The sequence below is a fragment of the Labrys sp. HAY1-8F genome (genome assembly GCF_056754975.1).
On sequence record NZ_JBPGWZ010000001.1, the window covers coordinates 347,585 to 403,964 of the forward strand.

General features: G+C 63.1%; 52 protein-coding genes (2 of these 52 cut by a window edge). 12 read left to right on the plus strand and 40 right to left on the minus strand.

The genetic code is table 11. The annotated features are described in order from the left end of the window. Nucleotides 1–1,632, plus strand: the 3' portion of a protein-coding gene (locus ACR9ZN_RS01600; RefSeq protein WP_481271140.1) for an NAD(P)-dependent oxidoreductase. 1,350 nt of this gene lie to the left of the window's left edge; the window shows 1,632 of its 2,982 coding nt (coding positions 1,351–2,982); its start codon lies off the left edge, out of view; its stop codon occupies nucleotides 1,630–1,632. 147 nt (nucleotides 1,633–1,779) lie between these two features. Here the strand turns inward: ACR9ZN_RS01600 and treZ are convergent, their stop codons facing one another. Further along, the gene (gene treZ / locus ACR9ZN_RS01605) at nucleotides 1,780–3,585 is read right to left on the minus strand and encodes a malto-oligosyltrehalose trehalohydrolase (protein WP_481271141.1); all 1,806 of its coding nucleotides are present in this window, start codon (nucleotides 3,583–3,585) and stop codon (nucleotides 1,780–1,782) included. Further along, a complete protein-coding gene (gene treY / locus ACR9ZN_RS01610; RefSeq protein ID WP_481271142.1) occupies nucleotides 3,582–6,293 on the minus strand; it encodes a malto-oligosyltrehalose synthase in 2,712 nt (903 codons plus the stop codon). The genes treZ and treY overlap by 4 nt, the downstream gene beginning before the upstream one ends. A gap of 219 nt (nucleotides 6,294–6,512) precedes the next feature. Between treY and ACR9ZN_RS01615 the strand changes: the two genes are divergently transcribed. Both ACR9ZN_RS01615 and ACR9ZN_RS01620 read left to right on the plus strand, forming a co-directional pair. Beyond that, nucleotides 6,513–6,734 carry a hypothetical protein gene (locus ACR9ZN_RS01615; RefSeq protein ID WP_434961088.1) on the plus strand — a complete coding sequence of 74 codons (222 nt, stop codon included), beginning with the start codon at nucleotides 6,513–6,515 and terminating at the stop codon, nucleotides 6,732–6,734. 76 nt (nucleotides 6,735–6,810) lie between these two features. Beyond that, complete coding sequence (locus ACR9ZN_RS01620) at nucleotides 6,811–7,098, plus strand: hypothetical protein (RefSeq protein ID WP_454818393.1); 288 nt, start codon at nucleotides 6,811–6,813, stop codon at nucleotides 7,096–7,098. A 501-nt stretch (nucleotides 7,099–7,599) separates the two neighbouring features. Here ACR9ZN_RS01620 and ACR9ZN_RS01625 read toward each other — a convergent pair. The 6 genes from ACR9ZN_RS01625 to ACR9ZN_RS01650 all read right to left on the minus strand — a co-directional run bounded on the left by ACR9ZN_RS01625 (nucleotide 7,600) and on the right by ACR9ZN_RS01650 (nucleotide 9,590). Beyond that, nucleotides 7,600–7,749, minus strand: a complete 150-nt coding sequence (locus ACR9ZN_RS01625; RefSeq protein WP_481271143.1) for a hypothetical protein — start codon at nucleotides 7,747–7,749, stop codon at nucleotides 7,600–7,602. A gap of 216 nt (nucleotides 7,750–7,965) precedes the next feature. Further along, nucleotides 7,966–8,211 (minus strand): DUF982 domain-containing protein, encoded by a 246-nt coding sequence (locus tag ACR9ZN_RS01630; RefSeq protein ID WP_434961085.1) that lies wholly within the window; start codon nucleotides 8,209–8,211, stop codon nucleotides 7,966–7,968. A gap of 60 nt (nucleotides 8,212–8,271) precedes the next feature. Then, nucleotides 8,272–8,460 (minus strand): hypothetical protein, encoded by a 189-nt coding sequence (locus tag ACR9ZN_RS01635; protein WP_434961084.1) that lies wholly within the window; start codon nucleotides 8,458–8,460, stop codon nucleotides 8,272–8,274. A gap of 275 nt (nucleotides 8,461–8,735) precedes the next feature. Further along, complete coding sequence (locus tag ACR9ZN_RS01640; protein WP_454818389.1) at nucleotides 8,736–8,981, minus strand: DUF982 domain-containing protein; 246 nt, start codon at nucleotides 8,979–8,981, stop codon at nucleotides 8,736–8,738. 75 nt (nucleotides 8,982–9,056) lie between these two features. After that, the gene (locus ACR9ZN_RS01645) at nucleotides 9,057–9,302 is read right to left on the minus strand and encodes a DUF982 domain-containing protein (RefSeq protein WP_434961082.1); all 246 of its coding nucleotides are present in this window, start codon (nucleotides 9,300–9,302) and stop codon (nucleotides 9,057–9,059) included. A 60-nt stretch (nucleotides 9,303–9,362) separates the two neighbouring features. Then, a complete protein-coding gene (locus tag ACR9ZN_RS01650; RefSeq protein ID WP_434961081.1) occupies nucleotides 9,363–9,590 on the minus strand; it encodes a DUF982 domain-containing protein in 228 nt (75 codons plus the stop codon). Between the two features lie 572 nt (nucleotides 9,591–10,162). Here ACR9ZN_RS01650 and ACR9ZN_RS01655 point away from each other — a divergent pair. Both ACR9ZN_RS01655 and ACR9ZN_RS01660 read left to right on the plus strand, forming a co-directional pair. Beyond that, a complete protein-coding gene (locus ACR9ZN_RS01655; RefSeq protein WP_481271144.1) occupies nucleotides 10,163–10,327 on the plus strand; it encodes a hypothetical protein in 165 nt (54 codons plus the stop codon). 53 nt (nucleotides 10,328–10,380) lie between these two features. Then, nucleotides 10,381–10,611, plus strand: coding sequence for a DUF4167 domain-containing protein (locus ACR9ZN_RS01660; RefSeq protein ID WP_481271145.1), 231 nt, complete (start codon nucleotides 10,381–10,383; stop codon nucleotides 10,609–10,611). A gap of 74 nt (nucleotides 10,612–10,685) precedes the next feature. On the opposite strand, the gene ACR9ZN_RS01665 is transcribed toward ACR9ZN_RS01660, so the two are convergent. Next, on the minus strand, nucleotides 10,686–11,612 hold the full coding sequence (locus ACR9ZN_RS01665) for an ABC transporter transmembrane domain-containing protein (RefSeq protein WP_481271147.1): 927 nt from the start codon (nucleotides 11,610–11,612) through the stop codon (nucleotides 10,686–10,688). A 345-nt stretch (nucleotides 11,613–11,957) separates the two neighbouring features. After that, nucleotides 11,958–12,260, minus strand: coding sequence for a YMGG-like glycine zipper-containing protein (locus tag ACR9ZN_RS01670; protein WP_434961076.1), 303 nt, complete (start codon nucleotides 12,258–12,260; stop codon nucleotides 11,958–11,960). Between the two features lie 270 nt (nucleotides 12,261–12,530). Between ACR9ZN_RS01670 and ACR9ZN_RS01675 the strand changes: the two genes are divergently transcribed. Beyond that, nucleotides 12,531–12,692, plus strand: a complete 162-nt coding sequence (locus ACR9ZN_RS01675) for a DUF1328 family protein (RefSeq protein WP_149250000.1) — start codon at nucleotides 12,531–12,533, stop codon at nucleotides 12,690–12,692. Nucleotides 12,693–12,831: 139 nt separating this feature from the next. On the opposite strand, the gene ACR9ZN_RS01680 is transcribed toward ACR9ZN_RS01675, so the two are convergent. The 4 genes from ACR9ZN_RS01680 to ACR9ZN_RS01695 form a co-directional block, all read right to left on the minus strand. Beyond that, nucleotides 12,832–13,866 carry an ABC transporter permease gene (locus ACR9ZN_RS01680; protein ID WP_481271149.1) on the minus strand — a complete coding sequence of 345 codons (1,035 nt, stop codon included), beginning with the start codon at nucleotides 13,864–13,866 and terminating at the stop codon, nucleotides 12,832–12,834. An 11-nt stretch (nucleotides 13,867–13,877) separates the two neighbouring features. Beyond that, nucleotides 13,878–14,864, minus strand: coding sequence for an ABC transporter permease (locus tag ACR9ZN_RS01685; RefSeq protein ID WP_481271151.1), 987 nt, complete (start codon nucleotides 14,862–14,864; stop codon nucleotides 13,878–13,880). A gap of 8 nt (nucleotides 14,865–14,872) precedes the next feature. Further along, the gene (locus ACR9ZN_RS01690; RefSeq protein WP_454818375.1) at nucleotides 14,873–16,369 is read right to left on the minus strand and encodes a sugar ABC transporter ATP-binding protein; all 1,497 of its coding nucleotides are present in this window, start codon (nucleotides 16,367–16,369) and stop codon (nucleotides 14,873–14,875) included. A 128-nt stretch (nucleotides 16,370–16,497) separates the two neighbouring features. Further along, nucleotides 16,498–17,502, minus strand: a complete 1,005-nt coding sequence (locus ACR9ZN_RS01695) for a substrate-binding domain-containing protein (protein WP_454818373.1) — start codon at nucleotides 17,500–17,502, stop codon at nucleotides 16,498–16,500. A gap of 197 nt (nucleotides 17,503–17,699) precedes the next feature. On the opposite strand from ACR9ZN_RS01695, the gene ACR9ZN_RS01700 reads away from it, so the two are divergent. From ACR9ZN_RS01700 to ACR9ZN_RS01710, 3 genes are all read left to right on the plus strand, one after another. Next, the gene (locus ACR9ZN_RS01700; protein ID WP_454818371.1) at nucleotides 17,700–18,593 is read left to right on the plus strand and encodes a MurR/RpiR family transcriptional regulator; all 894 of its coding nucleotides are present in this window, start codon (nucleotides 17,700–17,702) and stop codon (nucleotides 18,591–18,593) included. An 11-nt stretch (nucleotides 18,594–18,604) separates the two neighbouring features. Beyond that, nucleotides 18,605–20,281, plus strand: a complete 1,677-nt coding sequence (locus ACR9ZN_RS01705; RefSeq protein WP_481271154.1) for an alcohol dehydrogenase catalytic domain-containing protein — start codon at nucleotides 18,605–18,607, stop codon at nucleotides 20,279–20,281. Between the two features lie 90 nt (nucleotides 20,282–20,371). After that, nucleotides 20,372–21,928: an FGGY-family carbohydrate kinase gene (locus tag ACR9ZN_RS01710; RefSeq protein WP_481271156.1), complete on the plus strand. Its 1,557-nt coding sequence runs from the start codon at nucleotides 20,372–20,374 to the stop codon at nucleotides 21,926–21,928. A gap of 54 nt (nucleotides 21,929–21,982) precedes the next feature. On the opposite strand, the gene ACR9ZN_RS01715 is transcribed toward ACR9ZN_RS01710, so the two are convergent. Further along, nucleotides 21,983–24,370 carry a glucose/quinate/shikimate family membrane-bound PQQ-dependent dehydrogenase gene (locus tag ACR9ZN_RS01715; protein ID WP_481271157.1) on the minus strand — a complete coding sequence of 796 codons (2,388 nt, stop codon included), beginning with the start codon at nucleotides 24,368–24,370 and terminating at the stop codon, nucleotides 21,983–21,985. Nucleotides 24,371–24,628: 258 nt separating this feature from the next. Continuing rightward, entirely contained in the window at nucleotides 24,629–25,384 is a 756-nt protein-coding gene (locus ACR9ZN_RS01720) for an FkbM family methyltransferase (RefSeq protein WP_481271159.1), read from the minus strand. Nucleotides 25,385–25,655: 271 nt separating this feature from the next. On the opposite strand from ACR9ZN_RS01720, the gene ACR9ZN_RS01725 reads away from it, so the two are divergent. The 3 genes from ACR9ZN_RS01725 to ACR9ZN_RS01735 all read left to right on the plus strand — a co-directional run bounded on the left by ACR9ZN_RS01725 (nucleotide 25,656) and on the right by ACR9ZN_RS01735 (nucleotide 28,414). Beyond that, nucleotides 25,656–26,633: a UDP-glucuronic acid decarboxylase family protein gene (locus tag ACR9ZN_RS01725; protein ID WP_481271160.1), complete on the plus strand. Its 978-nt coding sequence runs from the start codon at nucleotides 25,656–25,658 to the stop codon at nucleotides 26,631–26,633. A gap of 114 nt (nucleotides 26,634–26,747) precedes the next feature. After that, nucleotides 26,748–27,395 (plus strand): carbohydrate binding domain-containing protein, encoded by a 648-nt coding sequence (locus ACR9ZN_RS01730; protein ID WP_481271162.1) that lies wholly within the window; start codon nucleotides 26,748–26,750, stop codon nucleotides 27,393–27,395. A gap of 173 nt (nucleotides 27,396–27,568) precedes the next feature. Then, on the plus strand, nucleotides 27,569–28,414 hold the full coding sequence (locus tag ACR9ZN_RS01735) for a hypothetical protein (protein ID WP_481271163.1): 846 nt from the start codon (nucleotides 27,569–27,571) through the stop codon (nucleotides 28,412–28,414). 40 nt (nucleotides 28,415–28,454) lie between these two features. On the opposite strand, the gene ACR9ZN_RS01740 is transcribed toward ACR9ZN_RS01735, so the two are convergent. The 24 genes from ACR9ZN_RS01740 to ACR9ZN_RS01855 all read right to left on the minus strand — a co-directional run. Beyond that, nucleotides 28,455–28,940: a hypothetical protein gene (locus ACR9ZN_RS01740; RefSeq protein WP_481271165.1), complete on the minus strand. Its 486-nt coding sequence runs from the start codon at nucleotides 28,938–28,940 to the stop codon at nucleotides 28,455–28,457. Then, complete coding sequence (locus tag ACR9ZN_RS01745; protein WP_481271166.1) at nucleotides 28,937–29,785, minus strand: hypothetical protein; 849 nt, start codon at nucleotides 29,783–29,785, stop codon at nucleotides 28,937–28,939. Before ACR9ZN_RS01745 ends, ACR9ZN_RS01740 begins: the two co-directional genes overlap by 4 nt. After that, nucleotides 29,769–31,577: a carbamoyltransferase family protein gene (locus tag ACR9ZN_RS01750; protein WP_481271167.1), complete on the minus strand. Its 1,809-nt coding sequence runs from the start codon at nucleotides 31,575–31,577 to the stop codon at nucleotides 29,769–29,771. The genes ACR9ZN_RS01745 and ACR9ZN_RS01750 overlap by 17 nt, the downstream gene beginning before the upstream one ends. Before the next feature lie 16 nt (nucleotides 31,578–31,593). Continuing rightward, complete coding sequence (locus ACR9ZN_RS01755; protein WP_454818349.1) at nucleotides 31,594–32,367, minus strand: glycosyltransferase family 2 protein; 774 nt, start codon at nucleotides 32,365–32,367, stop codon at nucleotides 31,594–31,596. Then, on the minus strand, nucleotides 32,360–33,550 hold the full coding sequence (locus tag ACR9ZN_RS01760) for a glycosyltransferase (RefSeq protein WP_481271168.1): 1,191 nt from the start codon (nucleotides 33,548–33,550) through the stop codon (nucleotides 32,360–32,362). The genes ACR9ZN_RS01755 and ACR9ZN_RS01760 overlap by 8 nt, the downstream gene beginning before the upstream one ends. Continuing rightward, nucleotides 33,547–34,497 (minus strand): exostosin domain-containing protein, encoded by a 951-nt coding sequence (locus ACR9ZN_RS01765; protein WP_481271169.1) that lies wholly within the window; start codon nucleotides 34,495–34,497, stop codon nucleotides 33,547–33,549. Before ACR9ZN_RS01765 ends, ACR9ZN_RS01760 begins: the two co-directional genes overlap by 4 nt. A 13-nt stretch (nucleotides 34,498–34,510) precedes the next feature. Beyond that, nucleotides 34,511–35,947, minus strand: a complete 1,437-nt coding sequence (locus ACR9ZN_RS01770) for a hypothetical protein (protein WP_481271171.1) — start codon at nucleotides 35,945–35,947, stop codon at nucleotides 34,511–34,513. After that, on the minus strand, nucleotides 35,947–37,137 hold the full coding sequence (locus tag ACR9ZN_RS01775; protein WP_481271172.1) for a glycosyltransferase family 4 protein: 1,191 nt from the start codon (nucleotides 37,135–37,137) through the stop codon (nucleotides 35,947–35,949). Before ACR9ZN_RS01775 ends, ACR9ZN_RS01770 begins: the two co-directional genes overlap by 1 nt. Before the next feature lie 2 nt (nucleotides 37,138–37,139). Further along, the gene (locus ACR9ZN_RS01780) at nucleotides 37,140–38,423 is read right to left on the minus strand and encodes a glycosyltransferase (RefSeq protein WP_481271173.1); all 1,284 of its coding nucleotides are present in this window, start codon (nucleotides 38,421–38,423) and stop codon (nucleotides 37,140–37,142) included. Further along, nucleotides 38,420–39,682: a glycosyltransferase family protein gene (locus tag ACR9ZN_RS01785; protein WP_481271174.1), complete on the minus strand. Its 1,263-nt coding sequence runs from the start codon at nucleotides 39,680–39,682 to the stop codon at nucleotides 38,420–38,422. The genes ACR9ZN_RS01780 and ACR9ZN_RS01785 overlap by 4 nt, the downstream gene beginning before the upstream one ends. After that, entirely contained in the window at nucleotides 39,679–40,968 is a 1,290-nt protein-coding gene (locus ACR9ZN_RS01790; protein ID WP_481271175.1) for a glycosyltransferase, read from the minus strand. The genes ACR9ZN_RS01785 and ACR9ZN_RS01790 overlap by 4 nt, the downstream gene beginning before the upstream one ends. After that, nucleotides 40,965–42,005 (minus strand): glycosyltransferase family 4 protein, encoded by a 1,041-nt coding sequence (locus tag ACR9ZN_RS01795; RefSeq protein ID WP_481271176.1) that lies wholly within the window; start codon nucleotides 42,003–42,005, stop codon nucleotides 40,965–40,967. Before ACR9ZN_RS01795 ends, ACR9ZN_RS01790 begins: the two co-directional genes overlap by 4 nt. Further along, on the minus strand, nucleotides 42,002–43,378 hold the full coding sequence (locus ACR9ZN_RS01800) for a glycosyltransferase (RefSeq protein WP_481271177.1): 1,377 nt from the start codon (nucleotides 43,376–43,378) through the stop codon (nucleotides 42,002–42,004). The genes ACR9ZN_RS01795 and ACR9ZN_RS01800 overlap by 4 nt, the downstream gene beginning before the upstream one ends. After that, the gene (locus tag ACR9ZN_RS01805) at nucleotides 43,375–45,177 is read right to left on the minus strand and encodes a glycosyltransferase (RefSeq protein ID WP_481271178.1); all 1,803 of its coding nucleotides are present in this window, start codon (nucleotides 45,175–45,177) and stop codon (nucleotides 43,375–43,377) included. The genes ACR9ZN_RS01800 and ACR9ZN_RS01805 overlap by 4 nt, the downstream gene beginning before the upstream one ends. Then, nucleotides 45,174–46,025, minus strand: coding sequence for an FkbM family methyltransferase (locus ACR9ZN_RS01810; protein WP_454818327.1), 852 nt, complete (start codon nucleotides 46,023–46,025; stop codon nucleotides 45,174–45,176). The genes ACR9ZN_RS01805 and ACR9ZN_RS01810 overlap by 4 nt, the downstream gene beginning before the upstream one ends. Then, entirely contained in the window at nucleotides 46,016–47,248 is a 1,233-nt protein-coding gene (locus ACR9ZN_RS01815; protein ID WP_454818325.1) for an ABC transporter ATP-binding protein, read from the minus strand. The genes ACR9ZN_RS01810 and ACR9ZN_RS01815 overlap by 10 nt, the downstream gene beginning before the upstream one ends. A gap of 25 nt (nucleotides 47,249–47,273) precedes the next feature. Next, on the minus strand, nucleotides 47,274–48,122 hold the full coding sequence (locus tag ACR9ZN_RS01820; RefSeq protein WP_481271180.1) for an ABC transporter permease: 849 nt from the start codon (nucleotides 48,120–48,122) through the stop codon (nucleotides 47,274–47,276). 4 nt (nucleotides 48,123–48,126) lie between these two features. Then, on the minus strand, nucleotides 48,127–49,233 hold the full coding sequence (locus ACR9ZN_RS01825) for a glycosyltransferase family 4 protein (protein ID WP_481271182.1): 1,107 nt from the start codon (nucleotides 49,231–49,233) through the stop codon (nucleotides 48,127–48,129). After that, on the minus strand, nucleotides 49,211–51,040 hold the full coding sequence (asnB, locus tag ACR9ZN_RS01830) for an asparagine synthase (glutamine-hydrolyzing) (protein WP_481271183.1): 1,830 nt from the start codon (nucleotides 51,038–51,040) through the stop codon (nucleotides 49,211–49,213). Before asnB ends, ACR9ZN_RS01825 begins: the two co-directional genes overlap by 23 nt. A 25-nt stretch (nucleotides 51,041–51,065) precedes the next feature. After that, entirely contained in the window at nucleotides 51,066–51,719 is a 654-nt protein-coding gene (locus tag ACR9ZN_RS01835; RefSeq protein ID WP_481271184.1) for a hypothetical protein, read from the minus strand. After that, nucleotides 51,716–53,926 carry a GumC family protein gene (locus ACR9ZN_RS01840; RefSeq protein WP_454818315.1) on the minus strand — a complete coding sequence of 737 codons (2,211 nt, stop codon included), beginning with the start codon at nucleotides 53,924–53,926 and terminating at the stop codon, nucleotides 51,716–51,718. Before ACR9ZN_RS01840 ends, ACR9ZN_RS01835 begins: the two co-directional genes overlap by 4 nt. A gap of 73 nt (nucleotides 53,927–53,999) precedes the next feature. Next, a complete protein-coding gene (locus tag ACR9ZN_RS01845; protein ID WP_481271185.1) occupies nucleotides 54,000–55,442 on the minus strand; it encodes an O-antigen ligase family protein in 1,443 nt (480 codons plus the stop codon). Nucleotides 55,443–55,678: 236 nt separating this feature from the next. Then, nucleotides 55,679–56,215 carry a transcription termination/antitermination protein NusG gene (gene nusG, locus ACR9ZN_RS01850; RefSeq protein ID WP_481271186.1) on the minus strand — a complete coding sequence of 179 codons (537 nt, stop codon included), beginning with the start codon at nucleotides 56,213–56,215 and terminating at the stop codon, nucleotides 55,679–55,681. 127 nt (nucleotides 56,216–56,342) lie between these two features. Continuing rightward, nucleotides 56,343–56,380, minus strand: partial view of a hypothetical protein gene (locus ACR9ZN_RS01855; RefSeq protein ID WP_481271187.1) — the end only. 640 nt of this gene lie beyond the right edge of the window; 38 of the gene's 678 nt are visible here — the last part of the coding sequence; the start codon falls outside the window, past its right edge; it ends in the stop codon at nucleotides 56,343–56,345.

Sequence of the window (56,380 nt, forward strand, 5' to 3'; positions counted from 1 at the left end):
GTCGCCCGCTATGTCAACGCCTTCCCGGGCACGCCTGGCGATTACCGTGCCTGGATCGGCGGTATCAGGCCGCCGGAGGACATCGACGCCCTGCTCGACAATCTCGAATACGCCTATCTGCGCGCCAAGATCTTGGTGCTGGAGGAGGAACTCGCCAAGCTCGGCGAGACCTTCCCGGTGAGCGCCGGCGCCGGCGGCGAGCGCTTGCGTCGCGACCATTCAAATCGCGCCTACAAGGTATTGGTGGCCGATCTCGTCGGCATGCGCTTCAACGGTAAGGGGGAACCCGATCACCAGGAAGTCCGCCGCCACATCGAAGCCAAGGGCGGTGTCTTTCATCTCGGACCGATCCTAGACGAGGGGGCGCTGGAGAAAGGACGCATCCACTTCTTCTACCAGCCCGACCTCAGCACCGAGGCGGAGATCCTGCCGCAGACCGACAAGGGCCAGTATGACGCCGTGATTGCCGCGGCGACGTTCCTGCCCAAGGGTTCAGTCTTCCCGCTTGGCGGCGTGCGCATCGGCGCCGGCACCGGCAATATGGGATCGGCCTCCTGGGGTGGCGGCAGCGGCATCGGCGGCGAAGCGCCCCTGATGAACACGCCGAGCTTCAACAGCCGTGCGACGGCCCAGATGGCTTTCAAGGCGCTGCTCAAGGTAGCGCCCGATCTCAAGGTCGACGAATTGCACCGGCGCGTCGTTGCCGGCGAATTCGATACCGGCAAGCATTTGCGCGACTTCCCGACCGAAAAACTCGAAGGCCGCCGTGTTGCGGTCATCGGCTATGGCAATATCGGCCGCGAGCTCGCCAAACTCGCCAGCGCCTTCGGCATGCGGGTCGCCATCCACGCCCGTGCGCGCCACAAGGAGTGGATCGAGTTGGAAGGCTTCGAATACGCTCCGACCGCCGAGGCGGCGGCCGAGGGGGCCCATGTTCTCACCGTGCATACGGGCCTCGGCCCGCTCGATGCCGAGAGCGGGCGCTTCGCCAACCAGTCGCTGGTCGGCTTTGATATTCTCGATCGCCTTGCCGACGGCGCTGTGCTCATCAACTACGATCGCGGTGAGGTCATTGATGCCGAGGCCCTCGACGCGGCGCTGGAAAAGGGCAAGGTTTCCTATGCCTGTATCGACGCCGATCTTTTCCGCGACGCGGCTGATGGTACGCTGTCCGGCCCGATGGTGCCCTATCGCAAGCTGGAAAGGCGCCACCCCGGCAAGCTCGAGCTCCTGCCGCATGCTGCCGCCGACACCGACCATCCTTCGCGGGTCGAGGGCGCCAGGCAGGCGATCGATCAGATCTTCGACGTCATCCATTATGGCGTCGTCACCAATCTGAAAGGTGATCTGCCACCGGGCTACAGCAATGCCGGTGCTCGGACAGTGCCTGGCATTGGCGCGGTGAGTGCGGGCGACATTGCGCGAGCTGTCGGCGATGAGGAGGTGCTTGCCCAGGCCAGGGCAGCCTCCGAGGCGCTTGCCGCTATCTGGGGAGCTCTTTGTGCGACGACTGACCCGCAACGGCGGGCGGCGCTGATCGAACGCTACGGCGCTTCACTCGTGCAGCACACCAACCGCTATGCCGCACTTGTGGATAGGCTGGGGCTCAAAGGCCCTTATGCGGGCACATGATGGAAGGGTGAGCCCAGCCTCAGCTCAGCCTTACGCAGTACAAAGAGAAAAGGAGCAGGAATTTCTGCTCCTTCGCCCACTGATCGCTGGTGTCGAGCGCAGTCGGTTGTCTTGGAGGCGCCCAGCCTTCCCACAGTACAATCACGTTCAGGCAGGTTCATTCGGCGTTTCAATCGTCCAAATCGTGGTCCAGGCGCCGAGAGTTGCGCCTTCCCAGTGACCCTCGATCCAGATGGGTTGCCCTTTGATGGCCTCCTGCATCCGTTTGGGCGTGTCGCCGAGATTAAGAACGACGCGGAGCATCGTTTCGTTCGTGCTCTGCCAAAGAACATCGACGATCCCATTCTCCCCGACGCGGTAGTGTCCGGCCTGCGGGAGGGTCGGTATGAGCGGCACGATCCTCGCGGCGCGAACCGACAAGATCCGCCGGTACCAGCCAAGTATGTCGGCATGCGGGGTAGCCTTGCGTTCCGGCCAAAGTAATTTGGCGGAACGGAAGGTCTGCTCGCTGACCGGATCGGGAATCGTTTCGCGCACCTGCGGGTCGGCGTATTCGGGAAATCGCGAGAATTCGTCGCGCCGTCCCTTGCGCACGGCGTCGGCCAGTTCGCCCTCGACATCGCAGAAGAAGGTAAACGGCGTGGACGCGGCCCACTCCTCGCCCTGGAACAGCATGGGGATCTGCGGTGCCAGGAGATAGGCTGCCGCAGCAGCCTTGACGGCCCCGAGCGGATGATGGTGATGGATGCGATCGCCAAAGGCGCGATTGCCGATCTGATCGTGATTCTGCAGGAAAGAGACGAAAGCGTCCGGCGGCAAATGGGCCGATGGCTGCCCACGGCTGCTGCCGCGATAGGCCATCGTCTCGCCCTGAAAGGCAAAGCCCTGCGCCAATGCGCGGCCCAGCAGTTCGGGCCGGCGGGCATAGTCCGCATAATAGCCTGCATCCTCGCCGGTCACGGCCACATGCAAGCCGTGATGGACATCATCGTTCCACTGCGCGGTGAAAGCGGGTGTTCCGCCTCTTGGCCGATCGAGCCATTCGGCGCTGTTCTCTTCGTTTTCCAACACGAGATGAACAGGCCGATTGCCTATGGCGGAGCCGACCGCGGCACGAATTTCGGCAAGGAGGTGGAATGCCCCAGCATCGCGTATTTCGTGCACGGCATCGAAACGCAATCCGTCCAGGTGGAACTCCTCCAGCCAATAGAGCACGTTCTCGATGGTGAAGGCCCGGATCTCTGTAGATCCTTCGTCATCATAATTGATGGCCGGCCCCCACGGCGTCCGGTGGCGCTCGGTAAAGATGGGAGCATAGAGCGGCAGATAGTTACCCTCGGCGCCGTAGTGATTGTAGACGACGTCGAGCAGCACAGAGAGGCCGAGGCCATGGGCCTCATCGATGAAGGCCTTCAGTTGCTCCGGCCGGCCATAGGCCGCATCCGGCGCGAAGGGAAGGACGCCGTCATAGCCCCAGTTGCGTCGCCCCGGGAAATCGGCCACCGGCATGAGCTGGATGGCGGTCACCCCCAGTTCCTTGAGATAGCCCAACCGTTTGGCGGCGCTGGAAAAAGTGCCCTCCGGCGTGAAGGTGCCGATATGAAGTTCATAAAGCACCGTTTCATGCCAGGCACGTCCCCGCCAACCCGAATTGCGCCAGCGATAGGCCGCGGGGTCGATCAGTTCGCTCGGGCCATGAATGTCCTCGGGTTGGAAGCGGCTCGCCGGATCCGGCACCATCACGCCGTCCTCCAGCACAAAGCGATATCGGGCACCAAAGTCGGCGGCCACCGACAGGCTATGCCAGCCGCCGTGGCTTTGCATCGAATAGGCTCTCTGCTCCAATTGCAGGCCGACCCGGCGTTGCTTTGGTGCCCAGAGGCGAAACAACACCCTGCCGTTGCGCAGGACAGGGCCGAAGCGTGGTTCGTAGCGGTTCGACGGCATGGTCATGGCTGCGATTGCCGAACTGCCGGTGGCGTCTGCGCTACCAGGACGGCGGCGGGCAACTCTGCCAGGAGCATCGCAAGGTCGATGCCTTCCTTTCCAGGTGTGATCTGGCGTCCGGAGAGTATTTCGCCATAGACGGGGTAATGATGGGCGAGGGGTAGAAAGCCATCGATGGGACCGCGGCATGGGAACCGGGCTGCCACGACGACGAAGGCACAATCGCCATGCTGCCGCGAGAAGGCAATGAAGCGATCGTTTGCCATCGCGATGGGCCGATAGTCACCTTGTGTGAACAAGGCTTCATGTCGGCGGCGCAGGTCAAGCAGGTTGGCGGTGGTCGCCAATTTGGCACTGCCGTCGAGAAGATCGTCCCGTGCGATCGGCCCGATGTCCTTCAGGCGCCTGGTGAGCCAGTCCCAGTCGACGGGACGGCGATTATCAGGATCGACCATGCTGAGATCGAAGGCTTCGGCACCCTGGTAGATATCGGGCACGCCGGGCACGGTGAACTTCAATACGGTTTGCACGAAACTATTGGAGGCACCGAGCTCGATGACGCGCTTTTCGAAGGCGATGAAGTCGGCAAGAAAATCCTGGTTTGCGAAAGCGGCGGCAATGTAGTCGTGCAGGGCCTTTTCATAGGCTTCGTCAGGTGCGGCCCAATTCGTGTGAACCTTGGCCTCGCGCACCGATTTCAGCATGGCAGCTTGGATGCGCTCCTGGAAACGTTCGAGCTGGCTCATGTCTTCAGGGAGCAGGCCTGTAGGCCAGGCGCCGACGAGCAATTGGAAGAACAGGAAGATGTCGTTGCCATCAGGCTCGGCCTCGCCGCCGCCGAGCATGGCACGCCAACGGGTACTGGCTTCGGCGAAATCCGAGGCAATTTCACTGAGAACGGCAAGGCGAGCCCGGCAGTCCTCGCCGCGCTTGGTATCATGCGTCGAAGTCGCGAGCATGGCGCCCGGGCGGCGAGCGAGATTGGCGGCATGGAAGGCGTTGACGCTGGCACCGAGATGATCGGGATGGCCCCCGACTTCGTTGGCGGCAATGAACCGGTTATAGCGATAGAAGGCGGTGTCCTCGACACCCTTGGCCATGATCGGCCCGGTATATTGCTGGAACCGCATGGCAAAGCGCATCACGTCCTGCCGGCTGAAACCGCTTCCGGGCCTTGCAACCGCCTGGGTGCTGAGCAGCGAGAACAGGAAGTCGAATACCGAGCGGTCTATGCCAGCCCCGGAGCGCCGTGCATGGGTGAAGGCACTTTCGAGTTCCTGCAGGTCGGCAGGGCTGGCGCCGTCCATGTCGACATAGGTCCGATAGACCCGAAACCCGGCGACGATTTCTCTGAGCGCACGCTGCAGGACATTGCGGGTGAAATCGGCGGTGCGTGGATTGGAGCGAGCGATGCGGGCTGCCTCGCGCGCAAGCCCGCCGAGTTCGCCGGCCATCTCGTCTTCCATGATGGCCAGCTTGCACTCGCGGCTGATGGCTTTGAAGCTGCGCCTCTCACCGCCGAAGCGGTGATAGAGTTCGTCGAGCCGCGCCTGGCCGTTCGGGTCGACCAATAGATTGGTGAGAAGGTTGGCGAATTCGTAGCCGGTGGTGCCGTCGGCATGCCAATCCTCGCGCAGTTCCTCGCCCGCTCCGAGGATCTTCTCGACCACCAGATAGATTGGCCGCGGCGCTTTTTCGCGCAGGCGCCGGCAGTAGGTCTTGGGATCCAGCAACCCGTCGATGTGGTCGATGCGCAGCCCATCGAGCACGCCCTTGGCGATCAACTCGAAGACCAGACGATGGGTGTGGTCGAACAATTCCTCATGCTCGATGCGCAGTCCGGCAAGATCGCTGATATTGAAGAAGCGGCGATAATTGATGTCGTCGGCTGCCACCCGGAAATAGGCCACGCGCCAATGCTGGTCGGCAATCAGTCGGTCGAGCGGCCGCCAGCTCTCCAGCTCTCCGGCGATGCCGGCGAAATGCCGCAGACGCTCGGCCACGGCCTCCGCCACTTTGGAATCTCCCGCAACCAGGCCGGCAAGATCGGCCTTGAGTTGCGCGGCCCTGCGAGGTTCATGCGGATGGAACCCTTCGAGATGGGAGAAGGCATCGCTCAGTTTATCGAGCTCGGCATGATCGCTCCCAAGGATGCGGCCATAATGTCCCGGATGGATGGGAAGCTTGTGGGCGCCATGAGCCCAAACGGCGATCTCCCCGGCGGCGGCATCCAAGCATAGCTCCAGCCCGCCACCGGCAAGCACCGCGCCATACTGGTCGCCGAGGACGGGGATCAGCACCTTGCCCTTGAGATGCGAAGGCTCCGGCTGCCAGTCGATGTCGAACCAGCCGGCGTAGGCCGAGCCCTGCCCCCATTCGAGCACATCGAGCCAGTACGGATTGTCGGCGCCGTTCACACCCATATGGTTCGGGACGAAATCGAGGATGAGTCCCAGCCCTTGGGCGCGTAGCACCTGCGTCATGTGGTCGAAATCTTCTTTCGAACCGAGTTCGGGATTGAGGGTGGAATGGTCGACGATATCATAGCCATGGCTGCTGCCCGGCCTCGCTTTCAAGAAAGGGGAGGCATAGACGTGGCTCACTCCCAATTGGGCGAGATAGGGGGCTATTGCTTCGACCGCCGCGAAATTGAAGCGGGAATTCAACTGCAAACGGTAGGTCGCCCGCGGTGGCGGACAATCAGTTTTTGACATGGAACATTCCCGATCGAGTCGTTTTGTCGAACCAGCGACGACGCCGAAAGTTTCGCGCGGCTTAGGATCGCCCATGCCGGCGGTGAGGTGAAGCCCCGTCTCACCCCACGCGAAATCAAGAAGCCGTCATCGAGCAATGGTCCCGCGACGAACTGGCTATGGTCACTGCCGGATCTTTCGAGCCGTTCGTGGGTTGGAGGATTGGAGGGAGTAGGGGCGATGACCTCAATGTTCGATTACGATCCCGAAGAGATCGTCAGTTTCGAAGGCCATGATATCAGCTTGAAGGAGGCCGTGATGCGGTATCGGCAGGCCAAGGCCCATCCAGACCCGCTCACGGATTTTTCGGCAATTCGGGATCCCGGCAAAATACCTCAGATCTTCGAAGCCGAACACTTCGACGCGCTAGCCGCGCGTGCTGAATTTGAGAGTGGAGACTGAGCGCGACGCAGCGGTAGCCATGCAGGCTCGTCACATCGCTTGAAGATTGTTCATGGCGCCCGGAAGGATCGCACCCATGGTCTCCGAAATTCCCGACCCCCTTACGGTGGGAAGTCTCGTCACGTTCTCTGCCGCCCCCGGCCATAGCCAACCGGATTTTTATGAAGGCGCTCCGATCACCCTTGTGCCGGGGGTGGGAGAACCGCTGATCGGCCGTGTTCTCGCTCATACTTCCGACGAGGTGGTGGTTGCCATCGCCGACACTCAGTTGGTGCTGACACCCGTTGCGGCGACTTTGGATGAGAATGAAGGTCTCGATTACAAAGGGGCATGGGCCGTTCGATCGATAATGCCCCTGGCCTGAGACTTGCGGCTCCTGCAGCAATCATGCTGCAAGATGAAAGCCGGTTCGGCCCTTGAGCTCGGAGCCAAAGACGGACTTGATCGATTGAGCGAGAGGATCGCTCGTTGAAATAGTCCCTGGCAATTTTCTCGCCTGCATTCGGAAGACGATTTCAGGTGCTTGGGTGAAATCGGGTCGAGACGGAACCTATCTGCGGGTTTTGCTGTTCTCTCCCCGCGACAGTACCACGGCGTGCTTCGCGCTTCAGCAATGGGATGTTGCTGACGAGGCGGCCCGGCCAGCGTTCCCTGCCAGAGAAAGCTATGCCGGGCCGCCGCACGAATTGCGGAACAAAGGACCTGGAAACATGTTTGGTGGGCGCGAAACGATCCACCCGAAAGCATTCGGCGTTTCGTTCGGCTGATGGTGAGATCGGTCGAGGCGGCCCGGCCAATGTTGATCACAACGACCTCGGCGGCCGGGCCGCTCAGGACACCGTCCTAGGTTTTTATCCAGGCGACGTCACTCTTTGGCGAGGAATGTATCGGGCCTTGCATTGCCGGTCATCCTCAATGTGCCGGGCGGTTCCGCAAAAGCCGCCTGCAGCCTTCTGAAAATGGCGTCGAGCACGACAGACTGTCTCCAGCGCACCAAGCTGCCGTCAAAGGACATGCATCCGGTCAACTCCACCCTTCCTCCTCTTGGCAGACCGTGGGTGAGGCTCCAGGAAAGGTCTATCATCGGCCTGTGCAGGGTAGTCGACCTTCGGTGGCACGAGCGGTGTTTCGTCCGGTGGCGTCTTCTCGACGCCGGGCCCCTTCTTCCGGGCCCCGCGGAATGGGCCGTCGAATGGTTTTCGGCGCTTCGAAGCGGGCATCCCAATCTCCTTCACGGCATCACGCGCATGTCGGCTTCCTTGCAGGCCGCGACGAAAGCCGTTCTGGCATTATCGGGTTCGTCCATGCCTGCCATGACATCGAGGCAAACGCGCCGAGCGTCGATGAGCCGCGGTCCCCTTATTGTGGGCCAGTCGTTCAGCAGAAAATGCGATGCCTCTTCGGTCGAGACGAGAATGCGGTATTGGCCGGCATCGATCTCAAATTGGACCGGTCGACTCCAAGGCAGGGTGTCCATAATATTCCTCTCGCCCATCGGCCTGGAAGCAGGCTGATGGTTACGATATATTGCATGAAGTTACAGCATACCGGCTTGCCGCCGACGCTCCACATCAGCTGTGTTGAGCTTTTCGAGAAGATCTCCAGCCTCGTCTACCTCGAAACCTATCACTTCGAAGTCGTCGATTACTGCCGCCAAGCCCGTGAAGATATCGAACACGGTCCACTTGCCGTCGTCTTCCTTACGAAGATTATAGCGTCGTACCATAGGCGGCACCCTAGCACGAAAGTAGGTCGTGTCCGAACTTATTTGGCTGGCGCCGGCAAAAGCGCCTTCAGGTCACACCTGTTTTGGATCAACCAGTGGGGGCATCTCGGGCGGGTTCGGGACGTCCGGCGCGATCGGCGTATTCCCTGGTGGCGGTGGCACAATCGGTATCTCGTTCGGGGGCGTCGGATTTGGCTCCGGCATGGGCGGCGGGCTCTCCGTCGGGGATGGGGTGGCTGGCTTCGGCTCCTTCGGATCAGGCATTGTGCTCTCCTTCAGTGTATGACTTGCATGCCGGATTCGTCACAGGCTTCGATAAATGCCTTCCGGGCGAGATCGGCCGGGATTGATCCGGCCAGGGCATCGAGGCAGGCTCGCCTGGCAAGGAGATGCTTGTCTCCGGCTTCGGTCGGCCAATGGTTCTGTAGGAAGTCGGAAGCTTCCTCGCTCGACGCAATGATCCGGAACTGTCCGACAGTGGTCTCGAACCTCACAGGGCTACTCCAGATACCGATGTTCATGGCGCACCTCCTTGAACCAAACATCGGCAGGGCGATCTGGTTCCTGCAGGTGCGGACTCGGTTTCTGTTCGCTCGTCATCCGGCGACATGCATTTCAAGTTCAATACAGGCCTCAATGAAAACGGCCCGGGCAACATCGACGGATTCTGCTCCTTCAAGAGCATCCAGGAAGCCCTGACGTCCCGCCGCCGGTTTCCCGTCGGAGTCGATGGGCCAGTGTTTCAGCAGGAAGATGACGGCTTCGTCTGTCGAGCCGACAATACGGTAGTCTCCGATATAGGTCTGGAGTTCGACCGGGCGCTGCCAAGCGCGGTTGTACATTTCAATCCTCCGCCTACCTGAACTGCAGCGGGGGCATTTCGTTCCGACGGGCGGGCTTCGTCATGTGAGGATCACCCCAGCTTCCTCCGCGGCGAGCAGGAAGGCCGCCCTGGCGTCTTCGGGATCGCGCTTGCCCTCGATCGCTTCAAGGCAGACGCGCTTGGCGAAGTCATAGCGCTCGCCACTGTCAGCGGGCCAATTGTTGAGCAGGTAGTCCGCGGCCGCATCGGCATCGCCGATGGTAATGCCGTCGATATCGATCGGTCGGGTGAACATTGTCGGTGCCATCTGTTACCTCCTTTGGAGAAACACCAGGAGGGGGTGATGGTTCCGGCGAGGGGCGAATGAGCAAACTCGCCAATGTCTCGGAAGCCGTCCCCCCGTAAACGATGGATGGGCGTTGCCAAATCGCCCGATTTCACCCCAAGCGTCTCTGGTTTGGCACCCGTTCGGCAGCGACGGCAACCAGATGATGTCTGCCATTCTCTTTAAGGTAGGTCTTCGCTTCTGTGAGGTATTTATAAGCCACGATGTTGGAGGAGATATAAAAATCTAGATTCTGGCTCGTGGAATCATTGTGTTTGAGTACTTTGGATACTAAATAATAGACCTCTATCGTGATGTGGTTTATTACTTTTACGTCACGGTGAGCGGGTCTTTAAAAAAAGCCACATTTTCCCTCTATAGATACAACGTTGGTTAAGGTCAGCTTGGATCCGGTGTCATTTGAGACGCCGAAGTTTTCAAACATCACGACGGGTTTGACTGCGGCTTTTGCCGTATGCCGTTTCGTGTGACCTGCACCCAGCAATTTTTACACAAGTGACGCACGACGACCTGTTGCTGCGTCAGAGGAACTCATGAAAAACACTGTCAACCAGCCCTCCAAAGTGGGGGAGCAATCCCGCGTCGTCACGACCACGGTTCCGGTAACGCGTTCGGCACACGGCTCGACCTGGCAACCCGAACCATGCGGCCTCAGCCGCGAGGAACTGCGCAAGATCATTGCCGACCAACTCGGCTGATCCCACTCTCCAGAACAATATGAAAGAGCCATCGATGATGGCTCGGCACACAGATGAAAACAAGTAAACAGCAAATAAATCATAAATCCTCAACCGAACCGCGACGCTCAGAACCGAAAACGGCCGGCAAAAGCTCGAACAAGCTCCAAACAGTGCATGGCCGCTATGAGCGTTATCTGACACTGGCTCAGGCCGAGGCCATGGCCGGCGATGCTATCGCTGCCGAAAACTACTACCAGCATGCAGAGCACTATCTCAGACTGATGCACGACCCCGCGCAGTAGTATGGAGTTCGTCAATCTTGCGGTTGTGACAGGAAGCCTGGGGGAAGGGAGCCGGGGGGCTCGCGAGCTTCAGCCTACGTGTCGGCATTGCGCATCGCACTGGCCACCAGGCGATAGCGGGCCTGGATGACGCGATAGTCGCGATACCAGTTCACGAGATCGCTCCAGGGATCGTTGATCTTGGCGAGCCCGGAGACGAAGGCAACGACGGTCCCGATCTCCGTCCGGCCCTGGACGACGAGGTAGCCGCCAATACCCAGAATGATTGCCGTTCCCAGGGAGTTGAGCCAGTTCATCGCGAAGTTGAGCACGAATTTGAGCCTGAAGATGCTCATGTTCAGGCGGAATACCTGGTCCACGCGCCTGGATTGGGAATGATTGGTCGTTTCGTCGCGCTCGGCCGTGTCGACCAGCATCACGCTGATTTTGCGTAACACCCAGATGCGCGCTCCCACCCGCCGGTTTATGGCGCCCTGTATCAGCGGCACCAGGAAACATTGCGGCAGAAAGACGAGGATGCCGACGAGCGCCATCAGCGGCTGGAGATAGATGAGGTAGCCAAACACCGACAACAAGATGCCGATCTGGAGGATCGGGTCGGATAGGCTCGCGCCGACGAAGCCACCGATCGGATCGACTTCGGCCACGACCATGGCGATTTCGACGCCTCCGGCCTTGCCTGAGGGCAGCACCGAGTCAGGGCGTTGCGCAACATGCGAGATCTCGTTGCGGAGCCACCGCACCGCCGACTCGCCGATCCAATTGCGATAGAGATTGAGGCCTATCTTGATCAGGCCCTGCAGAAACGTCAGTGCAGCAAAGATGATCGCCAGCATCAGCACGCCGTAGAGATCGCCGCCCTTCACGGCAGAATTGACCAGGCGCCGCTGGATCTCGAGTGGCACGGTATCCGCGATAAACAGCAAAACGGCGCATAGGGCGATCCAGATCTGATGTCGGCCCGACACCCAAATGATGAACCCGACCAAGGTCGCGGGCATTTGGGCATGCGAGGAGGTATGCGGGCTCTCATGCGGACCCGCTTGCGCCGTAACTCGCCTGTAAATCAATGCCAGGAAACGTCGAAGCAATGCACTGCGACCCAAAATGTTGCGCCTTTCAACGTCAGCAGGACGCGAGCTGTTCCAAGACAAGGCGGAGACAAGGCGGCGGCGTCGAAGCATGACCGTGATCGCCAGCAAGGGCTGGCGGCTTGCCGGCACGAATCCAAGGGTGCCTCGCGATCGAGGCCTTTCGATTTTGGTCAGGCGGGAATGCACAGCGCGCCGTCGAAGAGGGCCGCGCGCATCGAGATCCGGAGCTGTGGGCAGCTCCGGATCGCTGCATCAGTAATAGGCCGTGCACACGCGGTTGCCATAGTCGTCATAGCCGACCCGGGCGCATCCGCGCTCGCCACTGGGTGGCGTCGTCGCGGCGCCCACGGCGGCACCTCCCACGGCACCGATGGCGCCACCAATCAGCGCACCGCGTCCGGGATGACGGTTGGAGACGGCAGCACCCACCGCGGCGCCACCAACACCGCCTATGACCGCTCCGCCAGCGGCGCGATCGCCTGGATTGTCGCTCGCGCAGGCTGTGACGGACAAAGCGATGCCGGCCGCCGCGAGAATTCTAAGCAAATCAGCCATGATCAATATCCCCGGTTGCAACAATGCAAGAACCTCGCACGGCGGTGATCGTTCCACTTTCGAATTTGCGAGGTCGACGCGTCCAGGACGTAAACGACGTGGCTGCCGAGGTATGCAGGCAAGTCGGAGCCGTCTTCCGGGAGCCGGAGAACTCAATCTATTCGATATGCACGGATGCCCCATCCCATGGAAGTAAGTGCGGTTTCCTTCACGGGGGGAACAAAAGTCCGCTCATGAGGTTCGATAGCGCCATGTCAAGGGGGTGCTATCATGCTCCACTGGATCCTCATTTTACTGATCGTCGCGGCGGCGGCGAGCCTCCTGGGAATGCCTGCGCTTGCGGGAGCGGCCGCGACGGGAGCCCGGGTCTTGATCGGGATCGCGTTGATCCTGTTTCTGCTCGTGCTCCTGGGTGTCCTCACCGTTGCCTAGGCTTGCCCGCGTGTCGATGCAGGGCGGAAGACCTTGCCGCAAACCGGCAGGAACCGAGCCGGTCGATGAGGCTTGTGGCCCCCATATGCGATCGCCGGATGTATCCATCGCGCCATCGACGATGTTGGCGACATGGTGGTTATCGCCCGGCGTGGAGCGATCGCAGGCCAAATAGGGTTGCCCACGACAGGCGCTGCTTGCGCAGCAGCATGACGGCATCGATCACCACGACGATCACGAGGACGAGCCCGATCACCGAGCTTTGCCATTCGGAGGGCACCTCGAAAAGATTGAAGGCATTCGTCATCAGGCTGATGAAGCCGACGCCCAGCATGGCGCCGATCAACGAGCCCTTGCCGCCCGCAATGCTGCCGCCGCCCACGAGGCACGCGATGATAATGTTCATCTCCAGCCCGATGCCGAGATAGCGGTTCGCCATGCCGATGCGGGCGGTGACCAGCACGCCGGCCAGCGACGCCATGAAGCCGGAGAAGACAAAGGCGCCAATGCGCAGACGCGTGGTGTTGATGCCGATCATGCCGGCCGCTTCGGGATTGCCGCCGAGGAAATAGAGCCTGCGCCCGAGCACGGTACGGCGCAGGATGAACTCGCCCGCGATCACCAGTGCCAAAGCGAAGATGAACATGCCGTAGATCCCGAAAACCTGGCCGTTGCCGAGCAAGGTGAAGGCCGCTGGAAATTCGGTGAAACCGCCGAGGCCGGTGCCGATCAGCACGACCTCGACCAGCCCGCGAACCATGTACATCATGCCGAGCGTGGCGATGAGGTGGTTGATCTTGAAAACCGCGACCAGAACGCCGTTGGCAAGGCCGATCAGAGCGCCGACCGCGAGGCCGCAGACGATGGCCCCAGCCATGCCGTAACCTGCCGACAGCGCATAGGCCGTGACGATGCCGGACAGGCCCATGACCGCCCCGACCGACAGATCGAACAGGCCAGTGATGAACAGCACCATCATGCCGATGGCGATGATCATGTTCGGTGCCATGCTGGTCTGCAGGGAGTCGAGATTGTTGGCGTTGAGGAAGGCCGGTGTGCCCAGCGCCAGCAGCAGCACGAGCGCGGCGACCACGGCCAGCGTGATCGCCTCCTGCTCCAGTCGCCAGCGCTTCAGGAAGGGCATCGTCTTGGGGGTGGCGGAACGGGCAGCCATGACTGTCTCCCTCAGACGCGATGACGATTGAGGAGCGTGTCGACCGCGACGGTGGCGATCAGCAAGGCTCCCACGACGAATTGCTGGAAGACGGGTTCGATGTCGTACATCGCCATGCCGTTCATGATCACGGCGAGCAGGAAGAGGCCGAGCACCGATGCGGCGGCATTGCCGCGTCCGCCATAGAGGCTGGCGCCACCGAGCACCGCAGCGGTGATCATGCTGAATTCGAGCCCGACGCCCATGTTGGAATCGGCATGGGTGATGCGTGAGGCTGTGTAGATGCCCGCAATGCCGGCCATCAGGCTCGACACCGCGAAGGCAAGCATCTTGATACGGCCCGTGCGTATGCCGTAGATCGCTGCCGATTGCAGATTTTCGCCGATATAGCACATCTGCCGGAACAGCACGCTGCGCCATTGGAAGAGCAGGGCGGCGACGACCAGGACGGCCATGGCGATGATGGTGAGGTTGATGCCGAGAAACGCCTGACGGGCCAGGCTGCGAAATTCGCGCGGGAAGATGTTGCCGCGCAGCGTCGTGGTCATCACGCCGACGATGCCGCGCACGATCAGCATGGTGCCGATGGTCAGCATCAGCGAATTGATGCGAAAGCGCACGACCAGGAAGCCGTTGACCAGGCCGACAATGACGGCGGCGCCGAGGGCCAGCGCAATGGCAAGCGGCAACGGGGTGCCCTGTAGCAGGAGATAGCCCGACAGGACGCCGGAAAGGGCGTAGACAGCCCCGACGGAAAGATCGATCTCGCGCAGCACCATGACATAGGTGAAAGCGAGCACGACCAGCGCTTCGATCGAGACGGCGAAGGCCAACGAATAAAGATTGCTCGCCGTCAGGAAGTTCTCGCGCGTGATGGCCAGAAAGGCGCAGAGCGCAACGGTGATCACCAGGAGGGGTATCGTTCCCAGACGGGTGCGGCGCCGGGCAGGGGCCGCGGGTGCGGCGGCGGCAAGCGGGGCTGTCTCTTGCTGGCTCATCCCGATCCTCACTTGTTCCCGGCAGCCAGGGCCATGACCTGCTCTTCCGTCATCGCCGCGCCTGTGAGCCAGCCCGCAACCTTGCGGGCGCGCATTACCAGGATGCGGTCGGCGAGAAGCAGGATCTCCGGTAGCTCGGACGAGAACACCAGCAGGCTGCGCCCCTCGTCGGCCAGGCCGGTCAGCGCGCGATACACGTCCACTTTGGCGCCGACATCGACGCCGCGGGTGGGCTCGTTGACGATCATGATCGTGGGGTCGCAGGAAAGGCAGGCGCTCAGCATCACCTTCTGCTGATTGCCACCGGAAAGTTCCTGCGGCGGCACATTGGTGCCGGCGACCCGGATGGCGAAGCGCTTGATTGCTTCGGCGGCTTGCGCCACTAGGCTCTTCTCACTGAGAAAGCCGAAGCGCGCGAAGCGGTGGAGCACCGGCGCCGAAACATTGTCGGCAACGCTGCGCTGCATGAAGAGCCCCGCATCCTTGCGGTTGGCGTTGAGATAGGACACGCCTGCCGCCATCATGCGGCGCGGTTCGGGCGAGGCAATCGCCTTGCCCGAGATTTCCATCTGCCCGCCTTCGAGCGGATCGAGGCCGAAGAGGGAGCGTGAAAGCTCGGCCGTACCGGAGCCTTCAAGACCGTAGACGCCGACGATCTCGCCGCGGCGCAGCGACAGCGAGACGTCCTCGAAACCGTCCTGCCGTATTGCGCCCTCGACCTTGAAGACGACCGGCTCCTGGCTCGCCTTGGCCGGGCGGTCGCGGTGATGGACTTCCGCCAGCTTGCGCCCCACCATGCGGCTGACGAGGTCGCTTTCCTGCAGCCCCTGGTTGACGAGCGTCTCCACCACCATGCCGTCACGCAGGACAGTGACGCGGTCCGAGATGCGCATGACGTCGCCGAGGCGGTGGGAGACGAACAGGATCGTCTGCCCCTTGGCCCGGAGCCTGGCGAGCAGGTTCAGGAGGATGCCTGAATCATGTGCATTGAGGCCGGAGGTCGGCTCGTCGAGGATGACGATCTTGCGCTCGACGTTCACGGCCCTCAGGATCTCGATGATCTGGCGCTGGCTGGGGGTGAGTTCCAGCACGCGGGTGCGCGGGTCGATGTCGAGTTCGAACATCGCCAGGAGTTCAGCCGTGCGCCGGTTCATCTCCGTGACGTCCACGAGCCCGCCGCGCAGCGGCGGACTGTCGACGAAGACATTCTCGGCCACCGTCATGTTCTCGAAGACGGCGAGTTCCTGGTGCACCATGGCAATGCCGTATCTGGCGGCATTCGAGGGCAGGAACTCGGTGACGGTCTCGCCATCGATCACCACCGTGCCGGTGCTGGGGGTGACGTCCCCCTTGATGATCTTGAGCGTGGTGCTCTTGCCGGCCCCGTTTTCGCCAAGCAGGGTGTGGATCTCGCCGCGTCGCACGGAAAAGCTGATGCCGCCGAGCGCCTTCACCGCACCGAACGACTTGGTGACATCCTTCAGCGAGAGGACGATGTCCGCCATGGCTGGTATTCCTGACTTGATGATCCGAAGCGGTCTTCGCGAAGAAGCGGGCGGGCGAAGGGCAGGGAGCTTTCGCCTGGTGGAGCGGGTTCCGTGGATGATGGAACGGGAACCCGCCAGACGTTGCCCTATTTGAACTTCGGCATGTTGGCAGCCAGGAAGTATTGGATGTTGTCCTTATCGATCACCTGCGTTCCCATGTAGATATATTGCGGGAAGGGGATGACGCCGGCTGCCTTGTTGTCGCTGGAGATGGGCACGGTGGCGAGGCCGACCTTCTCGTCGTTGTAGGCTTCGAGTAATTGGATCGCCATGTAGGCCTGCAACGCCGTCTTGTTGACGATCGTGGCATCGATGTCGCCGCTCTGAACGCATTCAAGGACGGGCGCCTCGCGGTCATGCACGATGACGGTGAGCGGCTTGATGTCCTTGTCGAGCTCTTCGGCCGCCAGGCAGATGCCGGTTCCGGACGAGGAATCGAGCCCGATGACGGCTGTCATGTCCTTATAGGTGTTGAACATGGTCTTGGCGGCGTCGATCGCCGTCTCGGTGGTCGCCTTGTCGTCGACCCGGCCGAGCAGCTCCCATTGCGAATTGGCCTTGAGGTAGTCCATCAGGCCCTTGAACTTGGCGTCCGTGTTGGAGGCGCCCCAATTGCCGGAGACCACCAGCTTGCCTGTCTTGCCGGCCCGCTTGATCAGCTCCTTGGCGGTGTCGACGCCTGCTTCGTAATTGTCGAGGCCAACGAAGGTCAGCGCGCCGCTGTCGGGCGTTACGGCCTCGATCACCACCACCGGGATGCCCTGGCTCATGGCGCGCTTGATCGCCGGGACGGCGCCGGGCTCCCACAGCGTGGTTACGATGCCGTCCGGTTTCTTGGCGATGGCCTGCTCCACAGCTTCCGCATGGGCCACAGGATCCCAGCTCTGCGGACCGAGCGTGACGATGTTCACGCCGAATTTCTTGGCGGCATAGTCCATGCCAAGTAGAGAATCGAGAAGATAGGGGTGACCCTGCAACTGGGAGGCGTAGTAGTACGTCCTCTTATGCTCCTGAGCCGCGCTCTGGCCACTGAAAGTGGCGGCCGACAAGGCAAAGGCTGCCGCAGCCAGGCAGGAATATAGTCTTTTCACGAGCTTTCTCCCTCATAATTTCTTGCCGCTTCCCACTTTGCGGGGAAGTTCGATGGGCTGAAACGCTAGCATCGGCGGACCTGGGTGTCTAGAAGGAAATTTCCTTGCAAGATACAGAGAAAGAAAGTTACTTTCAGAGGCGAGGGCTCCGAATGATGCTAAGCAGAGCGCCCGACGAACGGTTTTGGGAGTGACCTGTGCAGGGACCGCAAACGGAGATTACGCGACGCATCAACGCTCTGCGTGGCGGGCTCAATCCAACCCTGAGGCGCATCGCTGATTTCGTGCTCGACAGGACGGCCGATGCCAAGGCCATGAGCATCAAGGAGTTGGCTGAAGAAGCCGGCGTCTCCCAGTCCTCCGTCAGCCGTTTCGTGCGCCTGGTCGGCGCCGACTCCTATCAAGAGTTCCGCATCATGCTGGCCGAAGGGCTGACGCGCAAAGCGGCCCGGGGCAGGGCGGCCGAGCACGAGGTTTATGAAGGCATCGCGCCAGGGGACGATGCTGCGGCGATCATCGCCAAGGTGTCCCGTCGCCAGGCCGAGATCATCACCGGCGCCACGATGACGCTGGATCCCACCGAATTGTGGAAGGCGGCGCTCCTGGTTTCAGAGCACCACACCATCGTGTTCTTCGCGGTCGGATCCTCGCTCCTTGCCGCCGAAAATGGCGTCATGCGTTTCCTGCGCATCGGCAAGGCCTGCATCTTCAACCGCGATGCCAATATCCAGATGTTCTCGGTGGCGGGCCTGGCCGGGCGCGCCGTCGCCATCGGCATCAGCGACAGTGGCCGCACCAAAAGTACGGTCGAGGCGCTACGCGAGGCGAAGGCCCTGGGCATGCCTACCATCGCCATCACATCCGCCGGCGGCTCGCCCCTCGCCAAGCATGCGGACGCCGTGCTGACCCTGCCAGGCGCCGCACCCGAACCGACGGGCGGCGAAGGCATGTATGAATCGATGGTCTCCAAGATGGCGCAGCTCACCGCCATGGATGCGCTCTATGCGCTGGTGGCCCTCCAGGATCACGACAAGGCCCTGGAGCGCCTCGATTACACCGATGGCGTCATCGCCAGAAGCCGATTGAAATAAGCGAGTATCCCATGCGCCGTACTGCCCTTTCCCAGAATGCCGTGCTCTCCGGCCTGCCAGCCCTCAACCGGAGCTGGCCCTTTGCCGGTGGCGCCATCCGCGATATCGGCATGGGCGGGCGCTATGTCGATGAACCGCAGGCACCGGCCGGGCCGGACGAGGTGGTCGCCCGCATCGACGCCGTCTGCATCTGCTCTTCGGACATCAAGATCATCCGCATGGGCAAGGCCCATCCCCTGTTTGCCGATCGCGACCTTGCCGACAGCCCTGCCGTGCTCGGGCACGAGATGGCTCTGACGATCGTCGACGCTGGGGCCAATTGGCGCGATCGGTTCCGGCCCGGCGACCGGCTGGGCCTGCAGCCGGCCATCATGGTCGAGGGCAGGCGCCGCACCGTCGGCATGGATCTTCCGGGTGCCTTCGCCGAATTTATCCGCCTCGACGCGCGCGTACTGGCAGGCGAGGGGCCTTATGTCTTTCCGGTGCCCGCCGATATCAGCGCCGCGACCATCGCCATGCTGGAGCCCTATGCCTGTGTGGAAGCTGCCTATCGCCCCAATTGCCGCACAGGCCTGAAACCGGGCGGCCGCCTATTGGTGGTGGAGACCGTGCCGGGGACGCGCTTCGATCTGCCGGCGCCGGATGGCGAGATTGTCCTGGTCGGAGCCGGCGGGGCCGCGCGTGCCTGGGTGGGCGGCGCGGCGACGGTGGTGTGCCATGCCAGCCTGGAGGCCTTCGCGGCCTCGGAGGCCGGGCAGGCGAGCTATGACGATATCATCCTCGCGGGCCCGATCGATGCGGAGGCGACGGCCCGGCTGGCGGGCTGCCTTGCCAAGGGCGGCCTGATGGTCCTGATCGGAGCAGGGTTGGGGCGCGAGAGCGTCATCCTCGATGCCGCACGCATTCATTATCACGAACTCTCCTTTCTCGGCGCGCCCGGCCCCTCGCTATCCGAAGCCTTTGTGCCCGCTCGCACGCGCTTCGAACTGCGCGCAGGCGGTACTGCCCTGGTGCTGGGGGCGGGCGGCGCCATGGGCCGCATCCACACCCATCGTGCCTTGGAGCTGAAGGATGGGCCGGCGACGATCATCGCCACCTCGCGCAAGGGCGCTCGCCTCAAGGCGTTGGAGGATGACTTCGCACCGCTTGCCCGCCAGCATGGCAAGACGCTGGTGGTGATCGAGGACGGCGAGGTCGAGGCCTGCGTCGCCCGGCTGGCGCCTGAAGGCTGTGACGATGTGGTGGTGGTTGCGCCGGAGGTCGCGGTGATCGAGCGGGGCGCAAGGCTGATGCGGCCCGACGGCATGCTCGTGCTGTTCGCCGGCATGCCCTTCGGCCAGCCTTGCGCCTTGCCACTCGGTCTGGCCTCCAGCGTCAATGCGCGCATCACCGGTTCCACCGGGTGCACGGTCGCCGACCAGCTTGCCGTTCTCGATCGCGTGGTCGAAGGCTCGCTCGAACTCTCGGGCAATCTGGAAGCAGTGGCGGGGCTTGGCGCCCTGCCGGATGCACTCGAAGCGGTCAATGCGGGCAAGGTCTCGGGCAAGATCGCCATCTATCCCGCCCTGCTCGACCTGCCGGTGACGCCGGTGGGTGACCTGCGTCAGGAGGGTCAGCCGGTCCGCTGGTCACTGGAAGACGAACGACGCCTTCTCAACGGCGCTGCGGCCCACGCTTTGCGCGGTTGATCGAACGCGACCATACGCCGGCCCGTAACGGGCTAGAGATACGAAACATGGCGGGCCGAACCTGCCGGCGCAAAATCAGGGAGAGACGCCATGGCAAAGGCCGTGATCGGCATCGATATCGGCACGACCGGCACCAAGACCGGCATCTATGACGAAACAGGGAAGCTGTTGGGCTCGGCTTTCGAGGAATCAGTGTTGATCTATCCCAGACCCGGCTGGGTCGAGCAACGCCCCGACGATATCGAAGGCTCGGTCCATCGCACCATTCGCGCGGCGATAGAAACGGGCGGCGTGAACCCTTCGGATGTCGTGGCGATCGCCCTCGACGGCCAGATGGGAGGCGTCTGCACGATCGATGCCGACTGGAATGCCCCCACGCACTACGATTCCTGGCTCGATAATCGCTGTGCCGGCTATCTGCCTCGGTTGAAGGAGCGTGGCATGGAGATCCTGCGGGCCTCCGGCTGCGCGCCATCCTATAATCACGGGCCCAAGATCCTTTACTGGAAACAAGAATTTCCCGAGATCTGGTCGCGCGTCCGCGCCTTCGTCCAGCCGGCAGCCTATGTTGCCGGTCGCCTGGCAGGGCTCAAGGGCGATGACGCCTTCATCGACCGGACCTATCTCAACTTCTCGGCCTTTGCCGATACGGCCAATTGTCGTTGGAACGAAGGGCTGCTTGCGGATTTTGGTCTCGATACCACCAAGCTCCCGCGCATCGTCGAACCCTGGGACGTTGTCGGCAGGCTGACGCACGCGGCCGCAGAGGCGACCGGTCTCCGACAGGGAACGCCAATTGCCGCGGGTTGCGGCGACCAGGCAGCCAATGTCCTGGGAGGCGGTATTGTCGAGCCCGGTATGATCTATGACGCCGCCGGCACGGCTTCGGTCTTCTCGATCGTGCTCGACACCTTCGCCACCGATACCACCTATCAGGCCCTGATGACCTGCCCGCATGTGGTGCCGGGCCTCTACTACGCCATGGCCTATGTCGCCGGCGGCGGTCTCAACCTGCGCTGGTTCCGCGATGCGATCTGTCATGCCGAGAAGGCCGGTTGGGAAAGCGATGGACGCAATCCCTATGACGAGCTTGGGCTCCTCGCCGAAGCCGCACCGCCCGGCGCGGACAAGCTGATCTTCCTGCCGCATCTGGGCGGGCGCAACACGCCCAACAATACCGACATGCGCGGTGCCTTTATCGGCCTGACCTGGCGCCACGAGAAATCCCACATGGTCCGGGCCGTCATGGAGGCCATCGGCTATGAATATCTTCTCTATCTGCGCTCGGTGAAGACGCTCGCGCCCGATCTCGTGCCAACCCAAATCACCGGCATCGGTGGCGGGGCCCGCAGCCAGACCTTCCGCCAGATCAAGGCCGACATATTGGGGCTCAGCTATGGCAGGCTCGACCGTGACGAGTTCGGCACGCTCGGTAGCGCCATCGTTGCCGGCAAGGCGGTGGGCCTGTTCGACGACATCGCGGCGACGGCGCGTGGCTTCGTGAAGACAGTGGGCGAGCCCATCCGCGCCGACGGCGCGAACACGGCCTTCTATCGCGATTATGCCGCCTATTATGCGGACATGCTGGAGGAATCCGCAGGCTTTTTTGCAAAGCTCTCAGCCCTGGGCCAGCCTGCTCCGGCGTGAAACAAAGTCGGGATGTCGGATCGGCTGCTGGGTAATATCAGCCTTCAATCGACATTACGGCAGGCTGTAGGCGATCAGATAATCCCCCATCGTGGTGCCGAACGAACCATGGCCGCCGGCCATGGTGACGACATATTGCTTGCCGCCGATCTCATAGCTCATCGGCGTGGACTGTCCGCCGGCGGGCAAATGATCCTCCCATAGCTGGTTGCCGGTGGTCACGTCATAGGCGCGGATGAAATTGTCCATCGTATAGGTCATGAAGGCCACGCCGCCGGCCGTGACGATGGGACCGCCAAGGCCCGGCATGCCGATCTTCAAGGGCAGGGGGATCGGCGATACGTCCCGAATGGTGCCATTGCGGTGCATCCAGATGATCTTGTTGGTCTTCAGGTCGATACCGGCGATGAAGCCCCAGGAGGGTTGCTTGCAGGGAAAGCCGACCGGTGACAGCAGCGGATTGATGGTCACGCCGAAGGGAACCCCAAACTGGGGCTGCACGCCCTGCTCGGTGCCTGAAGGCAGGCTGGCATCGGGGGTTGCCGGGTTGTTCGGCCCCCGCGGGATCAGCTTGGATACGAAAGGCAGGTAGATCGGGTTGGCGATCGCGACCTGGCGCACCGGATCGACGGCGATGCCGCCCCATTCGAACACACCGAGATTGCCCGGAAAGACCAGCGTTCCCTGCAGCGAAGGCGGCGTGAAGGTTCCTTCATAGCGCAGGCGCTTGAACATGATCCGGCAGGCAAGCTGGTCGAACATGGTAGCACCCCACATATCCGCATCGGTCAGCTTCCGTTCGGGGCGGAAGGTCAGTGCGGAGAAGGGCTGCGTCGGCGATACCCGGTCACCCGGCGCCGCACGCTGCGGTACGGGCCGCTCCTCGACCGGCACGATCGGCTTGCCGTCACGCCTGTCGAGTACGAAGATATTGCCCGTCTTGGTTGGGACATAGAGGGCCGGCACCACGTTGCCATCAGGCCTGGCGAGGTCGACGATGCTCGGCTGGGAGGGGACGTCCATGTCCCACAAATCGTGATGGACGGTCTGGTAGGACCAGGCGAGCTTGCCCGTATCGGCGTTGAGGGCCACGATGGACGAAGCGTAGCGCTCGCTCGCCGGCGTGCGGTTGCCGCCCCAGATATCGGGGGTCTGCACGCCGGTCGGGATATAGACCAGGTTCAGCTTGGGGTCGTAGGACGACACGATCCAGGAATTGGGAGAGGCGTCGATGAATTTATGCGTCGCCGACGGCATCTGGTTGGGATCGTCATTGCCTGCGTCGAAAGCCCAGACCAGCTTGCCGGTATAGACGTCGAAGCCCCGGAACACGCCTGAGGGCACAGTGGCCGAATAATTGTCGATCACCGAACCGGTGACCATCACGATCTTGTCGGTCACCACGGGCGGGGAGGTCACGTAATAGAAGCCGCGCTGGGTGACGCCCATGCCTTCCATCAGGTCGATCGCGCCGTTCTTGCCGAATTGTGCGCAGGGCGCGCCCGTCTGGGCGTCGACCGCGAACAGCCTTCCGTCATTGGTCGGCAGGAAGATGCGTGTCGGACATTCCGCCGGTGGCGGATTGCCGTCGGAAGTGCGGGCGTCGGCCTTGGTCTCGAGATAGGAGACGCCGCGGCAGGTCATGTGCTGATAGGTCTTGTCGTAGGCGATCTTGGGATCGAACTTCCATTTCTGCTTGCCCGTGGTTGCATCGAGCGCAAACAGGATCTGATGGGGCGAACACAGATAGAGCGTGTCCTTGATCTTGATCGGCGTGACCTGGTTGGTCAGTTCGCCTGGATCGTTCGGGCCCTTGAGATCGCCGGTGCGAAAGGTCCACGCGACTTTCAACTGCGAGACGTTCTGCGGCGTGATCTGGGTGAGTGGCGAATAACGGTTGCCGAACTGGGTCCGGCCATAGGCCGGCCAGTCGCCGTCGGGCAGGCTTGCGGCATCGGCGGCGACGGGGGCTGGCGAAGCGGCCGGCGGCAGGTTGCCTGCAAAGCTCTGGGGGTCCTGCGTGAGCGAATAGCCGAGAACGCCGGCACAGGCCAGAAGCGCGACGATGAGGGGCACGCGGGCCGCCAGGCTCACCCTGTCTGTTGCGGGTGAGCGCAAGGGGCGCGAGACGAAGGGCAGGAGCAGCCACAGGCCAAGCGGCGCGAAAATATCGCCCCTTGGCGCCAGCAGCCAGAAATCGAAGCCGGATTCCCACACCGCCCAGATGAGCGTGCCCAGCAAGAGAAGGGCATAGACGACGAGGGCCGAAGAGTGCCGCCTGGCGAGCAGGAAGGCTGTCACCAGCATCAACAGCCCGGCGACGACATAATAAGGGGACCCACCCAGGATCAGCAGCCAGATCCCTCCGCCGCCGAGAGCCAGGCCGATTATCGCAAAAACAATCCAAGTAATTGTAAGCAGAAGGCCACGACTCTGGTGCATTGCGCTATCCAGTACGGTGAAAGATGCCGTATCCCCTCAGGGCAGGACTAGCATGGCCCGAGCGGAAGTGGCAACTGCCCGCGGCGGGATCGGTTGCCTCAGAGCCGCTCGCTTGTGTGGCGTAGCGCGACCGCCTCGCATATTTGGTTCTGGCGTAGTGGCTGCCTTCGAAGCTCGAAAATACGTCGGAGACCGGACGAGCCGCTATCGACAGTCATCCGGTTCTGATGACGGTCACGCGCCGATTTTCGGCGAAAGTCACGCGACCGGAGGAAGAGCGAAAAGCGCGTTGGAGACGCAGAACATCTCGCCTTCGGTGACGATATAGTCGTTGTAGGACGCAATGAAGCGGTAGCCATGCGGCCGCAGAAGCGAATCGATGGAGATCAGATCGCCCCCCACCGCATTCTCCTTGGGCTGCAGGTCGTTGAACTCCACATAGATGAATTTGATGGCCTGCCGTTCCAGCATGGCTCCGCCGCCCTCGAGAACCGTGTGGTCGAAACCTTCGGTGTCGAGCTTGAGGATATCGACCGTCCCAAAGCCATTGTGCTCGCAGTAGGTGTCGAGAGTCGTCGATCGCACGCTGATCCGCTTGGCGTCTTGCGGATAGCGCAGCGCATATTGCGCGCGGTCGCTGAGACTGTTGATCTTCGAAGAGGGGTATTCGAACATGTCGACGGTGCCGGTCTGCACTCCCAGCGCGGTATTGACGCCGGTAAACCGGTCCTGCCTGCCGAGCCGCTGCATCAGGATGCCGAACGTGTCCGGATGCGGTTCGAAGCTGACGATTTTCGCGTCGGGGAATTTGTGGAGGGCGAGGACCGCCGTCTCGCCATCATTGGCCCCGACATCGAAGACGGTGGCAATGGGATAGCGCCAAGCCTCGGCAAGATGCTGGATGTCGGCCCAGGGGTCGTGACCGAATTTGGCTCCGGCCCTGATCAGGAGCAGCCCGTGCCGGGCCAGCACCCGCTTCACCAGCCTGGAGATCTGTGCGCGAAGAACGCCCATCGCCGTATTGTACTCCAGGCTCGTCTGTTTTGGCCGTTGTTGAACGAGGATGATCGACGAGGGGCTTATTAAGTCATTTGGCCCGGCATGACAGCCCCGTTTGAGCCATTGCAAGAGGTGTTCAGGCGAGCAAAAGGGGAGGGCGGCGCCGACAAGCGACCAGGCAAGGTTTGCCACGGGATTTGACGACTCCGCAAAAATCGATAGTTTTCTTGGTCATGAAGGTCTTGAATCACGGCTTCACGCTCACAAGACGGACAGGAATGCGCCTGTGAAGAGCGTCTTGGTGACAGGCGGTGCCGGCTTTCTCGGCTCGCATCTATGCGAGCGCCTGTTGAAGGAAAACAAAGAAGTTATTTGTGTCGATAATTTCTTCACCGGCTCACGCCGCAACGTGGATCAACTTCTCGGCAAGGCTTCTTTCAAGCTGTTGCAACACGACATTACGACACCCCTCCATGTCGAAACCGACGAGATCTACAATCTGGCCTGCCCGGCTTCGCCGAAGCATTATCAGTTCGATCCGGTCCAGACGACCAAGACGAATGTGCTGGGCGCCATCAATGTGCTGGACTTGGCGCGGCGCCTGAAGATCAAGGTCCTGCAGGCCTCCACCTCCGAAGTCTATGGCGATCCGCACATCCATCCCCAAGCGGAAGATTATTGGGGGAACGTCAATCCGATCGGGGCGCGTTCCTGCTATGACGAGGGCAAGCGCTGCGCCGAGACCTTGTTCTTCGATTATATTCGACAATACGACGTCCCGGCCAAGGTCGTAAGGATCTTCAACACCTATGGTCCGCGTATGCAGCCCGATGACGGGCGGGTGGTGTCGAACTTCATCGTCCAGGCCCTGTGCAACCAGGATATTACCATCTATGGCGATGGCGGGCAGACGCGATCGTTCTGCTATGTCGACGACCTGATCGAAGCGCTCATTCGCATGATGGCGACGCCGGCTGATATTCACGGACCGGTCAATATCGGCAATCCCGTGGAGATGACCGTCCGGGAACTCGCCGAACTCATCATCGAGCTGACGGGTTCGGCGTCCCGGCTCAACTTTCGGCCTTTGCCGGCGGACGATCCGCGCCAGCGCCAGCCCGATATTGCCAAGGCGCGCGCGCTTCTGGACTGGGCTCCTTCTGTCGGCCTTCGCGAGGGCCTGGCCAGGACGATCGCCTATTTCGAGGATCTGCTGAGATCGGACGAACACAGGGTGCTACGTAGCCTCAGCCCCGCCCAATGAGGTCTTGAGATCGTCTCCTGGGATGGGCCGCGATTTCAATGCGATTGTTGATTGGTCGGGCTTGGTTTAACCTACCATCTGGCCTGACGTGGGGACTGGCGCCGGGAGAGTGGCATGAAATTTCTGCTCAAGGCATGGGGGCCGTTGCTTCTGGCGTTCGCCCTGATTGTTTCGCCAATCCTGCTTGCACAGGCCCGCGCCCAGCTCATTACGAATGGCGGCTTCGAGACGACGACGGGGTGGACATACGCTGGAGGGTCTACCCGTACGCAGGAAGGCACAATATTTCTCAACCCACCCGCGCATAGCGGGAGTTTCTATGGCACGATTGCCACCGGCGGCGGAACGATTTCGCAATCCATCAATATTCCTACCGCCGGTACTTATCAATTGAGCTTCTATCTGGCGCCGCAATTGTCTCTTTCTCTTGGGACTTTGAATTTCAGTGTCCAGATAGGGGGAACGACTTACAATTTAACCTATGGCATTACGGTCATTGGTTTGGGCGGCTATAATCTTTATACACTTACCGTCAGTTTGCCGGCTGGTGTAACAAATCTGATCTTCACGAACTTGCCGGGCTTGTTGACATCGCCTTTGCGTCTGGACGACGTATCCCTGGTGCAGATCCCTGGTCCCGTACCGGGTACGAGCACGATTTCCTATTTGGTGGTAGCCCTCCTGGCCCTGATGCTGGGACGCAGGCAAATGAGAGACGGGGTGAGGTGGCTCAAGGGCCTGTTATCGACGCGCAGCTCGTAATCCTCGTCACGACTGCGTCGAGAGGTTAGCCGTAAGAAGGTTCAATTGACCTTCAATACGCGTCGCGGTTCCCGTTCAACCAACAAGAGTCGGGTTGTGGATTGTCATTCCGATGCGTAATCTCATTCCGATAGCCGCGCTCCATTTCGGCGCCTTGCGTTAGGGCAACCCATATGCCTCCTCTGCCCATCGAGGTTTCACTGGTCATTTTCGTGATCCTGGTGGGTATCGGCATCGCCGGCTTCTTTGCCTCCTCGCGGCCCTACAATATCTTTGCCGAAAGCTGGCGACAGGCATTCGTGACTATTATACGCCAGCCGGGGCTGTTCTTTGCCGCCTGGTTGATTTTCGCCATTCAGGAGTTGGTGCCACCGGTATCTTTCCTGGTGGCATGGCCTTCGGGGCTGGTTCAGATCGGGCTGCTCGTCGCTTTTCATGCCATGACGACCTATCTGCTCGCCCGCATCGCGTTACGCCTGCATCGGGGCCTCATCCACGAAGAATGGCGCCCCGTAATACCCACCGGCTCTCGGGCGCGGCGGATGGGTTTTTACGTGCTGCTGTGCTGGGCCATCATCGGCCTGCTCAAGCATCCGCCCTTGCCGACTTCGCCTGTTCCGCATGAGCAGCTCCTGCGCGGGGCCATCCTGCTGTCCTATGCCCTCGGCTTCATGGCGACGGCTGGCCTGGCATTGGTGGGACCAGCGGCATCCCTCGACGAGCGTCGGCCGATCCGGACCTCGTTGAGGACGGTATGGCGCGAACCGGTCTCCCTATTGGTCATCATCATCGGCATCAGCCTGCAGATCGGCTTCGTGATGGAGGGGGCAAATCTGGCTCTCAGCCACTACCCGCAGATCGGCGAGCTGCGTCTGTTCGCGGCACCAATCGTCTGGGCCTTCATGGCGCTCGTTCTGTTCATGTCGGAATTCTCGCTGGTGATATTCCTCACGCGCGTCTGGGAGGACCGCTACGAAGAGGACACGCGCAACGCGGCTCACAATTTCAACTGGACCTGAAGCCCGCTTCGCGAAAACGCGCTTTAGGCCAGGGTCGAACTTAGGGTCCGGTGAGCAGAGCTGACCAGTCGAAGCTGTTGCGCTGACACTGGCGGGGCGAAAAGATGGCAAGACCGATGGAATCCCAGGCGCTCGATCGGGAAAGGCCCAGCATGACGCCGAGCTTACGCCGCAGCCATGGCCAGGCGAGGTCCCGAAGATGCAGGCTGGGCACTGCCGCGCCGCCATAGACGGTGATCAGCTCTTCATTGGCGCCTGACATGTCGGTGAGGATTTGGGTAGCATCGCGGTGGATGGTCTCCGTCAGCACGGCTCGTGTCGGCGTGGTGCAACCAGGCCGCATGAAGGAGAATTCGGGGCCGAGCAGGGTCTTGCGTTGGGCTGAGAGCGAAAAGCCGGCTTTTGCGAAAGCCGATGCGATCTGGGCTTCGGGGGCGGGCTGGGGGGTAACACGGGCCTGACGGATTGCCAGGGTCAGCGAACAGACCACCAGCGCAGCAGCCAGAAGATGGAACAGGCGAGTCATGCGGAGGGCTGCATTTGCCCGGGCCGGGTCCGGCAATAAGCGAGTACAAGGATCAGGACAGCGTAGAATGCCGCCAGGAAACTCGCGCCCGTGCCTTCGTGCCAGACCAGATAGCCTTCCTTCGACGCGCAGATCAGGATCAGGCGCAGCCAGTTCAAGGCGAAGGTCGCGCCAATGACGATGAGGAACGCTGCGCGGTCGGAACGACGGAGTGGCCCCCCGAAGCCGACGGCAATGATGGCGTAGGCCATAAGGTTCTGGACGAGTGTGGTCGAGGTGGCGCAGCCCCACATGACGTCGAAGCCGATATTGTCGGCGGGCCGAAGGATATAGGTGCCGTAGCCCGATACATCCTGCCCCGCCATCTGGAGCACTGTTCGCACGATGGTGGCATCGAGCAGCCCAACAACATTGTGAAGGGCGAGGAAGGGCCAGCCGAGGAGCACGAATTGGGCGATGAACGCCAGCAGCGCAAAGGCCGAGGCCCGGCAGCACGGGCGCTTGCGCAAGCGCCACGCCGCAAGAATGGCGAGCGCCAGCGCGGCCGCGAGAGGTATCTGGCGCAGCACGAGCACGCAGACGGCCATCGCCGCGAGGATGAAGGCAGTCTCACCGGCCTGGAAGGGAGCATCGCGCCGCCCGTGCCCGATCAGGCGCACAATCACCGCGATCTCGATCAATTCCAGGACGGAGATCACATTGGGCAGGTCGCCGATCTGGCGCAAGGGCTGCTGGCCCAGCCGATAATAAAACCATTCGAGGCAGACGAGGACAAGGCACCAGCCATAGACGGCCCGACAGGAGACGGTGCGCGAGGGCGCGATTGTTTCAGGAACCGGCGACATGGCCATCGGCGACGGGCTGGCTATCTGGCAGGGCGGCAGGCGCCGTGCCCTCCCGGCGCCGGATCATCACACGCCCGAGCACGAGAATGTCCATGCGTGTCCGCAGGAAGCAGTCGAGCGCCTCGCCGGGCGTGCAGACGATGGGTTCATTCTCGTTGAAGGAGGTATTGAGCACCATCGGAATGCCGGTCTGCTCGAAGAAGGCGGAAATCAGGGCGTGATAGGCCGGGTTGGCCTGTTGCCGTACCGTCTGAGGGCGCCCGGAGCCATCCACATGGGTGATCGCAGGCACAAGGGCGTACTTGTTGGGCCTGACCGGAAGAACCTCGGTCATGAACGGCACCTCGTCGATACCTTCGAACCAATCGGCGGCGTGTTCGGCGAGGATGGAAGGCGCGAAGGGGCGGAACGACTCGCGCCGTTTGATCTTGTGGTTGAGAAGCTGCTTGATATCCGCCCGCCGAGGATCGCACAGGATGGAGCGGCTGCCGAGCGCGCGCGGTCCCCATTCCATACGCCCATCGAACCAGCCGATCACATTGCCGGCAGCGATGGCGGCTGCCGTTACCCGGTTAAGCTCGGCATCATCGCCAAAATGCCGGATCTCGCAGCCCAGGGCGGCAAGATTGGCCGTCTCGGCCATCACAAGCCGATCGATGTCGCCGGAGGCAAAGCCAGGTCCCCAATAGGCATGGTCCATCGCGGCTATGCGCCGGCCGCCGAGCTTGTGCCAGAGGGCGAGGGCGGAACCCAGGGCCCCACCGGCATCACCGGCCGAAGGCTGCACATAGAGGTGACGGAAGGCGGTGGTGCGCCTTATCTTGCCATTGGCCACCGAATTGAGGGCGCAGCCACCGGCCATGGCGAGGTTCGGCAGGCGATATTTGTCCCAGACGGCTTGCAGGATGTGATCGAGGACTTCCTCATAGAAAGCCTGGACCGAAGACGCGATGTCGTGATGGCGTTCGGTCAATGCCTCGCTCGGCGCTCTCGCCGGGCCGAGCAGGTCCTCCAGCGCATCCGAATAGAGCGGGGCGAAGACCGGGGCTCCGTCCTGCCAGTCGAAAGCTATCCTCTCGCGGTGATGCCGGAAATAGCCGAGGTCGAGAGCGAAGGTTCCTGCCGCTTGGAGCCTGATAACGCGGCGCAGCCTTGCGAGGAAGGCCGGCTTGCCATAGGACGCCAGGCCCATGACCTTGTACTCATCGCCATAATGCGGAAAGCCGAGATATTGGGTGAGCGTCTGATAGAACAGGCCGATGGAATGGGGAAACAGGACCCGTTTTTCGATAGCGATCTCGCTGCCACGCCCGCTTCCCCAGGCGGCAGAGGAGAAATCGCCGAAGCCATCGAGGGAGAGGACGGCTGCTTCCTCGAAGGGGGAGGCGAAGAAAGCCGATGCCAGATGGGCCAGATGGTGCTCGATCCGATGCACAACGCCCTTGAAGCGCCGCCCCGGAAAGGCGGCGGCCAGTTCATCGACGATGGAGAGGCGCTTGCGCCTGTTGCGGAACCGGTCGACGACAAGGGCAAGATCAGGCCTGTGGCGTGCCAGATGGGCCAGGCGCTCCAGGCGATGCACCGTCGGGTCGCTGTTGACGGCGACATGGTCGACGTCTCCAAGCCCGATGCCTGCTTCCTGAAGGCAATAGGCGACGGCCTGGCTGGGAAACCCCGCCCAGTGTTTGATGCGGCGAAAGCGCTCTTCCTCGGCGGCCGCGATGATCTGCCCGTCCTTGAGAAGGCAGGCGGCTGCATCGGCGTGGTAGGCGTTGAGGCCGAGGATGATCAAACCAGGACCCTTCCTGTCATTTTGCCAGGCGCCGATCGATCAGGGTCAAGGCGATCAGGCATTCGGCGATCGTACGCTGCAGGGTATAGTACCAACCCGCCCAGCCATCGAGGAAGGCACCTTTCCAGAACAAGGTGTAGACGAACACCAGAAGCGGCGCCGGCCATGCCCTCAGCCGGAGGCGGTCGACCCGGTTCAGTGTGTCCCTGGGGGCCGCCAGCAGATGGTCGGCCTCGATATGCGCATAGCGCTTTTGCGAATCGACCCATCTGAGAAGGGGTTTGCGGTCGTCGTGATAGATGGGCGCCGCCAGGGTGCCGACTTCGCCCGCCACGGTCACGCGATGGCCATGGCCCTCGTCGCGATAGCGCGCCGCCTGCCGGCGGTAGAGCACGGTGCGAGCGGGATAGAGGGTCCCACGCAGGGCCCTGCCATGGATGCGATAGATGAACGTCGTCGAATAGCCCTGCGCGGTTTCTTCGCGGAGGGACTGAATTTCGCGAACGAGATCCTCGCTCAATTCATAATCGGCATCCAGCGAGAGCACCCACGGCGTGTCGACGAGGCCAAGGCCGAAATTGCACTGGCCGGCAAAACTGTCGAAGGGGCGATGCACGACCTCGACATTGGCGTATCGGCTGGCGATCTCGAGGGTCTCGTCCGTACTGCCGCTGTCCACCAACAGAATACGGGGCGCCCAGTCGAGCCGCTCGAGGCAGCGTGCCAGATTCGGGGCTTCGTTGAAGCTCAGGATCAGGACCGTCGTCCGCGGTGCGATCAAGTCAGACATGAACGGCTCTTCCGGCGAGGGCGACTTCCCTCGCCTGAGCGAGGACTGCCTCCTGGTAGACATCGACCATGGCCGATGCAATGCCCGGCCAGGAGAACTGTTCGCGTGCCGTCTTCTCGCCGGCCTGTCCCAGCCTGGTGGCAAGATCCGGGTCTGCCAGAAGGGAGGAAAGCGCTGCGCCCAGCGCCTTGGGGGAGGCGTCGACGACCATGCCGCAGCCGGCGCTGGCGACCACGTCGGCCAGGCCGACTTCAGGGCTGACGACCACGGGACGGGCGCAGGCCATTGCCTCCAGGACGGCATTGCCGAAATTCTCCGAATGGGAAGCCAGCGCGAAGGCGGCGCAGTTGCGCAGCAAGGACCATTTCTCCTCGCCATGCACGGGGCCCACGAAGCGGATGCGGGCATCGAGCCCCAACGCAGCCACGCGTGCCCTCAGCCGGGCGGTTTCGCCCTCGTCATCGTTGCCGGCGATGACGAGATCGGCATCGGCGACGAGCTGCATGGCATCGATCAGACGCGCGATGCCCTTCTTCCAGCTGATCCGGCCCAAAAAGAGGACATAGGGCCGGGAGCGGTCCGGCGGAAAGAGGCTGGCACCGGCAGGCGGCATCTCGATGCCATTGGGCACCAGGGCGAAAGCCCGAGCCGGCAATCCCAGTTTCTCGATGTCGAGGCGTTCGGATCGACTGGTCACATGAATGGCCGCCGCCCCGGCAAGGTTGGCCCGGTCGAAAGCCCGGATCCAGGCCGATTTCAACATCCGGCTCTTGCGCTGGATCAGGCCCTCGACGAGCATCCCACGTGGCGCCAGCAGATAGGGAACGGCGTTTCGCTGTGCCAGCCTCGCGGCAACGGTAGTGGGCCACAGGAATACGGAATGAAGATGCACGATATCGAAGGAAGCGATGTGCCGTGCCAATGCGCGGCCCATGGCGGGAGAGCGGTAGAGACGTCGTCCGAGGCCGGTGGGGAAATAATGGACGTCCACCCCATCGAGCCGCACGGGCCTGTCGGTCGGGACCGGCAGGATGCCGGCGCCGTCGACATTGGTGGTGTAGACATGCACATCGCAGCCCTGGCCCGCCAATGCACGGCACAATCCGTGCACGGCATGAATTGGTCCCCCATAGCGTAAGGCTGGCAGATAGGTCGGCACCACATGGAGGCAGCGCAGGGTCAAGATATCGGCCCCGGCGCGGCGCGGAACCGGGTCTTGACCCGATGCGCCAATGAATAACCTTCGCGCCAGCCCAGTGCCTTCCAGGCGCGCCCAACCATTGCGGCGGTCCCTGTTTCGTAGGGAAGCGTGAGCAGCATGACGAGCAGGCGGTCGAAGAAGACCTCGGGTGCGAAATGCGTCGTAAATACCTGACGCGCGCGCTGGCCCATGACCGCGGCCTGTCCGCGGACCTCCTTCAGGATATGCGGTATATGCATGATGTCCTTTTCGGCCACGAACAGGCTGAAATCCCGCCAGGGAATATCGGGTGGCGCCTGCCAGGCATCGGCGATGATCACTGGTGCACGGCCAAGGGCCATCGCTTCGAAAAGACGGATGCTGGCGGTGCCGAAGCCGCGGGGGCAAAGGGCGAATTGCGATTGGAGCAGCAGTTCGCGATAGGTCGCATGATAGTCGAAATCGGCGAAGCGGGCCGGCGCCGCTGCAAGTTCGAGGCACGGCGTATCCGGAGTGTCGAGCGCCAGGAGGCGTTCGCGTATCGGATGGGTGCTGGTTCGGCCCAGAAAGGAAAACAGATAGGCAGGTTCCTTCTGCGGCGGGGAGGCCGCCGGGGTGGGGGCATCGGGGTCTGGGAGATAGCTCCAGCTCCGCGCCCAGGGCAGGGTCCTGGTGAGGGATGGATAGGCCCCGGGCAGCACGGCGTAGGGCCAGTCCGATTCCGAGAACAGGAAATGCCTGGCCGTGGGGCGGGTCCTGACCCGGCGCCGCAATAGCGGCAGGTCCGCAAGGCCGACATAGCCACTGTCGAGATGCAATACGATATCGGGGACGTCATCGGCAGCGGCGATCCGGAGGGCCGAGGGCGGATGCAGCGCCGCCAGCCGGCGGGCTTTCGAGAGAGCTGGGTTTTCCCGCAAGGCGGTCAAGAGGAGACAAGGGCCTGCCATCAAATCCGTCTTGTCAGCGCGTTGCCAGCCTGGTTTCCAGCCAGGAGCGCATGCGTGGCGCCACCAGCCGGATGAACAGGGCAGTGAGAAGAACCGAAACCACCACGCCGCCGACCAATTTCGCCAGGCTGACTTCCAGCAGGGCGGCCTGGACCAGGATGGCACATGCCGAGGTAAAGCCCAGCAGCGGCCCGGCGCGCGGGGCATGCACGAGCCATCGGTAGATGCGACCATAGAGATAGCCGAAGACGAAGATGACGGCCATCATCAGCAAGGGGCCGAAATCGATGTAAAGCTCGGCCATGTAGCCCAGGCTGATCGAGGTGCCGCGATAAGTTCCGGAAAGGCCACCCGTATAGTAATTGGTGCGGCGGGTGTCATCGACCTGGCTCTTGTCGGCAAACACGATGCGCGGCATGAAGGGGCGGCTTGCTGCATCCAACAGGAGCGCGCCCTTCTCGTGGGGAATGGTCTGCGGCACGCGGGCGAGAACGACGGCGAACAATTCGACATAGGAGATGCGGTGGAGCATCTTTCCGGTTGCATCCGACATCGATGCACCGTCGAGCCGACCGAGCAGCTGGGCAATGGTGGCCAGCCGGTCGCCGAGGTCGAGCGTGACGGCCTGCGAGGCCGAACCGCCGGATGCGGCGTTGCGATAGTCTTCCTTGATGGCGGTCCATAGGATCCCGCTGACGACGATCAGGCAAACCAGGATCGCTCCACCCAGCAGGTGGAGACCGCGCAGGCGGGTTCCGGCCATGGCTGTGGCAAAGAGGGTGAAGAACATCACCGTCTTGAAATCGGAGAAATACCCACCCGTGCTCATGGCAAGTTCGGCTAGAAAAGCACAGACGAACAAGGGGTTGCCCAACTGGTTTCGCACGAAGGATGCATAGGCGAACATCATGAAGAACGCCCATTTCAATCCGGCCAGCGCCAGGAGTGGCTGCGCAAGGCCGGGGATGAGGGCGGCAGCCTGGAGCGCGCCGACCGCGACGATCGAGGCCGCGAGATAGAGTGAGAACCAGGTGGCGAGGGGCTGAGCCAGCACCAGTTCCCTCGCCTGCCGGCTTACAGCCCTGTCGGGGGGCCCGCTGCCGAGCCGTATGCCCACTGCCAGGAACAGCAGGCCGAACAGGGTCAGGATGATCGCCGACTTGTTGTCCCCGCCATAGATCGTATAGGCGCTGACATCGATACCGAGCCAGTTGGCATGGAAGGCCGATATCGATGCCTGCAGCCATTGATAGGCGAAGATGAACAGCCCGATCGGCGGCTCGCCGGGCCGCCACAGCAGGGCAATGCCCGCAACGAGCACGACCAGACTGAAGGTGGTGAGCAGGGCGTTCTCGCCCGGCAGGTTCAGGATGGCGAGCAGCACTGCGCCGACGATCACGGCCCCAGGCAGAGGGGCTGCCGAGCGCGGGGAGGTGGCCGACATCGGCATCAGGTCAAGGCTCCTGATATCCTGCGCGGGAAGGCAGCCTTCTCGAGGCAGGACGACAGGGCAGCCTCGATGCCATCGACCGCCGCGCCTACGCTATAGCGCTGAACCAGCGACGCCAGGGCTGCCTTCATGCCAGCACCCCCGGGCAGATCGATGAGGGCTGCAGCAAGAGCCTTGACGTTACCGGTTTCGACGGTCCGCCCGCTGTCGGAATCGACAGCCAGGTCGGGCGCGCAGCCGCATTGGTCGGATACGATGACGGGCCGCCCGCAGGCCTGCGCCTCGTTGGCCACGAGGCCCCAGGTTTCCTGGCCGGAAGAGGTCAGCGCCAAGCCGTCGCAGGCCGCATAGAAGGCCGGCATTTCGCTCTGGTTGCGAAAGCCGAGGAAATGCAGCCGCACCTGGGCCTGCGCGGCGCGTGCCAGCACCGCCTCGCGCATCGGACCGTCGCCCGCGATCATCACTTCGATTGCGTGTCCTCCGCTGCGGCATAGCGCAGCCGCCTCGATCAGATCGAGCGGACGCTTGCGTTCGATCAGCTTGCCCGCAAACGCTATGACGCGACTGCCCTCGGCAATGGACAGTCCGGCGCGCAGGGCTTCGCGGGCCTGCGGCGTGGCCCGCGTGGCAAACCAGTCCGTATCGATGCAATGGGGTGAAAAGTGCAGCCGCGTAGGCGGATAGCCATAATGGCGATAATAGGCCAGGGAGTTCTGCCCGACATAGAGCGCCGCATCGAAGAAGCGCAGCAAACGGGGATAGGCGGCCTGCTTCGCCCAGGCCTTCAGGCGCCGGCGCGGTGTCAGCAGATGGCTGTCTCCTCTTACCAGGACGGGTATGTTGAGGCGCCGGGCAGCGACAATACCCTGCAGATAGGATTTGAGCGCCCAGCCGCAAACGAGCAGGGCATCGAAGCCACCCTCCCGCAAGGCCTGCGCGATGGCAGGCGTATCGCAGCCGAAGAAATGGTCCACGCCCGGTTTCCTGGCCTTGTTGGCGAGGAATTGATGGGGATAGCCGGCGGCGAGGTCGATATCCCAGTCGAACGCAACCCCGAAGCCGGCATCGGCCTGCTGCCGGGGCGTGGGATGGTGCGCGAAGAAGACCTCCAGGTCCATGCGCCTGGCGAGCTCCCGGAAGATAGGTGCCTGGTATTGGATCGGATGGGAGGTGAGAACAGCCAGGCGCATGATCAGCGCAGCTCGTCGAAAATGGCGCCATAGCGGCCGGCAATGGTCTTGGCCGAAAAAGGCTCCAGGAGATCCCGCCGGGCCTGACCGAGGCTGGCGGGGTCGAGGGCGAGGCGTTCCAATCCAGCGGCGATGTCCTGCGCCAGGCCCGCCAGGCCGTTGGCGTCCGCGAAGGAGAAATTGATGCCCCCACCGACCGCCGCGAGAAGGGCATGGGCGCTGGACAGGCGGTGAAACAGTGAAAGATAGGGGCGCCGCGTCAGCAAGGCAGGATAGATCTTTGACGCTGTATAGTGGGCTTCGTCCGAGCCGACCAGCAGGAGGCCTTGGGACTCGGCCATCAGCCCCAAGGCCTCGGCATAGGCGAGGCGTTGGGGGGTCTCGACGACGAGATCGGCGACTTTCTCCGCCTCGGCAAGCGGAAGGATGGAGAAGGTATCGCCGCCATGGGCCTGATTGCTCGTGCCGATGAAATGAAGACGCAGGCGCGCCGCCAGACGTGGCTGGCGTGCTCTCATTTCGGCAAGGCCTTTGAGCAGGGCCTGGAAAAGCCCCCACGAGCGCGGCAGCGCCGTGCCGACATAGCTCAGATTGATCATCGCAGGATCGAGCCGGCTTTGGCGGGTGCCAGGCATGGTCCCGAGGAGGTCCAGATCGCCGGGATCCCCGCCGATGGGCAGCGCCGCCATTCGCGATGTATCGAGCCAGGAATGGCGCGCGGCCAGTTCCTGGTTCTGGCGTTCGGAGACCGATGTGACGAAGCGGGCCTTGCGCAGGGCCGGTCCTTCGAGGCGAAGCGCGAGCTGATGGGATAACCCAGCCTTGCTCAACGGTTTCTGGTCTCCGCCCCACGCCGAAACCCAGGGGTCCTGGAAATCGAGCACCACCGGCACGCCAAATTTCGGCTCGATCCAGCGCGACATCAGCATGGGATAGAAGGGCGATCCCGTGATCAGCACGGCGTCGATCCGTCTGGTCGAGAGCAGGTCGGCCGCGCGGCGGGAAAGGGCCGACCAGGCCCGCAGGCCGAGATCTCCGATGCCGAACCGGCGTGTCATGCGGGCTTGCAGGGCGGAAACCTTGATGATCTCCAGAGCCGGCGAGACCAGGCTGCCGAGTAGTGGATCGGGTTCCTGTTCGTAGAAGCGGTCATCCACGCAAAGGATGACAGGGGTCCAGCCCGCTGCCGGTAGGTGATTGGCCAGATGCCGAGCCCGATGCACGCAGGCGAGGTTGGACGGCGGGAAATAGGGGGAGACGATCAGGACGGTGCGCGGGCGGGTCATGCCCGCCTCCGCGACGAGCCGTTCAGGGATTGGCGCGCCAGATCGACCACGATCACGCTTTCTCGGTCCCAATTATAGGTTTTCTGCGCGAGATCGAAGGCGCTTGCCCGAGCCTGGGCCAAGCGTGCCGGATCCTGCAGCAGGCTGTCGAGGCTGGCAGCCAGGCTCACGGCGTCGTCGGCTGTGAAAAGCGCAGTGGCAAGCGGATGCGAGCCGGCGAACGCCCGCTGGGCCGGCGTATCGGACAGGATGGCTGGGAGCCCGGCCATGAGATAGGTGAACAGTTTGTTGGAGAGGGCGAACGCATTGTTGGCCGTATGCCCCGGTTCGGCACACAGGCCGAGATCATGGCCGGCGGCCAGCCTGACGAGCTCGCCGGGGAGCGCGGAGGGCAGGAAATGCAGGCGCTCCGGCACGCCTTCCTGTTGCGCAAGGCGCCGCAACTGGCCTGCATAGGGCGCACCCGCATGGCCGCGCAGGTAGAGGTGCGGCCTCGAGGCCGCCCTTGCAATGGCCTTGATCGCGCATTCGAGGCCGCGATCGGGACCGATGACCTGCGAGAACCAGTAGAGGGACGGACCCGGATCGGCCGTACCCTTGGCGGTTGGCACATTCGGGGCCTGCGACAGCGGAAAGCTGTTCAGCACAATTTGCGGGAGAGGCACTGCGTAGGCCCGCGCATAGGCCCGCGCAATCTCCGGCGAGGCGGCGGTGATATAGCGGCATCCCGGCAAGGCGGCTGCCTCGATGGCGCGCAGATGCGAACGGTTCGCCTCGGCCGCCGGGCCGTCGCGCCACTCGCCCAGATGGAAATCCTCGGCATCGAAGGCATAGCCAGCGTGGAAGCGGCTGGCAGCGGCCCTGGCAGCCGGCAGGGCCGGGGGATAATGGGCGATGTAGAGATCCGCCGGGACGCGGCTGGCGGCGGCGATCAGGGCTGGCGTGAACGCGCTGAACGCCCGGGAGCTGAAAAGGCGCCTGCCGCTCGCGGCGTGTGCTACGCCCGCAAGTTCCTGGCCGAGCCGACGCAGGCGCCAGCCTGCCCGCGAGCGCAGGTCGATGCGCTCGATCCGGAATGGTGCCTCGCGCAGGATGGATTGGTCGCGCGGCTCTACGCCCTCCAGCATGCGGGTCGCGACGACGGTGACGGCGAAGCCGGCCTGGTGGAGGGCATGCGCCTCCTTGACCACGCGCGGATTGGATCCGAGCTGGCCCGGGGTGAGGATGCAGATATGCGACCCCGGGTGGGGGCTCGTCATGTCCGCTCCATCTGGTGGGCAGGACAGCCGTGGTCGGCGCCTCCCAGGCGTTGCCTGAGCCCGCCGGCCAGGGCGGTGCGATAGGCCGGCCATTGATGACGGCGGGCCGTCTCGAGCGCGCCGGTCCGCATAGCCTGCAGACGCTGGCGGTTGTCGAGACACCAGGCAAGGGCCTGCATCAAGGCCTCTGCGTCGGCCGAAGGAATGACGAGCCCGTTCTCGGGGGTCACGAGATCAGCCGCGCCCGTCATGTCTGTGACGATTACAGGCAGGCCATGCGCCATGGCCTCGGCCACGACCATGCCGAAACCGTCGGCAAGGCTTGGAAACACCAGGACATCGGCCTGCTCGAAAGCCTGGAACAGCTCGGCACGCGGGCGGGGGCCGTGAAGGCGGATCGTGTCATCAGCCGGGGCGAGAAGATCGGCAGGCAGCCCAATCTGGCCATAGATGTCCAGCCTGGCATATGCGGCGACCGGCAATCGGCGCCAGGCTTCGAGGAGATATGGCACGCCCTTGCCGAGGGTGATGTTGCCGGCATAAACAGCTCGGAGAGGTCCCGTATCGCTCCCGCGCGGGGGCCGGGACCGATCAAGCACCGGAGGAGCGCCGAGGGGGACGACCAGGATCTTCGCGGGATTGGCACCCCCGGCGATATGGGAGCGCGCGGTAAGGGCGGAATTGGTGACGATGAGATCGGCGAGCCCGATCTCCGCGTCGCGCCTCGCCTGCCTCCGCGCAAAGCGATCCGAGAAATAGGCGGCATTGGCGTCGTCGAGCTGCTTCCACCGGGCCAGTTCGCGCTGGCGGATGCTCTCGAATTGCCGGCTGCTGAGCGAGGGCAAATGCAGGATGCGTCGAGTTCCTTCATGCGCAGCGCGCTGGAAGCTCGCCAGCGCCGTATATTCGAAGGCATGGATGGCCTCGGCGCCGGGCACGTGGCGGCTGGCGACGGCCGCATCGAAGCGGTGGCTCATCAAGTCCCAGAGGCGGTCGACGGTCACTGGTCCGGCGCCGCCCTTGGTCGCCACGCTGCGCAGGATTTCCCATGCCGGATAGGTCTGCACGAGGCTATGCGGGATCGTCTCGATCGAACGGTGCAGCAATTTCTGTCTCAGCGCCGCGGCCTGGCCCGACGGCAGGGCGCGCAGCAGGCGGTCGCCCCACCCTTGCCCGGAATAATGAAAACTGGTCACGAAGGTCTTCAGCCAGCCTTGTTCATGCAAGGCCAGTGCGATCTGCTGGGCATGCGGCATGGTACCGGGGTAGCTCAGTACCGACCTCATGCTGCAGCCCTCGAACGCCGTCCCGCGATCATGGCCTCATAGATCTGCAGATAGCGGTCGGTGACGGCATCCTCGCTATAGAGCATTTCGACCCGCTGCCGGCACGCGGCTCGCTCGATCCTCTCGAGCCTGGCGACTGCCGCCGCCATTTCCTCGACGGTGTCGACGACATATCCGGTGTGCCCATCCTCGACCACTTCGGGAACGGCACCGCGACCGAAGCCGATGACGGGCGTGCCGCAGGCCATCGCCTCTGCCATCACGATGCCGAACGGCTCTTCCCACAGAATGGGCATCAGCAGCGCGGCGGCGCTGCCGAGCAACTCGTCCTTTTGCCGGTCGTCGACGGGCCCGACATAATCGACATCGCCATCACGCAGATGCGGAGCGACATGGGCCTCGAACCAGGCCTGGTGTTCCCCGGCCAGATTGCCGGCGATGATCAGCCGCCGGCCGGCCAACCGGGCCGCTGCGATGGCCAGGTGCGGCCCCTTGATTTCTTCCACACGTCCCAGAAAGACCAGCGGCGCGTCGTCCGGCACCTGTTCCCGGAAGGTATAGGTCTCGCTCGGCACACCGTTGGGAACGATGTGCCAGGCGCCGATATGCCTGACATGGCGCACCATATGCTCGCTGATGGCTGAGAATTGCAGCGTGCCGCGTGACAGGCGTTGCGCCAGCCCGGTTGTGCGCGGGCTGATTTCGCGCTGGTAGGTCATCAATTTTGGGATAGCACGCGGTAAAAGCGGTGCCAGATAGGCCAATCGCGAGAAGCTGTGGATGATATCGAAGCGCTGGCCGGCGATCGCCCTCGCCAGTTCGCCGGCATTCCTGAGCGTGTCGAAGCGCGAAAGACTGCTCGCGCCGGGCCAGGCCCGTTTCGGCACCGGGCATTGCGAGGCAGGGTGTGCGAACAGGGTCAGGTCATGGCCACGCGCCACGAGGCGGCGCGCCAGCATGTCGACCACGCGTTCGATGCCGCCATAAAATTGCGGCGGCACCGGCAGTTCGGGATCGCAGGTGAGGGCAATCCTCATGGAGCGATCTTCACAAGCCGGCTTTCCCGGGCGAGGGCGGGCGGCAGCGAACGGTAGAGGTTGCTCATGTCGTCGGCGACATCGGACTGGCTTCGTAAAGGACCTTGGAATTTCGGCAGAGGGCCCTGGGATTTGCGAGCCACGAGCCGCTCGATCGCCTTGGCCCAGTCCGGTACAGAGCCGGGCCTAAGCAATTCGCCGCCTGCCGTCCCGGCCAGAAGTTCGGCGATGCCGCCGAGATCCGATCCCAGCACGTAGAGACCGGCCGCCTGTGCTTCCAGCACCACCAGCGGGCCGGTTTCCAGCCAGAGCGAGGGCACGAGAAGAACATCATGGGCGGCCAGGGCCTCGGCGATGTCTCGATGAGGCAGGGACGGGAGGAACCGGACGCGCGGGTCGCCCGCGGCCAGGGCCCGCACTTCAGCCTCATAGCCGTCGTTCTCAGCCGCGTCGATGGCGTGGATGGAAAGTTCGACGGGTGTCTCCAGCGGCAGCCTGCGGAGGGCGGCAACCGCGACATGAATGCCCTTGGCCCTGTCCCATCGTCCGAGATAGACGAGCCGCAGATTGATACTCTCGGATCTCTTCCGAGCCGCTGCCTGCACGGCCTCCGCCAGGTAGGAAGCCGCGAGGCCATGGTGGCTGAGCACGAGTTTGTCGGATGGCGCGCCATTGCGCGTCAGCGTGTCGGCGAGCCATTGGCAGACGGCGACAAGGCGGTCGCTCAGCTCGAAGGCCTCGTTCAGCTCCTGCCCTTTCCCGATGGCGAGCGCCCTTGCCGAAAGCGCGGTGGCAAGGCGTGTGCGGCCCTGCAGGGTCCTGGCGGCAAGGGCACGGGGCAGCCGGCCGATCGCCCATGCGGCCGCGCGAGGCGCACCGCGGCTCTCCGCCCAGCAAGCGCCACAGCGGATCTCCTCGACCATTCCGTCGCAAGGGACCTCTCCGAAGTGCAGCAAGGTACCGCGCAGGCATACGGTCCCGGCGACGTGAAAGGTGAGGACGGTCCTCAGCCCCTGCGCGCGGGCGGCACGCAGATGGTCGAGACCGCATCCTGTCGTCCAGGAATGCTGGTGATAGATGGCGTGTGGGTTCAGCCGCAGCAGGGCTTCGAAACGATCGAACTGGCCATGCCGGCGCGTTGCGCCACCAGACTGCCTTGCCTTGGGCAGTTCGACCGGATAGGTCCACACCGTCGCACCGCGGTGCTCGTAGCGATCCGGCGCGCCGGGTACTCGCGGCACGAGCACGGCGCATTTCAGGCCCTTGAGGGAGAGTTCCTGCACCAGCCCTTCCAGATAGATTTCGGTGCCGCCGAGATCGTAGGGCGGATACCAGGCGGTCGCCATGACGACATCAGCTGGCGTCTCGTTCATGGCCGCCCCATCATGGACAGCAGGCCGTGCACAGCGCGCAGCCCCAGCAGACGGGCGAGCGGCGTTGCGATACGCGCATGCCGCGATTGCCGCAGGCCGAGTGTGCGCCCTGCGGCGCTCGCTTCGAAAAAGCTTTTGTCCTCGCAGCGCAGCAGACCACGTCCGGCATTGTCGTAAAGGTCACGCAAGGTGGCGATGCGATCGGAAGTCAGGGTGCCGCGTTCGCGCCACAGTGCCTCGATCTGCCGGCCGTTGCGGAGCACGTCGCGCCAGAACTGTACGGGATCGCGCCGCGACAGGCTTTGTGCCGCGATCCGGTAGTGGGCGCCGATATGGGCGCTGGGCACGAGGCGCCCACCATGGAACGCCGCGTCGAACATAAAGCGGGCGTCCTGAATCACCGGCAGATCGGGGCGAAAACCGCCGATCGTCTCGACCAGCTCTCGCCGATAGAGCAGGGCGCCCGTGGTGATCCAGACATGGCTGGCGATCGCTCTTTCCGCGTCCTGCCGCAGCGCTGGCCAGTCGATGCTGCGGATTTGTGAGAGGACGGGAGAGCCTTGCTCGTCCGTGCTGAACTCCTGATAGTCACAGACGACCACATCGGCGTTCTCCGCAGCGGCAAGGCGCCGTTCGATCGTGCCGGGCGTGAGCAGATCATCCGCGTCGAGAAACAGCAGCCATTCCGAGCGGGTTTCGGCGATGCCGCGATTGCGCGCCGCCGAGACGCCGCGATTGGGGCCTTCGATGACGCGATCGGCGGGCAGATAGCGCCGCGCGATATCGGCCGAACCATCGGACGAGCCATCGTCGACGACGATGAGTTCTGCGAGGCCGGGCTGGCCGATGGCGCTTTCGAGCGTCTGCGCCAAGGTTTGACCGGCATTGTAGCAGGGGATGATAATGGCGACGCTTGTCATGTCAGCCCGCTTTTCCGGAGGATGGCGCATGGGCAAGCAGGGGGAGCGCGCCGCGTAGATCAGCGCTGCCGGAAGCGAGACGCCCAGAGCCGCGGCCCTCGTCAGCTGCGTGCCGCCACGCAGATAGCCGGGCCGGCGCGTCTCACTGGCGATCACACGCAGGAGGGCGAAGAGCACTTTTGCCCAGCTTCGTCCGGTCTTGCGGCGGAAATAGGCGGTTTGCTGCATCAGGCGCGGGGCCGCCTCCATCATGGAGCGGGAATACCAGGTCCCGTTCTCCTGGTGATCATGATGTTCGGCTTTGAGGTCGGGATGGCGGATCAGGCGCAATCCGAGCTGCTTGAGGCGGTGCGAGAACTCGGCGTCCTCGAAATAGCGCTCGAGCCTGGCATCGAAGCCGCCTGCAGTCAGGAAATCCCGCCGGCTGATGGCGAGGGCACCGGTGGGCAGGAAAGTCAGGGCTTCGTCATCCTGCCCGGTCGAGGGCAAGCCATCTGCCCGGTCTATCGCTGCCTGATGCGGCCAGACCGCGCCCAACACGGTCCGTGGCATCCGCCCCATCAGCGAGAGCAGATGGGGAATGAAGAACCTGTCGAGGGCCATGTCGTCGTCCATGAAGAGAAGGATGTCGCAAGACGCGGCTTCCGCACCGGTGTTGCGGGCCAGGGCGACATTGGCCTCAGCGAGTCTCATGCAGCGCAAGGAGGCGAAATACTCCGAAAAGCGCTCCAGGGCCGAAAGATCGGCGCCGGGGGTCTGGTCGACGATCACGATGTCGAGATCGGCGGCGTGGTCGATGGTCGCCAGCCTCGTGAGCAGGTCGGGCAGCCTTTCAAGGCGACGGAAGGTCGGCACTATCACCGAGACGGCCGCAGTCATGGGCGCCCGTCTCCCTTGGTTATGCGCCGAGCCCAGAGATTGTCTTCCGGCAGCGGCTGCCCCGGAGAATAGGTCTTTCCGTCGACCGTCAGCACTTCATAGCCGAAGCCGGAGAAATAAGCGGGCAGGTCTGCGTCCGGGATCCTATAGCGGAAATGGGATGGCAGATGTTCGAACAGGATGTGGCGTGGCCTGAGTGTGGAGTGACGGAACATGTCGTCGATGACGGCAAGGTCATGGCCTTCGATGTCGACTTTCATGACGGCGATGTTTTCGATCCCCAGCCGACCGGCGAGGTCACCAATCGTCACGGCCATGGCCAGGAAGCCGCGCGCCTCACCCGGCTTCCTCGGGCGTGTAGTGCCGAGCGCGCCGGCTTCGGGAAGACCGAATTCGATGAAGTCGGAAGATCTTGAGAGCGGCGACGTCACCGGCAGGACACGATCCTCGGCCCCGCTCAGGCGGATATTGTCGAGAAGCCGGGCGCAAAGGCCGGGATGAGGTTCGATGGCGACGACACGCCCGCCTGGACCGGTCAGACGGGCGGCAGCCAGGCTGTACTGGCCGACATTGGCACCGACATCGACGATCGTCGCATCGGTTTCGATGAGGGACTGGAACAGCGCAAAACTCGCCGGCTCGTAGCTGCCCTCCTGGAACATGGCGTGCTGCACGTAGTCGATCAGGTCCAGCTTGAAGGTGCCATAGGTAAAGCGCGCCGTGACAAACCGGAACGGACGGCTGGAGCGCAGCCAGTCGTAGATCCGCAGCTTCAGCGGGTGGTCCGGCATACGAGCGTAAAACCGCAAGAGCCTTGCCCGCCAGGGCAGGGATGATGTCACGGCCATTCCGGCCTTTCGATCGCGATCGGCACGGTCAGGCAGCCACGGTCATAGGACTGCTGGAAATCGAACCCCACCCCTCCCGGGTCGGACTGCACGACGTCGAAACGCACGGGCAGGGACAGGCGATGGAATTCCTCGACCCGCGGCTTGATCAGCCACAGATGGATCTCATAGCTGCCCCGTGCCAGCGGCAGCGGGCCGATCGCCAGGGAAATGCGATTGGCGCCAGGCTGGAGATCGAATTCCTGGCCATGCATCGGCGCCGTCGAAGAATAGATGAGCTTGCGCCCCAACTCGTCGTGAATCTCGATTTCGATCGCCGCTCGCCGCCGATCGGGAGATTGGAGGACGCAGGTGAGAACGAGCCGGTCTCCATAGGCGATCTGGCTGCTGGCGAGCGTGACGCTGGCGATATGCGGCCCCGGCGGGGGCCTGTCCTCGGTGACCGTGCCGTCATCGCTGCGGAACAAGGAGGCGTAATGGGCGATGGTTTCGGCAGCCGGTCCCCGATGCAGGATGCGTCCTCCATCGAGAAGGATGGCATTCTGGCACAGAGCTCCGACCGCACTGAGATTATGGCTGACCAGCAGGACGGTCCGGCCCCGGCCAGCGATTTCGTTCATCTTGCCCAGGCTCTTTTTCTGGAACTCGGCATCACCAACCGCGAGAACCTCGTCCACGACCAGGATTTCCGGTTCTAGATGGGCGGCGACGGCAAAGGCGAGACGCATATACATGCCGCTCGAATAGTGCTTGATCGGCGTGTCGATGAATTTCTCGACCCCGGAAAAGGCGACGATCGTGTCGAATTTTCGGGCGATCTCGACCCCTGTCATGCCGATGATGGCGCCATTCAGGCGAATGTTCTCCCGGCCGGTCAGCTCGGGATGAAAGCCGGTTCCCACCTCCAGAAGGCTGGCGATGCGCCCGCGAATTTCGACGCGTCCTCGCGTCGGCGCGGTGATGCGCGACAAGATCTTCAACAGCGTCGATTTTCCGGCGCCGTTTCGCCCGATGATCCCCACGACCTCTCCGGGCTGCACGTCGAAGGTGACGTCGGACAATGCGAGGAAACGGTCCTGCTCGACGGCGGGCCTTCCCGGGCCGCCAAAGGGCCTGGTTACCGCGCCGACCAGCGCTTCGCGAAAGGTGCGCAGCGAGGGATTGTAGCCGGCACGGGCATATTCCTTGCTCACGCCCATGGCGCGGATGCTGGGTGCGGTCATGGTCTAGGGAAAAGCCCGGCCGTTGTCAGAGGATGTCCGCAAAACGCCGCTCCACGCGTTCGAAATACCACACACCCAGGGCAACCAGCCCCAGCGACAGCATCAGGGACAAGCCGATGGATGGCCAGTCGAAGGGATGTCCCAGAAACACCGAGCGGAAACCCTCCACCAGGCCCGCCATCGGGTTGAGAAACAACAGCCAGCGCCAGGGCTCGGGCACCAGGCTTGCCGGATAGACCACCGGGGTGACGAACATCCAGAACTGGAGCAGGAAGGGTACGACGAAGCGAAAGTCACGATAGGTGACCGTCAGAGCCGAGAGCCCGATGCCGACACCCAGGGCGCAAAGGATGGTGCCGGCGATCAGGAAGGGAGCCGCCAGCAGGTTCGCACTCCAGCCCACCCCATAGATCAGCATCATCGCCAGCAATACCACGGTCGCGATCACGAAATCGACTAGGCCGACGCCCGCGGAGGCCAATGGAATGATCAGCCGCGGGAAATAGACCTTGCCGACCAGATTGATGGAGCCAATCAGCGAGCCGGCCGCCGCCGACACGGTGTTGGAGAAGAAGATCCAGGGCAGCAGGCCTGCATAGACGAAGATCGGGTAGGGCGAACCGTCGGCGGGGATCTGGGCGAGACGCCCGAACAGCACGGAAAACACCACCATCAGCAAAACGGGCTGGATGATTGCCCAGGCAAAGCCCAGCACGGTCTGCTTGTAGCGAACCTTGACGTCGCGTTGCGTCAACACCCAGACGAGTTCGCGGTAGCGCCAAAGCTCGCGCAGGTCGGTGAGGCTCCACAACCGATCCGGACCGATGATCGTGACCACCTGCGGCAGTTCCGGTGGAAGCGGGTCGGCCCGCATCGGATCAGAATCGGCTTGAAACAAGATGGTCGACCTGTGCGGCGAACTGGGAGAAGGCAAAGCGGCTGGGGCGCTCCGGGTGGGGCCGGTCTCTATCGAGACAGGCAATGACCGCCTCGGCGAGAGCCTGGGGAGCGTCAGGGTCGATGAGGGTGCCGAGTTTTCCGTCCGCCAGGGCATCGCAGCTGCCATCTTGGTTGGTCGCGACGATGGGCAATCCTGTGGCGGCTGCCTCCAGGAAGACGATGCCGAACCCCTCTCCCGTGCTCGGCATGGCAAAGACGTCTGCCAGGCGGTAGATATCCGGCAGTTGGTCATGGGGGACCGGCCCGGTAAAGCGGATCAGGTTTGATACCCCCAGCCGTCGCCCGATCCCGGCGAGGCGGTCGTGATCGTCCCCATCGCCGGCGATGAGGTAGAGTATGTCCGGATAGCGGCGGCTGATCCGAGGCAAGGCCTCGATGACACGGTCATGGCCCTTGTAGCGCTCCTGCGAGGACAGGCGGCCCACGGTGAGGATCACCTTGCGCCCCCGCGTGCCCTGCCGATCGATGAGATCGGCAGGCGGCGTACCAGGCGAGAAGCGCTCTTCGACCGTATTCGGTAGAACATGCAGGCGCTCGGGTTCGATGTCGCACCATGCCAAGGCGCGTCTGCGCGTCGCCCGGCTGACGGCCGTGATCAATCGGGCCTGTCGCGTGGCCTGGCGGATGGCAAGGTTCGGCCTGGCCCAGCTCTCGATGCCGTGCAGCTGCAGCCAGAGCGGTATGCGTGCCAGCCTGGAGAGAGCCGCCGCCAGCGGCGCCATGAAGAGGTGGCCGCAGAAGATCAGATCATACCGTTGTGAAAGCGCCTGCTTGAAGGCCGTCAGACTATAGTCCATCCGGCCCGTCCGTGATGCGAGCTGAACGATAGGGGCGGGCAGATCCGTCGAGGTACCAGCCGACCGGGGCAGGACGACGACATCCCCGACTGTGGCGCTTGCAGCCAAAGCGGTGAGAAAATCCCGGTTGTAGCGGGCAATGCCGCCCGCCATGCCCCAGCCATCGGTCAACAGAGCCAGCACCTTCAATCGCCGCGGCGCCACGTCATGGGAACTGGCGGTGGACAATGCGGCTCCAGTCTCGTGCCCAGCCGTGCCGGGGTGGCTTGCGCCGGGCGGGCAGTGAACCAAAAGGGGAAGCCTGCATCCACTCAGCGATCGGCAGGGCAAACCCGGTCTTGGGGCGGTCAAGCACGGCTTGCGGCAAGGGCTGCGCCGGAGCCCGGGCAAGCGCCGTCTTGCCGGCAATGCCCCGCAAATCGAGCTGGGCCGAACGCTTAAGCACTTCGCTGTCGACCAGGGGTGTTCTGATCTCAACCGAGTGCGCCATGCCGGCCCAATCGGCATCGCGGAGCAATTGGTTGCGCAGATAAAGGCTCGACTCCAGCGTCGCGATGCGGGCGAAGGGTCGCTTTGATCGTCCCTGCAACTGGGCCTTGATCAGCTTCAAGGGGCCGAGGCGGCGCAGGCCTTCCTCGATAGTGTCGCGATCGAGGACCTCGCCGAGCTCCCATGGCAGGTAAAGCCCGCGCTTGAGCAGATAGGCACCAGCATAGGACCCCCCATATTCGGGCAGGCCGGCGAGCTTGGGATGAAGGCGCAGCCGCTCAATAAGCGGTTTGCCGAGGCGGCGCAGGCCCTTGCCCAGAAGCGGGATGCGCGAAGGCACCCGCAAGGTGTTTACCCATCGCGGGATGTCCCGGAAGGAGGGGTAGCCGCCCAGGAGCTCATCGCCGCCCAGGCCCGACAGCACCGCCTTGAGGCCGAGCTCGCGGGCTGTCTTGGCGGCAAACCAGGTGTTGAGGCCATCGATGCTCGGCTGGTCCATGGCCTCGAAGAAAGGCTGCAGATCGGCTTCGAACTCGCTTCTGGAGACCATCCGCGTGACATGGTGGGTGCCGTAGAAGCGCGCGATCTCGGCGGCATGGGAGGTTTCGTCTGCCGACGTGTTGGCGAATTCCTCAAATCCGATTGTAATGGTTTTGATTTGCCGGGCACCGGCATCGCGCATGAGGCCGACAAGGGCGGCGGAATCGACACCGGCCGAAAGAAAGGCGCCAACCTCGACATCCCCGGCCAGATGGTGCCTTACCGAATCCAGGGCAATATCGGCAAAGGCTGCGGGATTATCGTGCCTTTGCCCCGGATTGTGCTCTGCGGCGTCATAGACGGACGCCACCCGGTGGTAGGTTTGCGGCACCTGTGCGCCGGCGCGGTCGACCAGCATGGTCGATCCTGCCGGCAGGGCCCGAATCTCGCGAAAGCAGGTATAGGGTTCGGGCACGCTACCGAGGAGGTAGAAGCCGACATCCCCGGCGGGGTCGCGGTCGCGAGAGACGCCGCCTCCGGCAATCAATGTCTTGACCTGGCTGGCGAAGCGGAAGACCCAGCCGTCATCGCTGTAATAGAGCGGCTTGATGCCATAGGGATCGCGCGCCAGAAACAGCGAGTGGGCGCTCGTATCGTAGATGGCGAAAGCGAACATGCCGCGCAGCCGCGCAACCATCGCCTCGCCGCAGCGGGCGTAGAGATGCAGCAGCACCTCGGTGTCGGATTGGGTTCTGAATTCTGCACCTTCCTTCTGCAGAGCTTCGCGTAAGGCGAGGTGATTGTAGATTTCGCCGTTGAAAACGATGACATGGCGGCCATCGGCGCTCGTCATCGGTTGCGAGGCGCGGTCTGCGAGATCGATGATGGCCAGGCGGCGATGGACCAGGCCGAGGCGTTCTGCCGGATCGAACCATTCGCCGCTGGCATCCGGGCCACGCCGGGCCATGTGACGGCTCATCGCACTCAGTTCCGTGCAGCTGATGGCGTTGGCCGCATAGTGATAGGCGAAGATGCCCGCGACGCCGCACATCAGGCAGGGAGCCATTCGCTGGTGTTCCGGACAGCATGCATCACGGAACCGAACCTTCTGGCTGGGCAGGTGCGGACGGGCCGAGGCCGAGATCGTCGAGCCTTGCCTGGTTCATGCCGTCTGCCTGGCGCAGCAGTGCGGTGAGCTGGGTGCGCGTGGCGAGGCTTGCCGAAAGGGTCAGGCGCATGACGAGCTTGTCGGAAGTCTCGAAGCGGTCCCAGCCGCCGGCGATATCCTGCGCCACGCGGCGGCGGAGGTCGTCGGGAAGAGCGGTCCATAGCGGCAGGGCGAAGAGAGCGCGGCTCGCCATCAAGACCGATTCATTCGGCGCCATCAGCGCCGACAAGCGCAGGGCCTGCGCGACCTCTGCCATGCCTTCGCCGCCGGCGAGCCGGGCCGTGGCCAGATCAAGCCAGGCGCTGCTCGACAGAGGCTGGCGTGTCAGCAGACGGCTGGCGGCCTTGATCCTGTCGACGGGCTGGTTCTGCGGGATGGCGGATTGCATGGCGGCCTCGGCAAGGGGCCCAGTTTCCAGCGTTGTCGCAAAGCTTTGGAGGGCGGCTATGTCGCTGCTTTCCTCGGCCAGGCGCTCGGCGAGCGCAAAACCGAGGACCGGGACCGAGCGCCAGACCGCAAGGCCGGCCACAGCGATGCAAAGGACCGCCGTGCCTATCCGCGCTATCCGACTGCTCATTTCTCGTAATATTTCCGGTAGTAGCGGCTGCCATAATAGTAGCCATAGGCAAAGCGGCCATACTTCTTGGCCTTGTCGTCCATGATGTGATTGAACACGATGCCGGCGACTTTTTTCTGGCCGGCGATCTGGCGCAGTGATTGCTGCACCATTTCGCGGGCCGTCGAGGCCCAGCGCACGATATAGATCACCTTGTCGACGAGATTGGACACGATCACCGGGTCGATCACCGGTCCCATCGGCGGCGTATCCACGATCACCACATCGAACCGGCTGCGCACCTTTGCCATCAGCGCCTTCATGCGTTCGGAGGCCAGAAGATCAGGCTGGTTCTTGCTCTCGCCACCCGCTGAAAGCGCCCAGATCCGAAGCTTTTCGCTGTAGAAGAGCGCCTGCTCGAGCTCGATCTCGCCCAGCAGGCATTCGATCAGGCCGGGGCCCTTGTCTGTCCTCAATTGCGAGGAAGCCGAGGGGTGGCGCAGGTCGCAATCGATGAAGAGCACGTTTTGGCCCGACTGGGCCGCCGAGGTCGCCATCATCAGGGCGATCGTCGTCTTGCCTTCGCCCGGCAGGGTCGACGTCACCTGCACCACCTTGGGAGGATGGTCGACATCGCTCATCTGCACGGCGCTGCGCAGGGAGCGTATGGCCTCCGAACTGCGCGCCAACGGCATTCGCAAGGGGTATTCGGGCAGGCTGAGGATGCGGCCGCTCTCGTCCTTGGTGCGGGGCGTGAAGCGGGATATCGAAGCCAGCAGCGGCATTTCGAGGAGGGCTTCGATCTCGCGCGGCGTGGTGAAGCCGGCGTTCAGCGCCTCTTTCAGATAGGCCGCCCCAATCCCAACGATGAGCCCGAGGATGAGCGAGGTCAGGATGATCTGGGTGCGCTTCGGGGAAGAGGGGATGCCGGGCGCCACGGCGGGCGTGATGATCCGCGCGTCGCGGGCTTCGAAGGTCGACTGTTCCTGGGTCAGGCGCGCGCGTTGCAGGAAATCCTCGAACAGGCTCTTGTTGACGGCGGCGGTCCGCTCGAGCTCGCGCAGGGTGATCGTCTTGGATGCGTCGAGGTCGGATTGCCCGGACGCCTCCTTCAAGGCTTGCTCGGCCGCGTCCTGCCGGGCCAGAGCGAGATTGTAGTTGTTCCTGACATCGCTGGCGATCTGGCGCAGTGTATTGGCGATGCTGCGGCGCACATCGGACAATTGGGCACGGACGTTGACGACCTGGGGATGGGCGCCCGTATAGCGCGCCAGGAGATCCGCCTCCTGGCGGGACAGGTCGTTTTCCTGCCGCCGAAGATCGGCCAGCACGCCTGAATTGGCCGCCTCGGGCAAGGCGTCGAGCTTGCCGCGTTCGGCCTGGATCTTGGTCAGCAGATCCAGATGCGACTTCTTTTCGGCCGTGTCGGCGCGCGCCGATACCAGCCGGCCGTTCAATTGGGTGAGCTGCTCCTGATTGAGCGTCGCACCGGGGACGGCTTGCGCGAGATTGTTGTCGGCCCGGAACCTCGCCACCGCTTCCTCTGAGAGGCGCAATTGCTGGCGTAGCTCCACCAGCCGATCGTTCAGCCAGTTCGAGGCGCGCTTGGCCGCCTCGAAGCGGGCGTCGAGCTTATCGACGACATAGGCATCGGCAATCGCATTGGCCAGTTTCATGGCCTTGGCCGGGCTGTCGGAGGTGTAGGAGACGTTGATCACATAGGCCTGACCGGCCCTGGAGATCAATACCGCATTCTTGAGGCCTTCCACCGCGGCGACCATGTCCGGCGACATGTCGTCGTCTGACCCGCCTGCAGGAGCCGATGCTGCCGATGGGGAGGAACCGGCATTGTCCTGGGACGGCTGGGCGGGAGTGCCGCCGCCGAGCAGGCCCTCCTTGAGCACCACGCGCTTGAGCAGGACGGTGGAGCGCATTACGGCGATCTCGCTCTCGACCACGGACAGATCGAGAGCGGTGTCGGTGTAGATGGAGTCCGGACCAGCGGCCTTTTCCTTGCGTGGGTCCAGCAGCAATTGGGTGGTGGCGGTGTAGAGCGGTGTTTGCCTGGCGACATAGATCGCCCCCAACAGTGCGGCCAGGATGGTCCAGGCAAGGATGAAGGCCCATTGGCGCCAGACGAAGTTGACGGTATCGCGGACATCGAATCCGCTGCCCTGGGTTTCGCTGTCGTCCAATCCGCGCAACCTCGTGTCGAGACGGTTCAACATCTGGCGCCGTTCCTTGCTTTCGCTCCGCAGCCCCGATCGTCGTCAGGGATCCATCTGCAGTTCATGACAGCCTCTAGTCCGACAGATTCGCGTTGGAACTGGCCCATTGCGACACGCCGGCTCCCAGCAAGGCCATGAAGGTCAACGAGATCGCCTGGATCTGCAGGCTGAAATCGACGAGCGCATGCACGCCCAGGAGCACACCGGCACCGGCGGCGCAGATTAGCGGAGCCCGGTGCCGCCGTCGGCGAAACACGCCGACGGCACAAACGCCAACGAGCCAGGCGACCAGAGTTATCATCATGGTTCCGAATACAAGGCCAAGGCCCTGCAAAACCTCAAGATAAGTGTTGTGGGCTTTGTCCCACACGCCGGTCGTCGAGATCGACTGATCGCGATAGACGGGGAAAATGTCGGTAAAAGTGCCGTAGCCGAAGCCCGAGAACGGAGCATCCTGAAGGGAGCGGACCATGATGTCGTTGACGGCCGCCCGCTTCGTATCTGTGAGGCCGGAGGCGGCGATGCGCCCGAAAACGGTGTCGCCCAGCAAGGCGACCGCACCACCTAAAGCCAGCAGCGGCAGAAGGAGCACCGAAATCCGCTCGACGATGGATCTGCCCGATCGGGGGAACGACAAAACCAATATGCACGCGATAGCGGTGGCGGTGGCGATGACGCCTCCACGCGAACCGCTTGCCATCAGGGCGCTTAGAGCGAGCAGTCCCGCGCCGATCTCTACCCAATGGAGTTGAGCCATCGGCGGGAGGAAATGGCCTGAGCGGCGGAGATCGAGGCCGGCCGCCGGTGCCGCCCCGGCTCTCAAGGCCCTGAGCCATAGGGTCAAGGCGATGATGACGCCGATGCCGGCATAGGCCGCCAGGCTGTTGCGGTTGATGAAGGTCGATCGCACCAGGCCGGGGGCGGAACCGTCGAGATAGGGAATTTTCGAAGCCTCGAAAACCGCGAGATAGAGTCCCAACGCTGCATAGACGGCGATGATGGCCATGATCGCATAGAGCAGCAGATGTGCCCGGGAGGCCGGGCGGCAGAGCTGGAGCGCCAGCCAGAATACGCTGGCGTCGGTGATCAGGCGGAGGAGCCCGATTGCGCTCGCACCGGGATCGACACTGATCGTGCCGGGGACGGGTGCGCCGAGCGCCTGGGCGGCCAAGGGCCAGATGGGGTGAACCAAGGAGGGCGGCATCCCCGGTGAAATCTGCAGGAGAATCCAGGCAACGACACAAATGAAAAGGCCTATCGGGACCAAGAGACAGCGTGCAGCCACCGCATGGGGCCGGCCCAGGACGACCCGGCTGAGTTCGTAGGCGATGACCAGCCCCGGGAACAGGATGCCGTTCACGCCCCAAGCTATCGGCCTGTTGCTGCCGAGCCAGGCCGGAGCCCAGGCAAGGCCGAGGATGAGCGCCACGAGGAGAAGGCTCTCGATCACGCCCGCCGCCGTCCTTGCCCCGGCAAGGGATGCCGGGCGCTCATCCACAAGCGTGCCGTTCGCCACCTTCGCCAGCCCCGATCTCGACTTCCCGTTTTGCCATGCTACCGCCGTTAGGGTGAAACGGCCTGTCTCACCCTCTGTCCGACATCTGAAGGCCGGCTTGCGCCGGCTGGAGCAAAGCGCGCTCATGCTGAAACGCGGCTTTACGCCAACTCCATGTTTCCAAGCCAATCCAACGGATTGGCTAGAGCGTTTTTGCGATTCTTGGCGATACCGCCAAATCGCAAAACGCTTTAACTTCAAACCGCCTCCAGCGCTCGCCGTGGCAGATTGATTTCCACGGCCCGGCCCATGATTTCCAACAGCACGCGGGCGCGTTCATTGGGATCGAGGCGCATCAAGGGGCCGATGCTTTCGGTAAAGGGACCCAGCTTCACGCGAACCGTTTGCCCCTGCGAAAGATCACGATCGAGCCGCGCGATGCCGTCGGCATCGACATAGGTCAGGATCGTTTCGACCACGCCTTCGGGCACGGCGAGCGGCAGGTTGGAACCCATCACCACCTGCACCACCCCGATGGTGCCGTTGATCGAGCGCCAGCGTTCGCGCTCCAGATCGAGGCGTACGAACAGATAGCCGGGAAAGAGAGCGTGGAGGACGGTCCGGCGCTTGCGTGCATGCATGACGGTGCGCTGCGTGCGCGGCAGGAAAACCTCGAAGCCCTGCGCTTCCAGATTGAAGCGCGCGGTTTCCTCCGAGCGGACGCGTGTCTGTGCGACATACCAGCGCTGCCCGCCTGCATTGGCCCGGAGCAGGCCGGATAGGGGCCCGCTCATGATTGCGTTCGGCACGAGAGAGCGTTCGGGGCCTGCGCCCCTTCGATGCCGGCTCCAGGATTGGCAAACGCGTCGTTGCTGAACAACATGGCCTCAGGCTCGCGGAAAAGAACGGGGCTGGCAACCATCAATTTCGACTTATCGGCAGGTTGGGGGGAACCGACG

Bases quoted from the DNA above. Each gene is read 5' to 3' on its own strand.
- treZ (WP_481271141.1), bottom strand. From the start codon at position 3,585: ATGACCATGCCGTCGAACCGCTACGAACCACGCTTCGGCCCTGTCCTG.
- treY (WP_481271142.1), bottom strand. From the start codon at position 6,293: ATGTCAAAAACTGATTGTCCGCCACCGCGGGCGACCTACCGTTTGCAG.
- ACR9ZN_RS01615 (WP_434961088.1), top strand. From the start codon at position 6,513: ATGACCTCAATGTTCGATTACGATCCCGAAGAGATCGTCAGTTTCGAA.
- ACR9ZN_RS01620 (WP_454818393.1), top strand. From the start codon at position 6,811: ATGGTCTCCGAAATTCCCGACCCCCTTACGGTGGGAAGTCTCGTCACG.
- ACR9ZN_RS01625 (WP_481271143.1), bottom strand. From the start codon at position 7,749: ATGTCCTTTGACGGCAGCTTGGTGCGCTGGAGACAGTCTGTCGTGCTC.
- ACR9ZN_RS01630 (WP_434961085.1), bottom strand. From the start codon at position 8,211: ATGGACACCCTGCCTTGGAGTCGACCGGTCCAATTTGAGATCGATGCC.
- ACR9ZN_RS01635 (WP_434961084.1), bottom strand. From the start codon at position 8,460: ATGGTACGACGCTATAATCTTCGTAAGGAAGACGACGGCAAGTGGACC.
- ACR9ZN_RS01640 (WP_454818389.1), bottom strand. From the start codon at position 8,981: ATGAACATCGGTATCTGGAGTAGCCCTGTGAGGTTCGAGACCACTGTC.
- ACR9ZN_RS01645 (WP_434961082.1), bottom strand. From the start codon at position 9,302: ATGTACAACCGCGCTTGGCAGCGCCCGGTCGAACTCCAGACCTATATC.
- ACR9ZN_RS01650 (WP_434961081.1), bottom strand. From the start codon at position 9,590: ATGGCACCGACAATGTTCACCCGACCGATCGATATCGACGGCATTACC.
- ACR9ZN_RS01655 (WP_481271144.1), top strand. From the start codon at position 10,163: ATGAAAAACACTGTCAACCAGCCCTCCAAAGTGGGGGAGCAATCCCGC.
- ACR9ZN_RS01660 (WP_481271145.1), top strand. From the start codon at position 10,381: ATGAAAACAAGTAAACAGCAAATAAATCATAAATCCTCAACCGAACCG.
- ACR9ZN_RS01665 (WP_481271147.1), bottom strand. From the start codon at position 11,612: ATGCCCGCGACCTTGGTCGGGTTCATCATTTGGGTGTCGGGCCGACAT.
- ACR9ZN_RS01670 (WP_434961076.1), bottom strand. From the start codon at position 12,260: ATGGCTGATTTGCTTAGAATTCTCGCGGCGGCCGGCATCGCTTTGTCC.
- ACR9ZN_RS01675 (WP_149250000.1), top strand. From the start codon at position 12,531: ATGCTCCACTGGATCCTCATTTTACTGATCGTCGCGGCGGCGGCGAGC.
- ACR9ZN_RS01680 (WP_481271149.1), bottom strand. From the start codon at position 13,866: ATGGCTGCCCGTTCCGCCACCCCCAAGACGATGCCCTTCCTGAAGCGC.
- ACR9ZN_RS01685 (WP_481271151.1), bottom strand. From the start codon at position 14,864: ATGAGCCAGCAAGAGACAGCCCCGCTTGCCGCCGCCGCACCCGCGGCC.
- ACR9ZN_RS01690 (WP_454818375.1), bottom strand. From the start codon at position 16,369: ATGGCGGACATCGTCCTCTCGCTGAAGGATGTCACCAAGTCGTTCGGT.
- ACR9ZN_RS01705 (WP_481271154.1), top strand. From the start codon at position 18,605: ATGCGCCGTACTGCCCTTTCCCAGAATGCCGTGCTCTCCGGCCTGCCA.
- ACR9ZN_RS01710 (WP_481271156.1), top strand. From the start codon at position 20,372: ATGGCAAAGGCCGTGATCGGCATCGATATCGGCACGACCGGCACCAAG.
- ACR9ZN_RS01715 (WP_481271157.1), bottom strand. From the start codon at position 24,370: ATGCACCAGAGTCGTGGCCTTCTGCTTACAATTACTTGGATTGTTTTT.
- ACR9ZN_RS01720 (WP_481271159.1), bottom strand. From the start codon at position 25,384: ATGGGCGTTCTTCGCGCACAGATCTCCAGGCTGGTGAAGCGGGTGCTG.
- ACR9ZN_RS01730 (WP_481271162.1), top strand. From the start codon at position 26,748: ATGAAATTTCTGCTCAAGGCATGGGGGCCGTTGCTTCTGGCGTTCGCC.
- ACR9ZN_RS01735 (WP_481271163.1), top strand. From the start codon at position 27,569: ATGCCTCCTCTGCCCATCGAGGTTTCACTGGTCATTTTCGTGATCCTG.
- ACR9ZN_RS01740 (WP_481271165.1), bottom strand. From the start codon at position 28,940: ATGACTCGCCTGTTCCATCTTCTGGCTGCTGCGCTGGTGGTCTGTTCG.
- ACR9ZN_RS01745 (WP_481271166.1), bottom strand. From the start codon at position 29,785: ATGTCGCCGGTTCCTGAAACAATCGCGCCCTCGCGCACCGTCTCCTGT.
- ACR9ZN_RS01755 (WP_454818349.1), bottom strand. From the start codon at position 32,367: ATGTCTGACTTGATCGCACCGCGGACGACGGTCCTGATCCTGAGCTTC.
- ACR9ZN_RS01765 (WP_481271169.1), bottom strand. From the start codon at position 34,497: ATGGCAGGCCCTTGTCTCCTCTTGACCGCCTTGCGGGAAAACCCAGCT.
- ACR9ZN_RS01770 (WP_481271171.1), bottom strand. From the start codon at position 35,947: ATGCCGATGTCGGCCACCTCCCCGCGCTCGGCAGCCCCTCTGCCTGGG.
- ACR9ZN_RS01775 (WP_481271172.1), bottom strand. From the start codon at position 37,137: ATGCGCCTGGCTGTTCTCACCTCCCATCCGATCCAATACCAGGCACCT.
- ACR9ZN_RS01780 (WP_481271173.1), bottom strand. From the start codon at position 38,423: ATGACCCGCCCGCGCACCGTCCTGATCGTCTCCCCCTATTTCCCGCCG.
- ACR9ZN_RS01785 (WP_481271174.1), bottom strand. From the start codon at position 39,682: ATGACGAGCCCCCACCCGGGGTCGCATATCTGCATCCTCACCCCGGGC.
- ACR9ZN_RS01790 (WP_481271175.1), bottom strand. From the start codon at position 40,968: ATGAGGTCGGTACTGAGCTACCCCGGTACCATGCCGCATGCCCAGCAG.
- ACR9ZN_RS01795 (WP_481271176.1), bottom strand. From the start codon at position 42,005: ATGAGGATTGCCCTCACCTGCGATCCCGAACTGCCGGTGCCGCCGCAA.
- ACR9ZN_RS01800 (WP_481271177.1), bottom strand. From the start codon at position 43,378: ATGAACGAGACGCCAGCTGATGTCGTCATGGCGACCGCCTGGTATCCG.
- ACR9ZN_RS01805 (WP_481271178.1), bottom strand. From the start codon at position 45,177: ATGACTGCGGCCGTCTCGGTGATAGTGCCGACCTTCCGTCGCCTTGAA.
- ACR9ZN_RS01810 (WP_454818327.1), bottom strand. From the start codon at position 46,025: ATGGCCGTGACATCATCCCTGCCCTGGCGGGCAAGGCTCTTGCGGTTT.
- ACR9ZN_RS01815 (WP_454818325.1), bottom strand. From the start codon at position 47,248: ATGACCGCACCCAGCATCCGCGCCATGGGCGTGAGCAAGGAATATGCC.
- ACR9ZN_RS01820 (WP_481271180.1), bottom strand. From the start codon at position 48,122: ATGCGGGCCGACCCGCTTCCACCGGAACTGCCGCAGGTGGTCACGATC.
- asnB (WP_481271183.1), bottom strand. From the start codon at position 51,040: ATGGCTCCCTGCCTGATGTGCGGCGTCGCGGGCATCTTCGCCTATCAC.
- ACR9ZN_RS01835 (WP_481271184.1), bottom strand. From the start codon at position 51,719: ATGAGCAGTCGGATAGCGCGGATAGGCACGGCGGTCCTTTGCATCGCT.
- ACR9ZN_RS01840 (WP_454818315.1), bottom strand. From the start codon at position 53,926: ATGTTGAACCGTCTCGACACGAGGTTGCGCGGATTGGACGACAGCGAA.
- nusG (WP_481271186.1), bottom strand. From the start codon at position 56,215: ATGAGCGGGCCCCTATCCGGCCTGCTCCGGGCCAATGCAGGCGGGCAG.